The following is a 48,789-nucleotide window of genomic DNA, read 5'->3' on the forward strand; positions in this document are numbered from 1 at the left end:
GCCCGACCAAGCATTTTTATTATTCCAGATTTTTTGAACGTGTGTAGGTGGTTTTTCTACACAATCATGTGAGGGTAACGAACTCTTCTGCACTGGTCGGATGGATAGCCACGCAGTTGTCGAAATCTGCCTTGGTGGCCCCCATCTTCATGGCGACGCCGAAGCCTTGCAGGATCTCGTCCATCGCAAAGCCGATACCATGCAGACCGACCACCTTCTCTTCCGGGCCGACACAGACCAGCTTCATCCGGGTGGGCTGGCGATGCTGGGTCAGTGCCGAGTACATGGCGGTGAACTGGCTGCGGTAGACCTTCACCTGGTCCTCGCCGTATTCGGCGATGGCTTCCGGTTCGGTCAGGCCGATGGTGCCGATGGGCGGGTGGCTGAACACCACGGTCGGCACCAGATCGTAGTTGAGGTGCTCGTTCGGCTTGTTGTTGAACAGCCGCTCGGAGAGACGGCGGCCCGCCGCGACGGCTACCGGCGTGAGCTGGATGCGACCCGTGTTGTCACCCACCGCATAGATGTTGGCGACGGAAGTGTTCTGGAACTTGTCGGTCGGGATAAAGCCCTTCTCGTCCAGCGCGATGCCTGCGGCGGCCAGATTCAGGTTGTCGGTAGCCGGTACCCGGCCGATGGCCCAGATCAGGCAGTCGACGGTGAGGTGGCGACCATCTTCCAGTTGCAGGGTCAGGCTGTTGTCAGCGTTCTTGAGCACGGCTTTGGGAGTGGCGTAGGTGTGCAGCTTGGGCCCTTCCTGCGCCATGATTTCGACCAGTGTCTCGTGGATCATGGGGTCGAAGTTGCGCAGCGGCGCGTGCTTGCGCACCACCAGATGGGTCTCTGAGCCGAGCGCCTGCATCACCCCTGCGATCTCGACTGCGATGTAGCCCGCACCCACTACGGCAACCCGCTTGGGTTGGCTTTGCAGGTCAAAGAAACCGTCGGAGTCGATACCCAGCTCGGCACCCGGGATCGCCGGAATTTCCGGGCGGCCACCGGTAGCGATCAGGATATGATCGGCCGTGTAGTGCTCGCCATTGACCTCGATGGTGTTGCTGCTGACGAAGCGGGCGAAGCCCTTGATGACGGTGATCTGGTTCTTGCCCAGCACGTTCTGATAGGACTGGTGAATGCGGCCGATGTAGGCCTGGCGGGACTCGACCAGCTTGGCCCAGTTGAAGTGGTTGAGGGTGGTGTCAAAGCCGTAGTCGGCGCCATATTTCAGGGCATCGGCGATTTGGCCGGCATACCACATGGCCTTCTTCGGTACGCAGCCTACGTTGACGCAGGTTCCACCCAACTCTTTGGCTTCAATCAGGGCAACTTTCTTACCGTACATGGCAGCCCGGTTGGCAGAGGCGATACCGCCGCTGCCGCCGCCGATGGCGATATAGTCAAAATGCTGTGCCATTGCGAGGTTCTCCGCTCATTAAGAATGCAATCACAGCATGATGGGGATAAAGCGGCTGGCTCACAAGAGCCAGCGCTCAGTTATGTTGGATCGGCAGGCGAATATGGAACTGGGCGCCCTGGCCCGGTTCGCTGGCACAGCTGATACGGCCTTTCAGCAGTTGCACCACCAGGTTGTAGATGATGTGGGTGCCAAGACCGCTGCCGCCCTGACCCCGCTTGGAGGTAACGAAGGGATCGAAGATGCGGGGCAAGATTTCGGGCGGGATGCCGCGGCCGTTGTCCGAATAGTCGATAAACAGCTCCTCTCCCTGCTGTTCCACCTTGATGGTGATCTTCTTCGGTTTGTCCCAGCTGTCGAACCCGTGGTTGATGGAGTTGAGGATCAGGTTCGAGTAGATCTGGGTAAAACTGCCCGGGAAGGAGAAGATCGACAGCTTGGGATCGCACTGAATATCCACTTCGCACTGGCTCTTCTTCAGTTTGTGGCCAAGCGAGACCACCACCTGATGGAGGTTGTCGGCGAGACTGAAGTTGTAGCGCGCTTCCGATGACTGGTCGACAGCAACCTGCTTGAAGCTGGCAATCAGCTCGGAGGCGCGCCGCAGGTTGCTCTGCAGCAGTTGCATCGACTCGTCGAGGTTGACGGTGAACTCGTTGAGATAGGAGCGAGACAGCTGCTTGGAGTCGATATGAGACTTGAAGTCGGCGACCCGCTCTTGCAGGTAGGAGGAGGCGGTCACGCTGATGCCGATCGGAGTGTTGATCTCGTGTGCCACCCCGGCCACCAGCGAGCCGAGGGAGGCCATCTTCTCCGACTCCACCAGGGTCTGCTGGGCCTGTTTCAGGTCGTCGTACGCCTTGCCCAGCTGGTTGTTGGCTTCACTCAGGCTGCGGGTGCGTTCCACCACCTTGCCTTCCAGCTGTTCGTTGAGCTGGATTATCTCCCGCTCGACCTTTTTCAGCTGGGTGATGTCGTAGCCAAACCCGATCTGGTATTTGAGGTTGGGGCCATCGTAGAAGGGAACGAAGGTCCATTGCAGCACCAGCTCGTGGGCCTGCTGGTCATGCATGATGACCTCCTGATCTGCCAGCGAACCCTCTGCGGCCAGGATGTTGTTCAGCTCTTCCCGCTGGGTCGGGCTGACAAACAGATCCAGCCAGTTGTGCTGCAGCAGCTCCTGCTGGTGGTAGCCGGTCAGCAGGATGGCGGCCGGGTTGATGCTGGCAATGGTCAGGTCTGGCTCCATGCAGCAGATGACCATGTTGGCCGAGTTGATCAGGGTGGCGGAGAAGTCCCGCTCCTGCTGCAACTGTTCAGCCGCCTGATGGCGGGCAACCAGTTCATCACGCAGTCTGGTGCGCATCTGGTTGAGGGTGGCGACCAGGGTATCCAGCTCATCGGGTTTCTTGCGCGGTTGCGGGCGTCCCTCCAGCTCCAGCTCCATATCGAGCCGGTCCAGATTGAACTTCTGGGCGTAGCTGGCGATGCGATTGAGGTGCCGCACCACCAGATAGTAAATGATGATCAGAATACAAAATGAGACCACCAGGGTCTTGATGGTCTGGCTGACCATGATCAGCACCGATTTTTCGATGAGGCGCTGGTAGATCTGCTCGAGAGAGGCGGCAACGAACAGCTTGCCCACGATTTCACCCTGATAGGTGAGGTTGAATTCGCGGGAGATATCGTAGCTTTCCCGTTCGGTCCCCTGGGTCAACAGCGGGACTTCGGAGTTGCCGAGCATCTCCTTGACCATCACGAACTGCATGTTGGGCAGGTTCATGATCCCTTCGATCTGCACCTTGACCTGCTCTTCATCCAGGTTCCACAAGCTGGCGGCGATGGGTTGCAGGAAAGAGGCCTCGATCTGGCCGATGCTGTCTTCGATAACGGCCACATCCTTGCGGTAATCCCAGGCGAGTTGCAACACCGTAATGATCATCGCCAATACGGTACTGCACACCAGAATGTAGGAGAGCAGGCGGTATGAGAGTCCGTTGCGGCCTACGGCCTCGGCGGTCTTGGAGATAAGTCCTGACATGGCGTCCTTGCGGTCTGGATGTGATGTTTTTTAGTTTAACTGCTTCATGCACTTATGTCGTCTTTCCTGCGAAGCATAAAAAAGGCCCCGTGTCGGGGCCTTGGCGTGTCGTGATGATCAGTGTCCGCTGTTTGCCTTGGGCGGAATGGTTTCATCGAATACCGGCAACGGTTTGTGCTCGGAAGCCAGATAGGTGTAGATCACTGGCAGCACGAACAGGGTGAACAGGGTACCGATGGCGAGACCGGCCACGATGACGATACCGATGCTGAAACGCTGGGCCGCACCGGCGCCAGTGGCGTAGAGCAGCGGGATCAGACCGGCAATCATGGCGGCGGTGGTCATCAGGATCGGACGCAGACGCACCTTGGCAGCCTGCATCACGGCTTCCATCCGGTTCATGCCGCGCAGCAGCTGCTCTTCTTTCGCCACTTCACAGATCAGGATGCCGTGCTTGGTAATCAAGCCAACGAGCGTGATCAGGCCCACCTGGGAGTAGATGTTCATGGTCGCCAGTCCCCATGCCAGGGCAATCAACGCCCCACTGATGGCGAGCGGTACCGAGACCATGATGACCAGCGGGTCACGCACCGACTCGAACTGGATGGCCAGCACCAGGAAGATGATGGCCAGTGCCAGCGCGAAGGTGGCATAGAGCGCATTGCCTTCGGTGACGAACTGACGGGCTTCACCCATGAAGTCGTAACGATAGCCTTGCGGTAGCTTCTCGTCGGCGACGGTCTGGAACCAGTTGATCGCATCACCCATGGCCACGCCCGGAGCCGGAACGGCGCCGATGGTAGCGGAGTTCAGCTGGTTGAAGTGGGGCAGGGCGCGAGGCTCGCCAACTACTTCAATGGTGATCAGACTGCCGAGCGGGATCGACTTGCCGTCTGCGGCCCGCACGTAATAGCCCTTGATGGACTCCGGATTGAGACGGTATTTGCGCTCGACCTGCGGGATCACCTCGTAGGAGCGGCCATCCAGGTCGATACGGTTGACGTAACCGTCCGCCATCATGGTACCCATGGTGATACCGATGTCCTGCATGGTGATGCCGTAGGCACCCGCCTTGTCCTTGTCGATGCGGATCTTCATGGTGGCGGAGTCGTAGTTCAGATCGAGATCCGAATAGACGAACTGACCGTTGCCCTGAGCGGCAGCCAGAATCTCGCCGGCCACCAGGAACAGGCTTTCGAAGCTGTTCGGGGTAGTGATGACGAACTGGATCGGCAGACCACTGGAGGCACCTGGCAGTTCCGGGAACTGGAAGGTGGTGATGGCCATACCCGGAATGTCTTTCACCAGATTGGCGACCCGATCCAGCACCTCTTTCTGGCTCGCTTCACGCTGACTCCAGGGTACCATGGAGGCGATACCGAACGCCTGGTTGGCGTTGAATACCCCCGAGAAGACCTGGGAGAAGGCGATTTCCGGCTGCTCATCCAGGATCTTGTTCACATCCGCCATGGTGTTTTCGATGTAGTCCAGGTTGGCGTTGGACGGTGCGGTACCCAGCACCGCCATGACCCCCTTGTCCTCTGACGGGGCCAGTTCACTCGGGATGAACTTGAACAGCAGCGGCAGGCTGCCGAACACGATGACGGCGAACGCCACGATGACGATGCGCTTCTTCATCACCGCATGCAGCATGCTGTCGTAGCGATCGGTCATCCGTTCCAGCAGGTGGTGGACAGTGCTCTCGAATTTACCCGGCGTTTCATTGGCCTTGAGCATCTTGGAACACATCATCGGCGACAGAGTCAGCGCGATGATGCCCGAGACGAACACGGCGCCCGCCAAGGTCAGGGCAAACTCCTTGAACAGGGAACCGGTGATGCCGCCCATCAGGGCGATAGGGGCGTATACCGCCGCCAGCGTGACCGTCATGGCGATGACCGGCACCGCAATTTCACGGGTACCGATGATGGCGGCCCGGAACGGCTCTTCCCCCTCCTTGATATGGCGGTCGACGTTCTCCAGCACCACGATGGCGTCATCCACCACCAGACCGATCGCCAGCACCATCGCCAGCAGGGTCATCAGGTTTATCGAGAAGCCGAACATATCCATCATCATCACCACGCCGATAAGGCTGAGCGGAATGGTAATGATCGGGATGATGACCGCGCGGAATGAACCGAGGAACAGGGTGATGACCACCAGTACGATGGCAGCCGCCTCCAGGATGGTCTTGATAACCTCGTGAATGGACTCGTTGATCGCCACGGTGGAGTCATACATCACGTTGAGATGCATGGTGCTTGGCATGTTGCGCTCAAGGCTCGGCAGCAGATCCAGCACATCGCGGGCGATGTTGATGGGGTTGGCTGTCGGTGCGGCGTTGACCGCCATGACTACCGCTTCGCGGCCGTTGGCGCTGGCACGATAGATGTCGTGGCTCTTCTCCAGGCTCACCTTGGCAATGTCGGAGAGGCGGATCACCTTGCCGTCACGGGTGGCAACCACCAGACGCTTCAGCTCGTCGACATCCTTGACCTGGGTCTCGGCGTTGCCGTTGAACAGGGTGAAGTAACCGGTCGCCTGACCTGTCGCGGACTGATAGTTGTTGCTGTTGAGCACCGTCATCACGTCGCTGGCGGTCAGGTTGAAGGCCGCCATCTTGGCCGGATCCAGCCATACCCGCAGGGCAAACTCGACACCGCCGTAGAGGTCAACCTTGGAGACCCCGCCGACAGTAAAGAGCTGCGGCTTGATAACCCGCTCCAGATAGTCGGTGATCTGGCTGGAGTTGAGCTCCGGGCTGGTAAAGCCAAGGTAGAGCACCGCCGTGGTTGAACCGGTGGAGGAGGTGACCGACGGGTCTTCCGCCTCTTTCGGCAACTGGGAGCGCACCGAGTTCACCTTCGCCAGGATGTCGGACAGCGCGGCGTTGGGGTCGGTGTTGAGCTTCATGTACGCGGTGATGGTGGAGCTGCCCAGCTGGCTGGATGAGGTCATGAAGTCGATGTTGTCGGCTTGCGCGACCGCCTGTTCCAGCGGTTGGGTGATGAACCCCTGGATCAGGTCAGAACTGGCGCCATAGTAGCCAGTACTGACGGTGATCACCGTGTTGGTCACCTCGGGGTATTCCCGTACCTGCATCTTGAAGATGGCCTGAAAGCCCAGCAAGGCGATCAGGAAGCTGAGCGAGATCGCCAGCACAGGCCGTTTTATAAATATGTCAGTAAATCGCATCGCAGATCTCCGCGCTTACAGCATCGGGGTTTGTGCCGGGACGGCCAGGGCATCGTTCTCGACCACATGCACCTTGGTGTCGTTGCTCAGGCGAACCTGACCCGACAGTACGATCTGGTCACCGGCCTGGATGCCGGAGAGCACATGCACATCGTTGCCACGGCGCTCACCCGCCTTGACCACCACCTGCTTGGCCCGCAGCACTTTCACCTTGTTGCCTTCCTTGTCAGTCTCTTCGCCCTCTTTGAGCACGTAGACGTTCTGACCGTAAAGGGTGAAGGAGATGGCGGTTTGCGGGATCACAATCTGATCTTTCACCGTCGGCAGAATGATGCTGGCGCGGGCGAACATACCGGAACGGAGCTGACCGTCGTTGTTCGGGATGTCAGCCTGCACCTGGATCAGGCCGCTCTGGTAGTTGACCGCTGGTTCGATGGCGGTGATGTGACCGTCAAACTGGGTTTGCGGATAGGCATCCACATTGATCTTGATGGTCTGGCCCAGGGTGATTTTGGAGATATCGGTCTGGGGCACAGTGAAGCGCAGACGCATCACGCTGGTATCTTCCAGCCGCACGATATCGGTGCCCGGCTGCAGATACTGGCCGAGGAAGACGTTACGCAGGCCAACGACACCACTGAACGGCGCGCGCACTTCACGGCGGGTAATGGTCGCCTTCAGGCTCTCGATATCCGCTTCCAGCGAGCGATAGGCCGCTTCCGCCTCATCCAGCTGCTCTTTGGAGATGGAGCTGGTCTTGTAGAGGTTCTGGAAACGCTCGAACTTGGCCTTTGCCGCCGGCAGCTTGGCCTGGGAGGCGCGCAGATTGGCCCGCTCCACGGTGGAGTCCAGACTCAGCAGCAGCTGTTCGGCCTTGACCGGTTTGCCCGATTCGAAGGTGATGGCATCGATGGTGCCCGCCAGCTCGGTGGAGAGGGTCACCCCCTGATTCGGCTCGATGAAGCCGATCGCTTCGATGGTCGGTACCCAATCCTGCGCCTTGGTCACCATGGCGGTGACTGGGAACTCGGGTTCCGGCCGGTTGGCCATGTATTGGGCAATCATCTTCTGTTTGAACAAATTGAAGCCGATGACGCTGCCAAACAGGGCGATCGCTATCAGCAACATAATGGCCATCCATTTTTTCATGAACAGGCTCCTGAGGTGGAAATGTAGGGGAGTAAAATGGCATTCCAGCTGGCGCGGATCGCGGTTTCCAACTGCGATTCGGTCAACGTGATGTTGTGTACCCTGCACTGCAGGGCAAGATGCATGACACTGTCCAGACTCAACACCTGGAGTGCCCGTATCGGTAAGTCAATAAACAGTCCTTGTGCCACGCCCTGTGCAAAAAAGCGGTCCAGAGGTTCCCATGCCGCCAGGATGACCGGATTGGTTTCCAGGTCTGCCCCCAATGGCGAGCTCTCGTACTGCAATTTGCACTTGATGGCGTTTGGTTCGTTAACAAAAATGGTATGAATATTGAGCCATAGTTGGCGAAATTGTTGAAATGAAACTTTATCGACATCTACACCGGCCATGACCATGGGGACACACTGCAAGATAGTGTGTTGATGCAGTTGCCGGATCAGGTCATCCTTGTCGCCAAAGTAGCGATAGATGGTGCCGGTAGCCACGTTGGCCTTTTTGGCGACTTCCGCAATCGACAGACCATGAAAACCCCGCTCACCCAGCACCTCATGGGCTGCGTTGAAGATGCTCTCTTTCTTATCCGGAATCATCAGTGTGTCTTTCAATTGAATGAACGTTCATTCATTTTAGGTGGGTGTCAAATCAAGTCAAGGTTGCAAGACAATTTGACATGGGAATTACCCCTTTTCGGGGGGCAGGCAGGGGATAAGTGGAAGAAAAATGCACGATGTGTTTGAAAAAGCAACGGTCAGTGCATTGATGGCAGAAAAGTGTAGACAAACCCCCGTCCATCATCAATAATGCGCCCCGTTCGACAGCGTAGCGCCCGTAGCTCAGCTGGATAGAGCGCTGCCCTCCGGAGGCAGAGGTCACAGGTTCGAATCCTGTCGGGCGCACCATCAAACGTGCGCCGGTTAAACGGGCGTGTTGTGGAACGAAAACAGCTGTGGTGGCTGTAGCTCAGTTGGTAGAGTCCCGGATTGTGATTCCGGTTGTCGTGGGTTCGAGCCCCATCAGCCACCCCATTTTACAGCTTGTCAGGTATGCGAAGGTGGCGGAATTGGTAGACGCGCTAGCTTCAGGTGTTAGTGCCCCCCGGGTGTGAGGGTTCGAGTCCCTCTCTTCGCACCATACTTGCTGTATGATGAGGATGACCATCAGGTCGTCTTTGTTTTTTGAAGTAAACTATTTTGAAAGAAATAGCCTCGGTGATTAGCGCAGTCCGGTAGCGCATCTGGTTTGGGACCAGAGGGTCAAAGGTTCGAATCCTTTATCACCGACCACATTTAGAAAAACCCCGCTTCGGCGGGGTTTTTTGCTTTCTGGCCTTCGCTGCACCAGCTCTCCCCTATCTCTGTTACGTCTGTTTACACTCTATCCGGGCAGCGCGCCCCGGCTTTCGGTTATGCTGCTGCCTCGAGTCACTGACAACCGGATGTCATCGGCCCATTTCAGGCGTTTTTCCATGAATAATAAAATTTCCGTTGCTTGCACTCCTGCCATACTGGCTGCCTTGCTGCTGGGGGGGTGTACCATCAAGCCGCCATCAACCGATGTGATGATGGGCTCCATTACTTCGCAACCGCAGGAGCGGGCGCTCTCTCCCTTGCTGACCAGCGGCGATTTTTGCGTCGCGGTGTCGCAACAGAAGGTGCTGGCCCTCTCCTGCAGCGGCAAAGACGATCAGCTATTCGAGTGGGATCTGGGGGAGTTGCGCCTGCAGGATCGTTGTCTGCAAGCCAAAAACGACAGCGAGTTGATGCTGGCCCCCTGTGACGGTCAGCCGCAGTGGGAGTGGCAAAAGGACCGGCTGTTCAACAGCAAGGTCTCCCGCTGCCTCGATGTGGCCGGGCGACGCCATACTCCCGGCACGCCGCTGCGGCTGGCCGAATGTTACGGTGGCGCAAACCAGAGTTTCAGCTGGCAACGGCCCAACCCCTGGCTGGAGACCCTGAAAAAACAAAGCCTCACATGGTGAGGCTTTGCTATCTCTATTCGGCGTTAGAGGCAGGATAATTTCCGGCTGGACTGAACGTCGCGGTGCTTGCTGCCGAGCGGGATCAGGCGGCAGACATCCTCACTACCCGCACCCTCCAGCGAATCGAGCCGGTTAATCAGCAGAGATTGAATGCCATGTAGTTGATTGGCTTGCTCCAGCGTTGCTATCAGCTGCCGTGAGTCTCTCTCATCTTCCACTTCCTCTTCATAAAAGAGGGGGGTGACACCGCGCAGAATCGTCATCTGGTTGAGTAACATGGGTTTGTTGGACAGTGCCCAGATTGGATTGTTCAGGTTGCTGCGAGAGATAGCGGTGACAGCATCTCCCTGTGAGGTCAGCACAGCGATACCACAGGATTGATCGTGACTGAACGCAGCCGTCATTGCTGCCAGTGCCATGCAGTGGCTGGATTGATCGCTGTGATGGGACGCTTTCTGCCAGCGTGGTTGAATCGGGTCTATTTCACGTTCTGCTCCGTGTGCGATGCGAGCCATGGCTTCCACTGCCTCGACCGGATAGAGACCCGCCGCTGATTCGGCTGACAGCATGACGGCATCAGTACCGTCTATCACCGCATTTGCGATATCCAGCACCTCGGCTCGGGTTGGCATTGGGCTACTGATCATGGACTCCATCATCTGGGTGGCCGTGATGACCGGTCGGCCGAGCTGATGGCAACGTTTGATCAGCTTCTTTTGTACGCCGGGCAGTCTGGCATCGCCAATCTCTACCCCCAGATCTCCACGTGCCACCATGACGATGTCTGCGGCGCGAATAACCTCGTCCATCGCCTCGACCGAGGCCACCACTTCCGCTCGTTCTACCTTGGCGACGATGGCGGCATGACTGCCTGCGGCCCGGATCAGCGTTCTGGCCTCAACAAGGTCGGCAGCACAACGAGGGAAGGAGACGGCGATAAAGTCGGCCTCGATCTGGCTGGCGGTCAATATATCGGCTCTGTCTTTGTCGGTGAGTGCCGGGGCGCTGAGCCCTCCACCCAGTACATTGATCCCCTTGCGGTCGGAGAGGGGGCCACCAATCTGCACCTGGGTGAAGATACTGTTTCCTTCGATATGCAGGACCTCAAGCTGGATCCGGCCATCATCCAGCAGCAGGATGTTGCCGCTGCGTACGTCGTTGATCAAATCCGGGTAGTCGAGGCCGACGCGATCCTGATCGCCCGGTTGGTCACCTAGCGCCGCATCAAGGATAAAAGAGGCGCCAGGGGCCAGGGTGATGCTCCCTGTGGCAAAGCGGGCAATACGGATTTTTGGGCCTTGCAGGTCGGCCAGGATCCCGATATGGAGCCCCAGCCGGGCGGCGGTCGTGCGGATTAGGCTGGCGGTGGCAATATGTTGCTCACCGCTGCCATGGGAGAAGTTCAGGCGAAACACATTGGCGCCAGCCTCCATCAGTTTTTCCACCATGTCGGCCGTTGAGCTCGCAGGGCCCAGAGTGGCAATGATTTTGGTTTTACGCATCGGAAACATCCCTTCTCGGATTGGGCAATGAAAAAAGGGTGGTCAATTGACCACCCTTTGTCTGTTACAAGATCAATAATCGACAACTTTTTTGGCGTTCCATACCGTCAAGGCGAGCAGCATGGAGACCACGGATGCACCGAGCCAGAAATACTGGGCACTGCTGAAGTCATAGTGAGTGACACCATCGACCACGCTGGTTTTGATCAGGGCGGCGGAGACCAGCTCCTGACAGGAGGCTGCGATGTAGGAGCAGAGGCCGATAAAGCCCTTCACGGCGCCCACGGCAGTTTTTGGCATCAGGTCACAGGCTGTCAGGCCCGCCAGGAACACGACCAGTCCCCCGATGGCATAACCGATCAGCGCCAGTGCGACGGCATCCATCATGCGGCTCTGCGGGCCCCAGAACATCAGGCACATACCGGCAATGTTGGCCAACCCGTAGAGCAGGGTCGGGATGTGGCGGTTGGCGTTGAAGATTTTGTCAGAGATGATGCCCGCCAGAATGGCGCCGAGGAAACCGGCGAGGGGGTAGGCAGACATGGCAAAGCCCGCATCGATCAGGTTGTACCCTTTCTGCTCTTGCAGATAGAGCACGGCCCAGGAGCTCATGGCGTAGCGAGACATGTACATGCAGGCACAGGCTGCCGCGATCAGCCATACGGTCGGCTGTTTAAGCACAAACAGCTGGGCGCGACGGATCTCGGCTGGCTCGACCTTCTTGGTGATCTCCGCTTGTTCGCCAAAGGCAACGGCAGGTTCTGGCAGGGCATAGGTCTGCGGGCGATCTTTCAGCACCAGATACATGCACAGCGCGGCAGCCAGAGAGGCAAGACCGGCACCGATAAAGCCTGCTTTCCAGCCGAAGAAGCTGACGATGCTGGCGGTCAGGATCCAGGAGATGCCTTCACCGATGTTGCGGGAGCCGCCCCAGATGGAATAGACGGAGCCCCGCTGTTTGGGGGAGAACCACTGGAAGATGGAGACGCAGGATGGTGCAGAACCGACCGACTGGAACCAGCCATTCAGACCCCACATCAGCACCAGGAAGAAGGTCGCGGTATTCATGCCCATCAGGATGGTACAGATGGAGGAGAGACCGAGCGAAACCGACATGAAGCGGCCAATGTTGGCGTAGTCGGAGAGGAAGCCGTTCGAGAACTTGCCTACGGCATAGGTAAACAGGAAGGCGGAGCCAATGATCCCCAGCTCTTCCAGCGTCACTATGCCGGCGTCCAGCATGGGTTTCTTGACCACGTTCAAACTCATTCGGACGACGTAGAACATGGCGTAGCCGAGTACCAGACCGAGGAACACCTGCCATTGGTACTTGCGGTAAATCGAGCGGATTTTATCGGGCGAGGCATCCATGACCGGAAGGTCTGCTCGCGTTTTGAAAAAGTTGAACATATTGTTCTCCGTGTATGTTGGGCTGCAAGGTTTCAGAGGAAGCTCTGTTAGCTGGAGCCATCATATGAAAGGAGAAAACGGGGCGGCAAAATGGCCGAAATGAGTCAAACCTGACTCAATCGTGTGGGTTTCATGGGGCGAAAATGACTTCTTTTGACTGTCCCGGTAACGGGCGATGAATAACAATAGGCTCCTGTAACAGGGAGGTGAGTCAAAACTGGCTCACCCCTGATGAAATGATTTTTACCCCTTGTGTTGAATATTGGATGTACCGCACATAATCCGATAATTGCCAGTGAGCCGACAGAGAGACCATGCCCATATTTTGCCGACAGCTCCCGTTTTTGCTGGTCGCGATCCTGCTGCCTTTGACCCCTCTCCATGCCTCGACCCTGACGGTATTGACCTCCTTTTCGGAGGCGCCGGTCAAGGCGGTGATCGAGGGGTTCTCCCGGCAATATCCGGCGATCCGCGTTGAGGTCATCTATCGCCGGACGCTTCCCGCCTTGCGGCTGCTGACGGCGGATGATGCTCCCGGGGTCGACATCATCATGTCTTCATCCCCGACTTTTTTTCACACGCTGGATCAGGCTGGTTTGCTGGCCGGTTTATCGGCTGAAACAGTGCCTCCCGATTGGCTGACTCCCCATATGTTGGGGCTGGGCAACAAGGTGGCCGTGGTTGGATACTCGGGCAGCGGCATCATGTATAACCGCCGCTATCTGGACAAGTACCACCTGCCGGTACCGACCAGCTGGCAACAGCTGGCTTCGCCACAGTTCATGGGGCATGTGATGATGAGCTCCCCTTCCCAGTCAGGTACGACCCATATGATGGTGGAGAGTGTCTTGCAGCAGTATGGCTGGGAGCAGGGGTGGGCACTCCTGATGAGGCTCGGTAGCAACCTGTCGGCCATTACGGCCCGCAGTTTCGGGGTGAGCGACGGGGTGACTCGCGGTCTGGCCGGTGCCGGTCTGGTGATCGACAGCTATGCCCGCAACAGTCAGGCTCGTTTCGATCACGTTGGCTTCAATATCCTGCCTGATGCGGTGATCCTGCCTACCTATCTTGGCGTTGCTCGCAGCAGCGAGCATCCGGCCAATGCGGCCCGCTTCATCAAGTATCTGTTATCAGCCAAGGGGCAGGCCATTATCGCCACCCCAGGTATGGCCAAGGTGACGCTGAATCAACCCCGCCTTGCCAGCGAGGCCAAATATGTCACCGACAAAGATCTGCTGTACCGGCGCGCCGGTCTGCTCAAGGCGTTGTTCGAGCAGACCATTACCCAGCAGTTACCGCGGTTGAAGCTCACCTGGCAGGAGATCAACGGCGCGGATACCCGCGGTGATCCTGCCCGTGAACGTCTGCTGGAACAGGCAAGAGCCAAAGCCAGCACTCCCCCTTTGAGTGAGCTGGAGGCTAGTGACCCGGCCCTGCTAGCGCAGTTTGACGGACTGTATGAACGAGATCAGAGTAATCCGCAAACCGAGAAGGTGATGCACCAGTGGCGCCAGGCTATGGAAGCTCGTCTTGGCGAGGCTCGCCTGCTGGTCGATCAGGCGGTCAAGCCATGATGGGCTGGGGTCGCTTGTTGCGCTTGCCGAGAAGTCTGGGCCGCCGTCTTATTCTCGCGTTTGTTTCCATTACGGTCCTGACCTGTGTCATGGGGATGGCGGCTTACATGGTGTGGGGTCGACTGGGGCAGCAGGTAAACCGGATTGTTGAAGAGAGCCTGCCGGCCATCGGCAGCGCCTATCAGCTGGAGCGGGCCAGCTCCCGCCTGTTGCTGCTATTGGCACAGTTGCGTGATACCCGGGATCCGGTGAAATATAGCCAGCTTTCTGCGGCGGTCTCCAGCACCCTGCTTGATATCCGCAACGCATATCCTCGGGGCAGTGAGGATGATCGCTCACAACAGCAGGCGTTCACCGAACTGAACTTGCTGGTGGAAAATCATGGTACTTACCTCAAGCGCCAGATCGATCATCTTGAGTCGTTGCAACAGTTACAGAAGCGAATCAACTGGTTGCATCAGGATTTGGTGGACGATGTGGCGCCGCTGTTGCAAGAGGTAGAGTGGCATCTCACCGGTATGGTTGGCAGCCCGAATGACATGGGGGAGTTTGGCTCCGTCATCAAGGAGTTCTCTGCCTTGCAAGACCTTACTTTCAAGGAGAATGAGCTGCTGGCGCTGGTCAACGAGGTAATTGCCCAGCGCAATCAGCAGGATCTGGAGAGTGCATTTCTGTTTATCGGCTACAAGATCGACGAGATGGATGAGTTGATCTCCCGCCTGGCCGAGTATCCTTCGACCGTGAGCTATCGCCAGATCCTGCAGGATATCGTGACGCTGGTGAAGCCGAACGGACACCTTTACCTGTTGTTGCAAGCCGATGCGCAAACCCACCAACAGCTAACAGCACTACGGCCACAGCTTGATAGCGCCGTCTCTCGCTACCATCAGCGGGTCTCTCTGATCGTGACCGAGGCTAACCGCTCTCTGAGTGCGCTCGGTCGCAACAGTAGCCAGATGGTGGCAACGGGCAAGCTGGTGATCCTGGTGGTGCTTGGACTATCCATCTTGATCAGCATCTTCGTGCTGGTGGTGCTGATTGGGCGCAGGTTGATTGGCCGACTCGATACCCTGGGGCAGGATCTTGCCCGGGTTGCGGAAGGTCAGATGGATGCGGTGGTTAGAACTCAAGGCCGGGATGAGATCGGTCAACTGGGGGAGAGCCTGCGCCACTTCTGTCAGCAGTTGCAGCAAATGGAGAAAACCAATGCCCTCAACCTCATCAATAACACCCAGGCCTGCTTAATTACCTGTCATCCCGATGGCACCATAGAGTCGGTCAACCCCAGTGCCTTGACCCTTTTCCAGCAAACAGTGATCAAACCGGAACAACCTCTGTGGCAGGTATTCCCCGATGATGCCAAGGCCATGCTGGCTGCCCAGTTCGAGCCCGGGCAGCAACTGCTCACGCTGGGCTACAGTGAGTGCACCATTGCCACCGGCGCTGACAGTCAGCCCCGTTTCCTGCACTTCAACCTGCGTCGGTTCGAGCAGGGGCGCGGACACAGGTTCATTATCACCATCACGGATGTGACCCGGCAGGAGATAACGGCCCGAGAGTTGGGGTCGCTGGTGGCTGAGCGTACCCGGGAGCTGACAGAAAAAAACCGGCTGCTTGCCGCAGAGGTGGTGCAGCGACAACAGGCGGAACACAACTTGCTGCAGACGCAGGATGAGCTGATCCAGGCGGCCAAGATGGCAGTGGTGGGGCAGGCGATGACCAGTCTGGCCCATGAACTCAATCAGCCGCTATCAGCCATGATGACCTACCTCTATACCAGCCGTGCGGCGCTGGATGCCGGTCACTACCACTCTCTGGGCAGCGATCTTGGCAAGATCGAGAAACTGAGCCAGCGCATGCATCGCATCATTACTGCCTTGCGCAATTTTGCCCGTAAATCGCCCACCCCCGATACTCGTATCCGGCTCGATCCGAAAGAGTTGGCCGATCAGGCGTTGTTGCTGCTCGAAACCCGTGCGAAGCGCGATGGCTGCCAGTTGCAAAACGAGCTGCCGGATGGGCTGTGGATTGAGGCTGATCCCGTGCTGGTTGAACAGGTGTTGGTCAATCTGCTGGTCAACGGGATGGATGCTATCGCCGGACGGGAGCTGCGCCAGATCCGTCTGCAGTGTCTTGCACAGGAGGGCAGATCACTGCGCATCGGGATTGCCGACAGTGGACCCGGATTTGGTGAGGCTATCTTGCCCAAACTTTTTACCCCCTTTACCACCTCCAAAGAGGTGGGATTGGGGCTGGGACTGACCATCTGTCGCTCCCTGCTGGCGCGCTGCGGGGGGGATATCTTGCTGGGCTCCACGTTGGAGAGGGGGGCCATGGTTATAGTGGAATTTGCCGGGGGGCGTGAGCCACCGAAGGAGATGAAAAGCGATGCTGTTACCCCATAATCGTCAGGCCAATGTGTTGCTGGTGGACGACGATGAGGACGTGTTGGAGTCCTATTGCCACCTGTTGCGCCTCTCCGGCTACCAGCCCAGGGCAACCACCTCTCCCCATGAGGCGTTGGCATTGTTGTCACAGCAGTGGCCGGGGGTGGTCGTGTCCGATATCTATATGCCCGCCATGAACGGCATGGAACTGCTGGACCGGGTGCTGGAGATCGATGGCGAGCTGCCGGTCATCATGATCACCGGGCACGGCGATATCCCTTTGGCGGTGCGGGCAGTCAAGCTGGGGGCCTTCGATTTTCTGGAAAAACCGCTTAATCCCCAGTCGTTGCTCGATCTGCTGGAGCGGGCCTGCGCGCAACGCAGTGCGATCATGACCCAGCGCAGTGAGATCCGGGCGACGGTTGAGGATGAGTTGATCGGCACCAGTCCGCAACTGGTCGCTATCCGCCAGCAGATCAACCAGTTGGCACAGACCGACAAGGATCTGATGCTGGAGGGGGCGCCGGGTTCCGGTCGCTACACGCTGGCGCAGTTGCTGCACAAGATCAGTGCGCGTAAGGCGCATCCATTCCACCTTCATGATTGTTCGTCAGCGAGCTCCCTGAGCGAGATCCAGGCCAGCCTGGTCAAGGCGGAACAGGGGACGCTGGTGCTGCAATCTCCGGCAAGGCTGACGGCAGAGTGCCAGCGCTGGCTGGGTAACCATCTGCTGGAGCAGGAGCGGCGGGGAGAGAAGTCACTGCGTACCATCGCCCTGTTTGAGGAGTCTCCCGAGGCGCTGGTTGAGCAACAACTACTGATGCCCCAGCTCTACTACTTTCTTTCACAGGTGAGACTCAAACTGCCGAGGCTGGTTGAGCGAAGCTGTGACATCATTCCCCTTTTTCGCCATTTTTTGCGAGAAGGGTGCAAGCGGATAGGCAAGACGGTGCCCGCAGTGGATCGTGCCTATCTGGAGACCCTCAAGCGCCACCAGTGGCCCGGCAATATTCGCGAGTTGAGAAACGTGGCCGAACTCTATGCGGTCGGGATCATCAAGCTGGCGGGCTCTGAGCGAGCCATCCCCGGCGCGAATGCCAAGGAGCCGCTGGACGATCTGGTCGACGAGTTTGAACGGCGGGTGATTGAGGACACCCTGTTCCTCTTTTCTGGCCGGGTGACCGAGGCGGCCAGCTACCTTGGCATTCCCCGCAAGAAGCTCTATCTGCGGATGAAGAAGCACGGGCTCGACAAGGAGCAGTTCAAGCCTGGTAGCTGATGGCGGTTGCAGGTGACGCATTCATCGATCCTGACCGATAATGATGCAGTCCTGATTGAGCGGGAGTGGATCATGAGATGTCCAAGTTGCATGAGTGAGGCGGTGGACAAGGTTGAGGATGAACGGGTCGGCAAGGCCTGTGCAATGGGGTGTGGTGCTGCGGGTGGCTACGCTTGTGCCGCCACCTTTGCCAAGCTGGGTGCCGGTTGGGGAGCCTCTTTGGGCAGTCTTGGCACGCCGGTCGGCGCTATCGCAGGCGCAGTGGGGGGCGCCTTGCTGGGTGGGGCGACCGGAGGCGGGTTGGGTCTTTTGCTGGGCCGTTCCATCGATCGGCAGATTTCACGGGAATATTGCTGCACGGCCTGTGATTACCGTTTCAAGCGGTGAGCATGCCAACTTCGGCACAGTGACAGTCATGGATACCACACCGGGTATCCATGTTGATCTGCTTCTGGCCTGAAATCAGGCTGCGCTGACGCTCTCCAGTTCGAACAGTTTTTCCAGATAGACGGCAACGCCATCTTCATCGGAGGTGAGGGTCTGCTCATACTCCGGCAGCGCTATTTTCAGGCGATCGTGGGCGTTGCCCATCACAATTCCGCGTCCCACCATGGTCAGCATCTCGAAGTCGTTCATGCCATCGCCGAAGGCGATCGCCTCCGACATATCGAAACCGTTCTGCTCCAGCACAGCACGCACCGCATTACCCTTGTGAACCCCGGCGTGCATCACTTCGAGACAGTCCGGCAGGGAGAAGGTGACGTTGAGCTGATCGCCATAGCGCTGGTTGAGGTGCGCCTCAATCTTCAGCAGTTTCTCGTGGTCGCCGATGTAGAACACCTTGTTGATCTGCTCTTTCGGTTCCTGCTTCAGGTCATCGACCAGACGGTAGGTGAACCCTGACTCGTCGTGGAACTGCAGCAGCCAGGGCAGCTCCTCTTCCACCACCCAGTCATCACCCTGATAGACATTGAGGTGGATAGAGGGGTCGCGCTCCAGCGCAATCAGTTCGGCGGCGATCTCGGTCGGCAGCGGCTGGTTGAAAATCAGCTGATCCTGTTTGTCATGGACCACGGCGCCATTGGAGGTAATGAGGTAGATGTCCATCCCCAGCGCATCGCGGAAGCTGCGAACGTCAACATGATGACGGCCGGTGGCGACCACGAATTTCACACCTTGTTCTACCAGACGGTGCAGGGTATCCCGGGTACGGGGAGAGATCTGGTGCTGCTTGTTGAGCAGAGTGCCATCGAGATCGGATACAACTACCTTGAACATCATTACCTCGGCATCGATTGAAAACAGGGGCAGTTTACCTTAGCCCGCACTGTCACCCCATTTATTTAGGGTTACAAAAAATAGCCAGCTCAGAAGCGGGCGAAAAAGTCGACCATCGCGGTCAGGGCGGGCTGGCGCTTGTCATCGGATTCGATAAACAGCTCGTGCCAGGCCCCCTCGATGCGCAGTGGCTTGCCCCCTTCGCACTTGGCAATGGTGCAGAAGCGATCCTGCGCGGCATTGTCTACCACGCTGTCGCTGCCAGCTTGCAGCACCAGCAGCGGGGTTTTGATGGCGCCCGCATCGGCGATGGCGGCATCGGCACCGGTGATCCCCTGATAAATCCAGTGGGCGGTGGCGCCACCCAGCTTGATCTGCGGGTGCTGTTCGTAGAGCTGGCGGAAGGCCTGATAGCGGGGCTGGCTGTGAGTCAGCTCGTTATCGGCAAAGCCGTGATCCTGATAGGCGCCCTGACCGGGGCCGTAGGGGGGCTCGCCGATCCAGCTGCCGACCGTCCCCAGGGTGGCTGCCAGCCCCTTGGCCAGCCACTTGGGCAGGCCGCCGAGGTTGATGCCCATCATGGGGGAGGAGAGCACGGCTGCCTTGATATCATCTGGCCAGCGCTCCAGATAGCGGGCCGAGATGGCGCCGCCCATGGAGTGGGCCAGCAGGAACAGCTTGGCAGGCTGGTCCGCCATGATTATCTGGTCGTGAAACTGCTTGAGATCGACCACATAATCATCGAACTGGTCGACATATCCCTTCTGCGGGTCATCCAGCATCCGATCGGACATCCCCTGACCGCGATGGTCGATGAGATAGAGGCTGTAGCCCTGACGCCAGAGATCCCACGCCAGCTCCTGATACTTGAGGTAGCTCTCGACCCTGCCATTGACGATGAGGATGGCGCGATCGACCTTGGCTTGCCGTAGCGCGGCATAGCGGATGGTCACCCCATCCTTGCCCTTGAACTCCCCTTCAACCGCATGCTGGCGCCAGAAATCGGGCAGGGTTTGCTGGTAGAGGCTGGGTACATCGGCTTCGCTGGTGAGCTGATAGGTATTGGTCACGGCAAGGGCTCCGGCAGAAAACAGGGTCAGGGCCAACAGGGAAAGAGAGAGGGATTTCATCAGGCACACTCCTGTTGCCAATGGTGATAAAGGGCGGCGATATCCCCCGAGCAGAGTAGCGCCATGCTGGCTTGCAGGCGGGGCAGGTGCCAGTCCCACCACTGCATCTCTTGCAGCATGAGGATCTGCTCATCGCTGAAGCGACGGCGGATCGGTTGGGCCGGGTTGCCGCCGACTATGGTGTAAGGGGCCACATCTTTGGTCACCACGGCGCGGGTGGCGATGACGGCGCCATCACCTATGGTGATGCCGGGCATGATCATCGCTTCCGAGCCGATCCAGACATCGTTGCCAATCCGGGTGTCCCCCTTGCGCAGAAAGCCGCTGCGGGCCCCTTCGCCAAAGGTGTCGGGGTTGAACGGGAAGGTGGAGACCCAATCCAGCCGGTGGCCCTGATTGCCCGCCAGCATGAAGGTGGCGCCCGAGCCGATGGAGCAGAACTTGCCGATGATCAGCCGATCCACCTCGCCCCAGAGACCGCTCTCCCAGGTGTCGCGGGTCGAGCCATCGCCGAGCAGGTAGCGGACGCAGTGATCCTCGAACGGCTTGCCGTGGTAGTAGCCGGAGTAGTAGCTGTAGTCGCCGGCCTCTATGTTCGGGTTGGTCAGGTGATCCCGGATGATTTGCGATTCCAGCCAGCTGCCAAAAGGGTTATCCATCACTCCTCCTGTAGGTCGTCCTGCTCGCTCTGCTGTGCCCACCCTTTGCGGGTCAGCTGCATCCGTTGCCACCACTCTTCGTCTGCCAGAATTTCACCGGCCGGGCCGAGCTGGGGGTAGGGCATCTCTTTTTCTTTGCAGAGCTGGGCATAGATAGGATAACCCCCCTCGAACAGGATGCTGTTCTGCTCCTCCAGCGTGAGCGGGCAGCCGCGTTGATAGCAGCCGGCCAGCTCGCGCTGGCGCTGCGCCTCGTAGAGGATGGCGGCGGCAGCCACCGAGACGTTGAGGGACTGCACCATGCCCACCATGGGGATGACGATATGGTGATCGGCCAGGGCCAGCGCCTCTTCACCGATGCCGTGCTTCTCCTGACCCACCAGAATGGCGGTCGGTTTGGTGTAGTCGATAGCGCGAAAATCGACGGAGCTGTCGGAGAGGTGGGTCGCCAGGATCTGCATGCCTGAAGCTTTCAGCTCGGCAACGGCTGTGCCGATATCCGGGTGCAGTTTTACATCCACCCAGTTCTGGCTGCCGCGGGCGGTGCCTTTGCGCTTGTGGATCCAGGTTTTGGGCCAGACCGCGTGTACCCGGTGGATGCCGATGGCATCGGCGGTACGCACGATGGCGGCCAGATTGTGAGGTTTGTGTACCTCTTCCATACAGACGGTCAAATCGAGCTGACGCTGGGCCAGCATATCGGTGATGCGCTTGAAGCGTTCGGGGGTCATGGCTTGTCTCTATAAAAGCAGCAGGCGGCTTGCGCCGCCTGTGTTCAGTTCTTCTGTCGGCTCACCTTGAGCACGTTGGGCATGACGCGGATCTTGCGCATGATGTTGGCCAGGTGGATGCGGCTCTTGGTGGTGATGAGCAGGCTGACCTGATAGACCCGGCCATCCTTCTCTTCGGTGCTGATGGCGTGAATATTGGCGCCGGTGGCGGCAATCACGTTGGCCAGCTCGGCCAGCGCACCCTGATGGTTGACGATCTCGATGCTGATACCGGTGCGGAACTCCTGTTCCTGCTCCTTGTCCACTTCCCACTGCACCGGCAGGTACTTGTCCGGCTCCTTGCTGTAGCCCTTGATGTTGCGGCAGGCTTCCTGGTGGATCACCAGACCCTTGCCCGGGCTGATATGGGCGATGATGGCATCCCCCGGGATCGGACGGCAGCAGTTGGCGAAGGTGACCAGCATGCCGTCGGCACCCTTGATCGGCATCTTCTTGCTGCTGGTTTTGGGTTGCTCTTCCGGCGGCAGTTCATCCCCCAGCATGCGGCGCGCCACCATGACACTCATGGCGTTGCCGAGGCCCACATCGGCCAGCAGCCCCTGCAGGTTCTCATGCTTGGTATCGGCGAGCACCTGCTTGATGCGCGGCTCGGGGATGTCTTCGATATTCTTGGCGCCCAGCGCATGGTTGAGCAGGCGGCGACCCAGCACCACCGACTCTTCGGTGCGCAGGTTCTTGAGGAACTGGCGGATCTTGGAGCGTGCCTTGGTGGTCACCACGAAGTTGAGCCAGGCCGCGTTGGGGCGAGCCCCCGGTGCCGTGATGATCTCCACCGTCTGGCCCGAGTGCAGCGGGCTGCTGAGCGGGTAGGGGTGGCGGTCGACCCGCGAACCGACGCAGGCATGGCCGATATCGGTGTGCACCGTGTAGGCGAAGTCCACCGGCGTGGCGCCAGCGGGCAGCTCCATGATGCGTCCTTCCGGCGTGAACACGTAGATCTCGTCGGGGAAGAGGTCGGTCTTGACCCCTTCGATAAATTCAAACGAGCTGCCGGCGCTCTGTTGCAATTCCAGCAGGCTCTGCATCCAGCGCTGGGCGCGGATCTGGGCGGTAGTGCCCGAGCTGTCGCCATCCTGCTTGTAGGCCCAGTGGGCAGCAACCCCTTTGTCGGCCATCTGATCCATGAACTCGGTGCGGATCTGTACCTCGACCGGCACTCCGTGCGGCCCCACCAGCGAGGTATGCAGCGACTGGTAGCCGTTGGTCTTGGGGATGGCGATGTAATCCTTGAAGCGGCCGGGGCGTGGTTTGTAGAGGCTGTGCATCTGCCCCAGCACCCGGTAACAGGTATCTATGTCCTTCACCTTGACACGAAAGGCGTAGATATCCATTACCTCATGAAATTGCAGCTCTTTTTTCTCCATCTTGTTGTAGATGGAGAAGAGATTCTTCTCGCGGCCACTGACCTGATGCTCGATCCCCGCCTCTTTCAGGCGACCGCTGATTTCGCTCTGGATGGAGTCGATGATCTCGCGGCGATTGCCACGGGCGCGGCGCACCGATTCGCGCAGCACGCGGGATCGCATCGGATAGAGCGCCTCGAAGCCCAGCTCTTCCAGCTCGTTCTTCATGGTGTGAATACCGAGGCGGTTGGCGATGGGGGCGAAGATTTCGAGGGTTTCCCGGGCGATGCGGCGGCGTTTGTCAGGGCGCAGGGAGCCCAGGGTACGCATATTGTGGGTGCGGTCGGCCAGCTTGATCAGAATGACCCGGATATCCTGGGTCATCGCCATCACCATCTTGCGGAAGTTCTCGGCCTGGGCCTCTTTGCGATCGCGAAACTTCAGCTTGTCGAGCTTGGAGACCCCGGCCACCAGTTCTGCAACCGCATTGCCAAACTGTTCGGCCAGATCGGCCTTGGTGACAGAGGTATCTTCGATGACGTCGTGCAGTACGGCGGCCATCAGGGTTTCATGATCGAGGCGCATGTCACCCAGGATCCGGGCAACGGCAACAGGGTGGGTGATGTAGGGTTCGCCACTGGAACGCATCTGGCCCTGGTGGGCATCACGGGCCACCACATAGGCTTGCTTGAGCTTCTCAACCTGCTCTGGTGGCAAGTAGGAACTGGCTATTTCTTTAAGGTTTTCAAATAAATACAAGACAGTCCCCGCAGCGGTGAAACGGCAATTCGTGGAATTGAGGGTATAGCCCTGAGTTTGCGAGGTTTTCGAGCGGTTGTAAATGGGGATGAACAGTCGGCACCCGGGCGGGTGCCAACCGGAGGAATAACTTAACCGCGGCCTTCGGCGATGGCAGCAACGGCAGCCAGCTCGGCGGCTTCCTGCTCTTGCTGTTCGTAGCGGTCCTGGGTGTCCATCACTTGATTGTTCACCAGACCCAGCTCGATCTCACGCAGGGCGATCACAGTCGGCTTGTCGTTCTCTTCGTCGACCAGGGGATCTTTGCCTTGTACCGCGATTTGACGAGCGCGGCGCGCGGCGACCAGCACCAGGTCAAAACGGTTACCTACCTGTTTTACAGCATCTTCTACAGTAACGCGTGCCATGCAGGACTCCAGTGTTTGGGCTTTCTGTATTTAGAAAAGCAGTGTTTAAAAATGACGCAAAAGTTTACTTGTTTTTGGCTTACTCTGCCAGTAGCTGTTGCAGCAAGTTTTTTTGAGCCTGTTGCTGGTGACGCATCTCCAGCCGTTGGCACTCAATAATGGACCTGAGCTGGAACAGCGCCTGCTCGAAGTCTTCATTGATAATGACATAGTCATACTCGTCGTAGTGCACCATTTCGGCAATGGCTTTCGCCATTCGGCCGGCAATCACTTCGGCGCTGTCCTGACCGCGCCCAATCAGGCGGCGTTCCAGCTCTTCGCGGCTGGGGGGCAGGATGAAAATGGATTTGGTCGGCATCTGCTCGCGGATCTGGCGGGCACCTTGCCAGTCGATGTCGAGGAATACGTCGATCCCCTTGGCCAGACAGGCTTCGATGGCGGCGCGTGAGGTGCCGTAGTAGTTGCCGAACACTTCGGCCCACTCCAGAAAATCACCGCGTTCGATCAGTGCCTTGAACTCTTCCACCTGAACGAAGTGGTAGTGTACGCCGTGCTCTTCGCCAGGACGGGTGGCGCGAGTGGTGTGGGAAACCGACAGCTGCATCTTGCCCGCAGCGTTATGTTGGGTCAGCAAGGCATTGAGCAGACTGGATTTACCCGCGCCGCTCGGAGAGGAGATGATATAGAGAGTGCCTTGTTGCGCCATATTATTACCTTTAATCGAAACCGCTGTTTTGGTTGTAGCAGAGACCGCCGTCTTGTGCCCGAAAGGGAGACAGCCAAACGCAAAACGCGGAAAATTCTTGAGTCAGGAGAATGTAAAGGCGGCGAATTTTACCAGAATGCGGCGAATAAAAAAACGGCCGGAATCATATTCCAGCCGATCAAAGTATTCGTAGCTTGCTGCGGGAGCGTAACCCACATCAGCCTGCATTGTGCCTTTGGCTGAGGGCAGAGGCTATCAGGTTATCCCTGCCTGATGGCTCGGAATTCCCGAGGTGCCCTGTCACTAAGGCAGCTGACGATCGGCACAGAGCCGATCGAACGCGGCGATCACCTGCTCGCTGGTGATTTTTCGCATGGCCTCCGGGTCTTTGAGACGGGTGCGCCAGCTCAATTCGGCCAGCGGCTTGCCGGTCTCCTGCTCGACCAGCTCCTGATAGACGCTGACCACGTAGTCGCGGCACAGATAAGGGCCGGTGCGCGCCGGATTGTGGTGGGCATAGAGGCCGATCACCGGTGTGCCCACTATGGTGGCCATATGGGTGGGGCCGGTATCGGGGGCCAGTACCAGACTCGCCTCGCTAATCAGCGCCAGCAGCTGCTTGAGGTTGGTCTGCCCCACCAGATTGACCGGCTTGCTCTGGCTGAGTTGCCGGATCTCGGCGGCCAGATCCCGCTCCAGCTTGGCCGGCCCGCCACAGAGATAGACCTGAAAGCCCTTGTTGGCGGCGTGATCCGCCAGCGCAGCATAGCCTACGGCCGTCCAGTTCTTGAAGGCCTTGCTGGCGGCGGCGCAGATCAGCAGGGTCGGTTTGCCGCTAATCTTCTCCCTTGCCCACGCCTGATGCTCGGCGTTGATGGGCAGCTGCCAGTCCGGGGTCAGATCCTGGATGCCGAGCTCTTTGGCGAAAGCGAGGAAACCGTCCAGCACATGGGGGGAGGCAGGCGAAGGCACCTTGTGGTTGGTAAACAGCCATTGGCCGTCGTTGGCCCGTTCCCGATCAAACCCGAGTTTGACCTTGGCGCTGATGCCGAGGGTGGCAATGCTGGCCCGCATCGCTGCCTGCAGGTGGAGCAGGGCATCGAATTTGCGCCCCTTGAGGGTCTGCCAGAGATCGCGATAGCCGCGCCATCCCTTGCTCTTGTCGAAGGGGATCACCTCGACGCCGGGCAGATCGGCAAACAGGGTTGCCTCGATTTTGCCGGTGATCCAGGTGATGCGGGTCTGTGGCCACTCCCGCTGGATGACGCGCACCAGCGCCAGTGCGTGGCAGCAATCCCCGATGGCGGAGAGCCGCAGGATGCAGATGGAGGAGGGGGGCGTTTGAAATAGCGGCATGTTGTGGCGCACGGCTGGCAAAAAGGGTGGATGGCATTATGCAAACTCCCCTCTGGATTGTAAAATTGCGCACAATCGTCAGCCAGGATAGGCCGGGCCTTGCGCCATGACCTGTTTCTGCACGTCGTTGATTAAAGGCAACTATTGCGGGCATGCCAGAGCGGCAGCCTCATCGCCAATTGAAAAATTGCGATCCATGACCCACCGAGCGGGATCTCCACGATGCGAGTACAGACCGAACACAACCAGATCTGCTGGTATGCCGAAGGGGCCTTTCGCGACCCCTCTCCCCAGTTATTCGATCCTGCCTGGTGGCAGAACAACCGTCAGGTGGTGGGAACCTCCATCGGGCGGGGGGTGACCTGGTTCGTCAAGGATGAGTCCCGCCATCTGGTGCTGCGCCACTACTATCGCGGCGGCATGGTGGGCAAGGTTGTGCGGGATCGCTTCTGGTTCGAAGGGGTCGAGTCGAGCCGTGCCATGGCCGAATACACCCTTCTGGCCAAGCTGTGCGAGCTGGGGCTGCCGGTGCCGCGTCCGTTTGGTGCCCGCATGGTCAAACAGGGCCCATTCTATCGTGCCGATATCCTGATTGAGCGAATTCGCGGTGCCAAGGATATGGTGGCGCTGCTCAAACAGGGGCCGGTGGCGACCGAGGTGTGGCACAAGATAGGTCAGACGGTGCGTCAGCTGCACGATGCCGGGGTCTATCACGCCGATCTCAATAGCCACAACCTGCTGCTCGATAAAGCGGACAAAGTGTGGGTGATCGACTTTGACAAGGGGGCGATCCGCTCTCCCGGTGAGTGGCAAAAGGCCAATCTGGAGCGCTTGCTCCGTTCATTCAACAAAGAGTCCCAACTGCATACCAGTTTCCACTTCGTACCGGAGAACTGGCAGACGCTGATGAACGGGTATCACACAAAAGCGAGCTGACCCTGTTGCTCGGCGTGAACGCCAATGTTACTTATTGAGCAGGTATTCAGATCCGGTTTCGAGGCGCCCCATGGAAATGCTCAAGACACCTTTGGTCGATGTGACTGCCCGGCTTGATCCGGGTCTGCTGTCTGATGCCATGACGCTGCTGGAGGCGGGGATCTGGACCTGGTCCGCACAACAGGGACTGCGCCGCGATCCCTCCTGCCTGCGCCTGCTGGGGTTGGGAGAGAGCTGGCCGGATGATCTCGGCTGGTTGGATCGGGTTCATCCCGACGATGCTGCCCAGCTGGGAGATGCCCTGCTCGCCTGTCAGAGCGGCCGCAGCAGCGGTCTGCGCCTCGAATACCGTATTCTGCATCATCATGGCCACTACATCCGGCTGGAAGAGCGGATGCGTCGCGACGAGCGGGGCTATCTGCTGGGGGTGGTCCGTCACCTCGATCCTGCCGTGGTGCTGGTGGAGGAGCGGCATGGCACCGATCCGCTGACCGGTCTGGAGAGCCGTGGCCGCTTCGAGCAACTGCTGGAGGAGCGGCTGGCGACCGAAAGCGGCAGCTTTAGCCTGCTGCAGTTCTCGGTCGATCACATGGCCAAAATCCAGCAACTGTTTGGCGAAGCGGCTTGCGACGCCATGCTGGCCAAGCTGGCGCGCATCGTGCGCCACGAGCTGCGGCGGGAAGATCCCTTCGCCCGCTGGGATGAGGATGGCTTTATTTTGATGCTCTCCCAGACCGAGCGGATGAGCGCGCTGGAGATCGCCGAGCGGCTGCGCCTCGAGATTGCCGATGCCAGCCTGCTGTCACAGCGGCCGGTCACCGTCAGCATCGGGCTGGTACAGAGCCAGTCCGGCGAGCAGCTTGACCACCTGCTGGCCCGGCTGGCCACCTGTCACGGTCAGGCCAGACGGGAGCACAACGCCGTCGTCGGCTGAGAGGGGTCAGGGCTGGCCGTGCTTGTCGCGCTGGCAGACCCAGAGCGAGGCCAGCATCAGCAGGCCGCCGATGGTCAGCCGGGTCAGATCGGTATCCTTGCCCCAGAGCAGCAGATTGACCAGCAAGCCGGCCGGAATGAGCGCATTGTTCATGATCGCCAGCACTCCGCTGCTGACCAGCGTCGCCCCCTTGTTCCACAGGAAGTAACCGAGGCCGGAGGCACCCACCCCCAGCCAGAGCAGAATGCCCCACTGCAATCCTGATGTCGGATATTGCGGTTTGCCCAGCAGCCACCAGGCGGGCAGTGCGATCACCAGCGCCCCCAGATAGAAGCAGCCGAACACCGCCAGTTGCGGTGGTTGCTCCGCCTCCCGCGCCAGCAGTACCTTGTAGCCCACCTGACCGAGCGCGAAACAGAGGTTGGCCCCCTGCACCACCAGAAATCCCAGCACATAGCTTTCGGTCAGACCGTCGAAACGGATGACGGCAGCCCCGAGCACCGCCAGCAGGGCGCCCCACAGATAGGTGGGCTTGAAGCGCCCCTCCAGCAGATCATGGAGCAGGGTGACGTAGAGGGGGGTGAAGATGGTAAAGACCAGCACTTCCGGTACCGTCAGCAGCAGGAAGGAGTGGTAGTAGAAGAGATACATGATGCCGAGCTGGATGGCGCCGAGGGCCATCAGCTTGGCCACCAGATCGGGGCGCAGCCAGCGGCGGCGCAGGAAGGGGAGAAACACCAGACTGGCGAGGGCGATGCGGGTCAGCACCGAGAAGTAGGCATCCACCTGGCCAGCGAGGTAGACCCCGATCAGGCTGAAGGAGAATGACCAGAGCAGGGTGACCCCTATCAAGTAGTTCATGTGTTTGATTTATCGTCAGTTGTCAATTTTAAGGGGGCTATGATGGCCGAGATGGAAGCGGCAATCCAGCGTTTATGGGCGCGATTGCCACAGGTCGGAGCATTTGGCTTTACCGCCAGTAATGGCGAGGGGTCGGCGACCGACTGGAATGGTCGGGGCGAGGGGCGTGTGCAGGTGACCGATCATCAGGGTGGCTGGCTGTTTAGCGAGCAGGGCCGCTACACCACGCCCCATGGACGGGAACTCGCCATGCACAACCGCTTCTGGTGGCAGCGCGGTGCGCGGGGGATCCGTCTCTCCCATCTGCGTTATGAGGCGCCGGTCGAACTGTTCGAGTTGCTGCCGCAAGGGGATGGCCGCTGGCTGACCGCCGAGCCGCATCTGTGCGGGGCGGATCACTACAGCGCCGAGCTGACCGAGATCGACGGCGGTTTTTTGCTGAGCTGGCAGATCACCGGGCCGCGCAAGAACGAGCGGCTCAGCTATCGCTATCTAGTCTGACGCTGGCTTGCAGGCATAAAAAAACCGGCGCAAAGCGCCGGTAGCGGGGGACAAATCGGAGGTTTTTTTAAAAACAGTCCCAAAACAGGAGAGATAGACTCTCGTCACACATTCAGAGATGGACTTCAGGCATTCAGGGCATAGCTCAGCATGGCTTGCAGCTTGCTATCGAAGAACCAGGGCAGCAGTACCATCAGCAGGCCCATGATCCCGGCCAGTCGCTGGCGATACTGCCAGCCGGCAATCAGTACCAGACCACCGCACAGTGTGGTCAGGATGCCTGACATAGGGTGACCTCGCGCTGTGTGCGACGCTGTTGCGCCCACTGGTTCATGGCGACCGAGCCGAGGATCAGGGCCAGAGCAACACCTGTGGTGGGGTGGATCTGTTCGCCGAGGAACAGGGCTCCCAGCATCACACCGAACAGCGGCACCAGATAGTTGCTGAAGGAGGCGAACGTCGGGCCAGCCTTCTGGATCAGCGCCATGTAGAGGAAGTAGACCAGACCGGTACAGAGGGTACCCAGCACGGTAATGGCGCTCAGGGCCTGGCTGCTCGGCATGGTCAGGTTGCTCAGGTCAACCATGAACGGTGCGACCAGCAGCAACTGGGTGGCTGAGGAGATCAGGATATTGCGGGCAACCACGACCGGATGGTCCTTGGCGAAGCGCTTGATCATCAGCAGGCCGATGGCGAAGCAGCTGGCACCAAACAGGATGGCGACGGCACCGAGCAGGCCGGCGTTCATGCCCTGGGAGAGTTTCGGCCAGAACAGGGTGAGTACCCCGGCAAAGCCGATGATCACCGAGAGCAGACCGGTTTTGGTGATTCTTTCACCAGAAATAAACAGCGGTGCAGCCAGAATGGTTACAAACGGGATACAACCCATGACCACGGCGGCGATGGCGCTATCCACGTACTGCTGGCCCCAGGCGACCATGATGAAGGGGATGGTGGCATCCAGCAGGGCGATCAGCATATAGGTGCGCCACGGGGTGTGCTCACTCTTGAGCCGCATGAACAGGCAGAGCAGACCCAGGGTCAGGCTGCCGCACAGGGCACGACCGGCAGCCACCAGAATGGGGGGCAACTCGGCAACGGCCTGGTGCATAAAAATGAACTGGGAACCCCAGAGCAGGCCAATGGCCAGCAATAACAGATAGCTACGCATTTTAATCTCCGATGTATTAAGCCAGCGCATTCTAGGTAATCTGTTACTATGGTAAAAATGAATTGTTGGCATTTAACTATGGCTAATATCGATGGATAGCTCACTCGCCCGTCTCGACCTCAACCTGCTCGCCGTATTCGACATGCTGATGCAGGAACGCAACGTCACCCGTGCCGCCGAACGGCTGCATCTCTCCCAATCCACTGTCAGTCACGCCTTGGGGCGGCTGCGGGTGGCGCTGGATGACCCGTTGTTCGTGATGAGTCGGCGCGAGATGATGCCGACCGAGCGGGCCAAGGCGCTGGCCGGGCCGGTGCGTCAGGCGCTGGCGATGCTGGAGCAGGGATTGCGACAGGCTAAGGGGTTTGATCCCGCCACCGCGCGGCGGATTTTCCGCCTCGCCACCCCGGGCTCGGTGGAGCACGGACTGGTGCCGGTGCTGGTGGACAGGCTCCATCGGCAGGCCCCTCACTGTCGGCTTGAGGTGTGCGAGCTGGCCGACAGCAACTACGAGCGGGAGCTGGAGAAGGGGGAGCTGGATCTGGTGATCGGTTTCGCCGGGGCGAATCACCTCTCACCCCGCTTGTGGCGGGAGGAGTGGTTCAACAACCCGTTGGTCTGCCTGTCGCCGCTCGGCAGTGAGTTACCCGATGTATTGACGCCGGTCGAGCTGGTGAGCCGCCCCCACATCCACACCTCCAGCTGGGGTCACAGTCAGGCAATGGTGGAGCTCTGGCTGGCCCGCTTCGGGGTGGAGCGGGAGCTGGGCGTGCGGTTGCCGAGCTTTATGGCGGTGCCACCGCTGATGGCGACCGGCCGCTATCTGGTGGTGGTGCCCGAGATGATCGGACGCCACTTCTGCCGTTACTACCCGCTGCGGATGCACCAGCTCGACCCCGCCATCCCCATCGTCTACCTGATGGCAGGGCACCCGCTCACCGCCCACGACGAGGCGATCGGCTGGTTCAAGAGCCTGTTGCACCAGCTGGTGTTCGACCTCTACGGCGACGATGCGCTCGGCACCCCGGCTCAGCGCAGTCTGGCGAAGTAATCCAGCCCCATGGCGCTTTTCACCTCCGCCAATACCTCATCGGTGATGACGCGGGCCTGCTCGGTGCCCTGATAGAGCAGTTCCAGCAGCATCTTCTTGTCGGCGATGGCGGCCTGACGGCGCTCCCGCATCGGCGCGAGCAGGGTCTGCAGGCAGTCATTGAGCACCTGTTTGCAGCGCATATCGCCCAATCCGCCGCGTTGGTAGTGCGCCTTCATCTCGGCGACCAGCGCCTTGTCGGGGTGGAAGGCATCGAGATAGGCGAACACCGTATTCCCCTCCACTTGACCCGGGTCGTTCACCTTGAGGTGGTTGGGGTCGGTATACATGGCGAACACCGCCTGTTTGACCTCTTCCGCCGACATGCCGAGTTCGATGGTGTTGCCGAGGGATTTGGACATCTTGGCCTTGCCGTCGATGCCGGGCAGGCGGCCGGTGTCGCTCAGGATCGGCTGGCATTCGGTCAGCACCTCTTTGTCTACCAGAGAGTTGAAGCGGCGGACGATCTCGTTGGTCTGCTCCAGCATCGGCAGCTGATCTTCCCCGACCGGCACATGGCTGGCGCGAAAGGCGGTGATATCGGCGGCCTGACTCACCGGATAGACCAGAAAACCGGCCGGCAGCGTGCGTTCAAACCCTTTTTGCTGGATCTCCGCCTTGACGGTGGGATTGCGCTCCAGCCGGGCGACGCTGACCAGATTGAGGTAGTAGCAGGTGAGCTCGGCGAGGGCGGGCAGGGCGCTCTGCAGGCAGAAGGTAGTCTTGGCCGGGTCGAGACCGACCGCCAGATAGTCGGCCATCACCTCCAGCACGTTGTCGGTCACCTTGGCCGGATTGTGGCCGTTGTCGGTCAGCGCCTGCAGGTCGGCGATCATCACGAATTGACGGTAGTGGTGCTGGGCTTCGACGCGCTGGCGCAGGGAACCGACATAGTGGCCGATGTGCAGTTTGCCGGTGGGACGATCGCCAGTCAGGATTACGGGGTTGTGCATGTCACTCTCTCCAGTTGGGTGAGCCGGGAGGCGACAAAGGGATAAAAACAGTTGACCGCCTCTCGGCGGTCACGGTGTTTTCTTTGGGAAATTTACAATAGAAACGCGGTGCCGCCTGTTTAGGAGCAGCACCACCAGTAGTTGTGATTGAATGCGGTCATATTCATAGCAAATCAAACTACGCCGGTTTCATTACTTCTGCAAGGGGACGACCAGCAGATCGCACGGCACCGTATTCATCAGCTGACGGGCGCTGGAGGTGAGCAGGCTCCAGAAGCTCTGGCGATGGCCGCACACCAGCAGGTCGATCTCGTACTCCTTGACCGCCTGATTGACCCGCTCGCTCAGATCGCCGCAGATCACCAGCTTCTTCTCGATGGGGTAGTCCACCGAGGCGAGGAAGGCCTCCAGCTTCTCTTTCGCTTCGGCGATCACCTGATCCTGCACGTTGTCGATGTCGATATCGATCATCTCGGTGTAGAGATCCTTGAGGTCCACATCGACATGGATAACCGACAGCTTGGCGCCGTTGGAGCGGGCTCTGTCCACCGCCTTGTCTATCACCTTGCGGTTGTCTTCAGAGAGGTCGATCGCAGCCAGAATATGCTTGTAATAGGTTGTTCCACTCATGGGGGTTCTCCTTACCGATCCTTCAGCCCACTATACCAATCTCTGCTGAAACTAAAATGGTGCCTCAGGCACAGTTTTGGGATTTAAATGAGTTTAATGACGTGTGACACAGGGTCAGCCACTCAGTTATTAACCACTATTTGCCTATAAATTAAACAAGAGTTTGACGCCGGTCACACCCCTCGGCTTGCCGATCAGGGGGGAGAGGCATAGGATGGGCCCGTGCTTCGCAATGAACACAAAACAACAAAAAGCATCTGAATACCGCTTTGGGGAGCCACGTGCTCCCTTTTGTTTTTCTGCCTCAATTCCCGCGGCTTTTCTGACTGATAGCGATCCGGCATCAAGTTAATCTCCTTCGATTTGGTTATGCTGTAGCCAGTTTCTTTGGAGGCCTTCCCATGATCATTCATCCCCAGATTCAAGGTTGTGTTGCCCGTAACTGTCACCCCATCGGCTGTCGCGCCGCCGTGCAGCAGCAGATCGAACGTATCAAGGCCGCTGGCCCGTTCAACGGCCCCAAGCGGGTGCTGGTGCTGGGGGCCTCCTCCGGGTTTGGACTGGCGTCGCGCATTGCGCTCGCCTTTGGTGCCGGTGCCGACACCATCGGCATCTCGTTTGAGCGCGGCCCTTCCGACAAAGGATTGGGCAGCGCCGGTTGGTACAACAACATCTGGTTTCGCAAGGAGGCGGAGCAGGAGGGGCGTATCGCCATCAACCTGATTGGCGATGCCTTCTCCGACGGGATGCGCCAGCAGGCCATCGACACCATCCGCCAGCAGCTGGGGCAGGTGGATCTGGTGATCTATTCGCTGGCGAGCGGCATCCGGGTGCTGCCCGATGGTACGCAAGTGCGCTCCGTGCTCAAGACCACCGGTCAACCATTCAGCGGCTGGGGGCTGGATTTGGAGCGCGATATTCTGGTGCAGCAATCGCTGGCACCTGCCACGCCGGAGGAGATCCGCGATACCGTCACCGTGATGGGGGGCGAGGATTGGCAGCTCTGGATGCAGGCGTTGCAGCAGGCCGGTTGTCTGGCCCCCGGTGCGCAAACAGTGGCCTACTCCTATATCGGCCCCGAATCCACCTATCCCCTCTATCGGGATGGCACCATCGGTTATGCCAAGGAGCATCTGCACGCCACCGCCGAGACCATCAACCTGCAGCTGGCCGAGATTGGTGGCCATGCCTGGGTGTCAGTCTGCAAGGCGCTGGTAACCAAGGCGAGCGCCTACATTCCGGTGCTGCCGGTTTATCTGGGCCTGCTGATGGGGGTAATGAAGGAGCGCGGTGTGCACGAAGGCTGCATCGAGCAGATGCAGCGACTGTTTGCCGCCAAGATGTACGGGGCCAATGGGGTGGTGGCCGATGGTAACCGGCTGATCCGGATGGATGACCACGAGCTCGACCCGGCCATTCAGGCCGCCGTCTCGGCGCTCTGGCCCAAGGTGACGCCGGACAATTTCCACGCGCTGGGGGACTTTGCAGGGCTGCGGCAGGACTTCATGCAACTCAACGGCTTCGAGCTGCTGGGCGTCGATTATGCTGCGCCGGTGGATGTCGCCTCCCTTAGGGAGCTGACCCCCTGAGCTGAAAGAAACGGGATCTCCCTCTCGTTGGCGGGTTGATTCGCGGCGGGAGTGTGGCGACAATCGATACCAAATCACTGAGGAGAAAAAAGATGCTGGCCCAAGCCATGATCGAGAAGTTGAACGAGCAGATTAACCTGGAGTTCTACTCCTCCAATCTCTATCTGCAGATGAGCGCCTGGTGCGAAGACAAGGGCTTTGAAGGGGCGGCGACCTTCCTGCGTCAACACGCGGTCGAGGAGCGCCAGCACATGGAGCGTCTGTTCACCTACGTGAGCGAGACCGGCGCCATGCCCAAGCTGGGTGCCATCGATGCCCCTCCCCACGAGTTCAAGTCGCTGGGCGACGTGTTCCGTACCACTCTGGAGCACGAGTATCACATCACCAAGTGCATCAATGGTCTGGCCCACGTAGCCTTCACCACTCAGGACTACTCCACCTTCAATTTCCTGCAGTGGTATGTGGCCGAGCAGCATGAAGAGGAGAAGCTGTTCAAGAGCATCGTCGACCGTCTGGGTCTGGTGGGTGAAGATGGCAAAGGCCTCTACTTCATCGACAAGGAGCTGGCCGAACTGGCCAAGGGCGCCCCGGCCAGCATCATGGACAGCAACGCCTGATAGTCGTGGACACTTAGTGTTCAGCCAGTACAATAACGGCCCTTTTAAGGGCCGTTGTTTATTCTGGTGGGCAGCCACTATGGTTGTGTTCCGCCAGAGGCAATCTCGGTTCTGGCCAGGTGCCGTTTCTATTTTGATAAGTGAGTGATGATGAAGCAGGTCGATGTGGTGGTGATCGGGGCCGGTGCGGCCGGATTGATGTGTGCGGCGCAGGCGGGCTACCGTGGCCGCTCCGTGCTGGTGCTCGACAATGCCAAGAAGCCGGGCCGCAAGATCCTCATCAGTGGCGGTGGTCGCTGCAACTTCACCAACCATCAGGCTGGTGCTCACGCCTACCTGTCGGAGAATCCCCACTTCAGCAAGTCGGCGCTGGCCCGCTACACCCAGCAGGATTTCATCGATCTGGTGGATCGCCACGGGGTCAACTATCACGAGCGTACTTTGGGGCAGCTGTTCTGTCTCGAGAGCGCCAAGGATATCGTCGATGTGCTGCTCACCGAGTGTGACTGGGCCGGGGTGACCCTGCAGTTCCAGACCGAGATCCTCACCGTCAGCAAACAGGACGAAGGCTTTGTGTTGACCACCAGCAAGGGTGAGATCGGCTGCCACTCGCTGGTGGTGGCGACCGGCGGTCTCTCCATGCCCAAGCTGGGCGCGACCCCCTATGGCTTCAAGCTGGCGGAGCAGTTCGGTCTCAAGGTGCTGCCGACCCGTGCCGGTCTGGTGCCCTTTACCCTCCATCAGGCGGAGAAAGAGGCGTTCGCCGATCTGGCTGGCATCAGCCTGCCGGTAGCGGTCACCGCCGAGGATGGCACCCGGTTCAAGGAGGCGATGCTGTTCACCCATCGCGGCCTCTCCGGTCCCGTCATCCTGCAGATCTCCTCCTACTGGCATGCCGGCGAGAAGATCCACATCAACCTGCTGCCGGAGCTGGATATTCCGGCTGCCCTGCGTGAATGGGCGCAGGCGCACCCGGCGCAGGAGCTGAAAACCGTGCTGGGGCGCGAGCTGCCAAAGCGCTTCGTCGACAAGCTGGTGGAGCTGGGTCAGCTGGTCAGCAAGCCGATGCGTCAGTACAACGAGCGGGAACTTGAGGCGATCGCCAACCTGCTGGGTGACTGGCAGATCCTGCCCAACGGCACCGAGGGATATCGCACCGCCGAAGTGACCCTGGGGGGCGTCGATACCAACGAGCTCTCCTCCAAGACCATGGAAGCGCGCAAGGTACCGGGCCTCTACTTCATCGGCGAAGTGGTGGATGTGACCGGCTGGCTCGGCGGTTACAACTTCCAGTGGGCCTGGTCCTCCGGTTGGGTGGCCGGTCAGTACTGTTGATGTCACAGGGGCTGGTTTATCCGGCCCCGATTTATTGGTCAGGGTTAGGGTGATCGGTCGGGTTGCCGCAAGGGGGCGCAGATGCTTGAGAATCAGATGATGTTGTTGGCGGTGTTCGAGCGGGCAGCGCTGATGCTGATGACCCTCTTCTTCCTGACCCGCACCCGGCCGTTCCAGCGGCTGTTCCAGAAGCGGGATCACACCCCGGCCGAGCTGGTGCTGGTAGCCTCCATCTTCGGCCTGTTTGCGGTGTTCAGCACCTACACCGGCATTCCGGTGGAGGGGGCGCTGATCAACGTGCGGATCATCGCCATCATCTCCGGCGGCATCCTGTTCGGCCCCTGGGTCGGCATTCCGGCCGGGGTTATCTCAGGCCTGCACCGCTACCTCATCGACATGGATGGCCACACCTCCATCCCTTGCCTGATTGCCAGCATCATCGCCGGTCTGCTCGCCACCTGGCTGCACCTGCGCTGCCGCAAGTCGCGGCTCTGGCTCTACGGTATTCTGGCGGGGATGCTGTGCGAAGGGCTGACCATGCTGCTGATCTGGCTGCTGACTGAGCCCCACGAAGTCGGGGTGGAGATCGTTAACCATATCGCCTATCCGATGATCGCCGGGGCGCTCTGCATCGGCCTTATCATCAAGCTGGTGCAGGATCTGGATGACGAGAAGGAGCTGATTGCTGCCAAGCAGGCCAAGCTGGCGCTCGATATCGCCAACAAGACGCTGCCCTTCTTCCAGAACATCGATCGCCACTCCCTCAGTCAGGTGTGCGATGTGATCCGGCGCGACATCAGCGCCGATGCGGTGGCCATCACAGATACCCATGACGTGCTGGCCTATGTCGGGGTGGGCAAGGATTACTACGAGCTGGATGAGCACCACGCCATCAGCGGCATGACCCAGCAGGCGGTGCTGCTCGACCAGATCATCATCAACAACGATCTGCGCCAGTATCACCTCTCCGATTTCCACTCGGTCATCATTATTCCGCTGCGGGAAAACGGCTCGGTGAGCGGCACCCTCAAGATCTACTATCGCCGCACCCACAGCATTACCAGCTCCCTGCGGGAGATGGCGGTGGGTCTCTCCCAGCTCATCTCCACCCAGATGGAGGTGTCGCGCATCGAGCAGCTCAAGGAGATGACCCGCAAGGCGGAGTTCACCGCGCTGCAGAGCAAGATTAACCCGCACTTCCTGTTCAATGCCCTCAACGCCATCTCATCCTTGATCCGCATTCGCCCCCAGCAGGCGCGCCAGCTGATCGCCAATCTGGCGGATTACCTGCGCTACAACCTCAACAAGGGGGATGAACTGATCGACATTCAGGAGGAGCTGCAGCAGGTGCGCGACTACGTGGCCATCGAGCAGGCCCGCTTCGGCGACAAGCTGGAGGTGGTGTTCGAGGTGGACGACGTCCACATTCAGGTGCCGAGCCTGCTGTTGCAGCCGCTGGTGGAAAACGCCATCCTGCACGGCATCCAGCCCCGCAGCGCGCCAGGTCGGGTCACCATCGAGGTGAAACAGCTGGCGGGCGGCATCCGGGTGGCGGTGCGGGACACCGGCTATGGCATCAGTCAGGAGGTGATCGACGGGGTGGCCGCCGGGCGGGTGGAGAGTCGCAGCATCGGCCTGATGAACGTGCATCAGCGGGTCAAGCTGCTCTATGGCGATGGCCTGCACCTCAAGCGGCTGGAGCCGGGTACCGAAGTGAGTTTCTATCTGCCGGATCAGGAGTCGATGCCATGTTGAGAGCCATCACTGTTGAAGACGAGTCGCTGACTGGAGAGGCGTTGTCATGCTGAAAGCGATCATAGTGGAAGACGAGTATCTGGCTCGCGAAGAGCTGATCTATCTGGTGAATCAGCACAGCCAGATCGAGATAGTGGCGAGTTTCGAGGATGGGCTGGAGGCGTTCAAATACCTGCAGGATCACGAGGTGGATGTGGTGTTTCTGGATATCCAGATCCCCTCCATCGACGGCCTGCTGCTGGCCAAGAACCTGCACAAGTCCAGTCACCCGCCCCACATCGTCTTCGTTACCGCCTACAAGGAGTTTGCGGTGGAGGCGTTCGAGCTGGAGGCGTTCGACTACATCCTCAAGCCCTACAACGAGCCCCGCATCATCAATCTGCTGCAAAAGCTCGAGCATGCGGGCAAGTCGCAGCCAGCCACCACAGGGGAGGCGAGCGGCGAGGGGAGCAGCCCGCACAATCGCACCGTCAATCTGGTGAAGGGGGAGCGCATCATCGTCACCCCCTGCGAGCAGATCTACTACGCGGAAGCCGACGAGAAGCTCACCTATGTCTACACCCGCGATGATCGCTACGTGATGACCATGACCATCAGCGAGTTTGTCAGCCGCCTGCCTGCCGAGGGGTTCTTTCGCTGCCACCGCTCCTACTGCGTCAACATCAACAAGATCCGCGAAATCGTCCCCTGGTTTAACAGCACCTATCTCATCCGGCTCCATGATCTGCCGTTCGAGGTGCCGGTCAGTCGCAGCAACATCAAGGCGTTCCGTCAGCTGATGCGGCTCTGATTGTCATTCATTCCCGCCGATCTGCATTTCATGCCTTAATCGATCGGCGCGAGCTGCGTCTTGCCTATAGTGGCCTCAATTTCCTTAAGGCCATCGACCGAGACGCATCATGACCAAAGAGATGAACCGCACCCGGTACCTGACACTGATCGGTACCATCATCACCCAGTTTGCACTGGGTTCTGTCTACACCTGGAGTCTGTTCAACGCCCAGCTCTCCGACAAGCTGGACGAGCCGGTGAGTCAGGTCGCTTTCGCCTTCGGCCTGCTCAGCCTCTCGCTGGCGGTCGCCTCCTCCATGGCGGGCAAGCTGCAGGAGCGGTTCGGGGTGCGCAACGTGACGCTGGGCGCTGGTGTGCTGCTCGGCATCGGCTTCTTCCTCACCGCCCATGCCAGCAATCTGGCGATGCTCTACCTCTGTGCGGGCATTCTGGTCGGTTTTGCCGACGGTACCGGCTACCTGATGACCCTCTCCAACTGCGTGAAGTGGTTCCCGGAGCGCAAGGGGCTGATCTCCGCCTGTTCCATCGGTGCCTATGGTCTCGGCAGTCTCGGTTTCAAATATATCAACCTGCTGCTGCTCTCCAGCTCCGGCCTTGAGACCACCTTCCAGCTGTGGGGGCTGATCGCCATGTCCATGGTGCTGGTGGGCGGCATGCTGATGAAGGATGCGCCCAAGCAGGCCGCTTCCGTGCAGCAGAGCGAGAGCCGTGACTTCACTCTGGCTGAGGCGATGCGCAAGCCGCAGTACTGGATGCTGGCGCTGATGTTCCTCACTGCCTGCATGAGCGGCCTCTACGTCATCGGCGTGGCCAAGGATATCGGCGAGAAGATGGTGGGTCTGCCAGCCGTGGTCGCTGCCAACGCCGTCGCCATCATCGCCATGGCCAACCTGGGCGGCCGTCTGGTGCTGGGTATCCTCTCCGACAAGATGTCCCGCATCCGGGTCATCACCATCGCCCAGCTGATTACCCTGGCGGGCATGGCGCTGCTGCTGTTCGTGCCGCTCAACGCCAACCTGTTCTTTGTGGCGGTGGCCTGCGTGGCGTTCAGCTTCGGCGGTACCATCACCGTCTACCCCTCGCTGGTGAGCGACTTCTTCGGTCTCAACAACCTGACCAAGAACTACGGCGTCATCTATTTGGGCTTTGGTCTGGGCAGCATCATCGGCTCCATCGTGGCCTCCCTGTTCGGCGGCTTTATGGCGACCTTCAACCTGATCCTGGTGTTGCTGGTGGTGGCGCTGGTGCTCTCCCTCACCATCCGCCTGCCAGCGCCGGTATCGGTCGAGCGGGCCTGATCACCCGCCTGTCGCAGCAAGCAATGAAAAGACCCGGGCCAGGCCCGGGTCTTTTTTTTGTGTGCGGCTCAGGGGTCAGCGTGGTGGCAGCCCCAGCAGCTGGCGAGCCTGACTGCAGGTCTCCTCCACCGTCGGCCAGTCTTCGGCGGTGATGGTGACATGGCCCATCTTGCGGCCAGGGCGGGGTTCCCCCTTGCCGTACAGGTGCAGATGCACGCCGGGCAGCGCCAGCAGGGCAGCCCAGTCTGGCGTGCCGTTTTGCCAGAGATCCCCCAGCAGGTTGATTAACAGGGCGGGGCGCACGGCGATCTGCTCTGGCAGCGGCAGATCGCACAGGGCGCGCACCTGCAACTCGAACTGGCTGTATGCAGCGTTGTCGAGGCTGGGGTGACCCGAGTTGTGGGGACGGGGCGCCAGCTCGTTGACCAATAGCCTCCCCTCCACCAGGAAGAACTCCACCGTTAGCACCCCGACGTAATCGAGGGTCGCGATCAGCCGCTCGGCTATTGCTTTGGCTTCGCTCTCCAGCGCCGGCACATTGGCCGGGGAGCGAGTCTGATCGAGGATGCCGCCGCTGTGCCAGTTCTGCACTAGTGGCAGGGCGCTGATGGCACCGCTCGGGCTGCGCGCCAGGGTCAGGGCAAACTCCCCCTCCAGCACCAGCCGTTGCTCCAGCACGCAGGGGACGCCACTGGCTGCCAGCGCCGTCGCCAGCTCATCCAGATTACTCACCTGCCACTGCCCCTTGCCGTCGTACCCTTCGCGGGCCGTCTTGAGAATGGCGGGGAAGATTTCGCTGGCCTGTGCGGGGATGGGGTCCTCCGCCTGTAGCGCCAGATAGGGGGCGATCGGGATGTTGGCTCCGTGCAGAAAGGCTTTCTCCTCACGGCGATCCTGACAGATGCGCACCGCGCTGGCGGCCGGGCGTACCGGCTTTTGTTTTTCGAGCAGTGCCAGGGTTGCGGCGGGCACATTTTCGAACTCGCAGGTAATGGCATCGCAGCGGAGTGCCAGTTGGTGCAGGGCGGTCTGGTCGTCATAGGGGGCGACAATATGGTGATCGGCGGCGGCACCGGCAATGCTGGCGGGATCGGGATCCAGCACCACCACCTTGTAGCCGAGGCGGTGGGCGGCCATCACAAAGTAGCGGCCAAGCTGACCGCCGCCGAGCATGCCGAGGGTGGCGGGAGGCAGGATCATGTCGGCTCCTCCAGCGTGAGGGCCAGCACCCGGTCGCGCTCGCGGGTGCGGAAGTCGTCGAGCTGCTGCCGGTAGCGGGGGGCGTCGCCGTCTTGTGCAACGGAGAGCAGAGAGACCGCAAACAGGGCCGCGTTGGCGGCCCCCGCCTCGCCGATGGCGAAGGTGGCGACCGGTACCCCTTTGGGCATCTGCACGATGGAGAGTAGCGAGTCCATCCCCTTGAGATGGCGTGATGGGATGGGCACCCCCAGCACCGGAAGAGTGGTCTTGGCGGCGACCATGCCCGGCAGATGGGCGGCGCCACCGGCCCCGGCGATGATGGCGCGCAGGCCGCGCTCGCGGGCTGTGGCGGCATACTCGAACAGCAGATCCGGGGTGCGATGGGCCGAGACCACCCGCGCCTCGTAGGGCACGCCGTGCTCCTTGAGGATACGGGCGGCAGCCTGCAGCACTGGCCAGTCGGAGTCGGAGCCCATTATCAGGCCGATCAGCGGAGGGGTGTTCATGTGTATTGGTTCCTTGCTGTTAAACGTTTGCTTTTGGTAAACAAAAAGAGCCGGCAAGCCGGCTCAGAATTTCTCGGGTCGCACGATTTCGACCGGTTGCAGAAAGGCGATCATGGCGTAATCGGGGTAGTAGCGACTCTGCAGGTGGGCCAGCAGCCGCTCCGCCTGCTCCCTGCTGCAGATCGCCTCCAGCCGGATGTTGCCGCTCTCGCTCCAGCTGGCGTTGCGCTCGCCATGATCTCCCCGGCCGCGGGCATCTGTGATGGTGTAGCCGCGCAGCCCCTCGCGGGTGAGGGTGCGCAGCAGGGTGGGTTCCAGGTTCGCTTCCGTGATGACGGTGAGCAGGGTGCGGGTCTCGGTCTGCATGTGGCTACTCCGTGAAGTGGCGGGCCCAGCTGTGGTAGAGCGGGATCCCCAGCATGATGTTGAATGGGAAGGTGACTCCCAGCACGGCGCTGAGGGACAGCCCCGGGTTGGCCTGAGGCACGGCGATGCGCATGGTGGCCGGCACGGCAATATAGGAGGCACTGGCCGCCAGGGTAGCCAGCAAGGTCAGGCCGCCGAGAGAGAGGCCCATCAGCTGGCCAGCTGCCAATCCCAGTCCCGCGGAAGCGAGCGGCATCAACAGGGCGAAGCCGAGCAGGAAGAAGCCATGCTTGCGCAGATCCTGACACTGGCGGGCGACGATGAGGCCCATCTCCAGCAGGAACAGCGCCAGAGCCCCTTTGAACAGGTCGACAAACAGCGGTTTGAGTGGGGCAATCCCGTCCGGCCCGGCCAGATAGCCGATGGCCATGCCGCCCAGCAGCAGGGTCACCCCTTTGCCGAGGAAAGTCTCGTGGGCCAGCATGCGCCAGCGGGTCTCGCGACTGATGCCGCGGGCCAGCACTATGCCCACCAGAATGGCCGGGATCTCCATCACCGCGAGGAAGATGGAGAGCTGGGATTCAAAGCTGATGCCTCGCTCGGTGAGCCAGTTCACCCCGACCGCAAAGGTGGCGACGCTGACCGAACCATAGTGGGCGGCGGTGGCGGCGGCATCGACCCGGTTCATCTTGAGGCGCAGCACAGCAAAGCCGAGCAGGGTCTGCACCACGCCGAGCAGGATCACCAGCGCAAGTTGTGGCAGCAGGGGTTGCAGGGATTGCTGGGCCAAACCGACGCCGCCCTTGAGGCCGATGGCCAGCAGCAAAAAGAGAGAGAGGGTGTCGTAGAGGGCAGGAGGCAGTTTGAGCTCGGAGCGCACCAGACCGGCCAGCAGACCAAACAGAAAGAAGAGTACAACAACGTCCAGCATGATGGTTCGCAGGGAAGTTCAGATAATGGTTGCATGCTAGAGCCCGCAATGTTTCGATAAAATCAGATTCTCGCTGATGGTTGTTCGGAAAAAACTGATAGGGAACGGCATGCTCAACTACAAACAGCTCTACTACTTCTGGCATGTGGCGCGCAGTGGCAGCGTGACGCAGGCCGCCGAACAGCTGCACCTCACGCCGCAGACCATCAGTGGTCAGGTCGCCGAGCTGGAGCAGTCCCTCGGGGTGGCACTGTTCAACCGGGTGGGGCGGCGTCTGGTACTGACCGCCGCCGGACGGCAGGCGCAGGAGCAGGCAGGGGCGATTTTCTCGCTCGGCGCCGAACTGGAGCATACCTTGCGCCACGCCAGTCAGGAGCTGACCATGCAGGTGGGGATCGCCGATTCGGTGCCCCGCACCTTGGCGTTCGAGTTGCTGGCCCCCGCCATGGCGCTGGCGACCCCGCTGCGGTTGGTGTGTCACGAGGAGCGGGCCGAGCAGCTGTTCAGTGAGCTGGCACGCCACAAGCTGGACATGGTGCTGATCGATCGCCCGCTTCCTCCCGACAGCGGGGTGCGTGGCTACAACCACGAGCTGGGGCGCAGCCCGCTGGCGCTGTTTGCCAGCCCCGAGCTGGCGGCGCGGGCACGGGATGGCTTTCCCGCCTCGCTGGAGGGGTTGCCGCTGCTGATCCCCGGAGAGAAATCGGCCACCCACGATCGGCTGCTGGCGTGGTATCGCCAGCAGGGCATTCATCCCCATCTGGTGGGGCAGTTTGATGACTCCACCCTGATGAAGTCGTTCGGCAAGGCGGGGATGGGGATCTTCCCGGCGCCGCTGGCAATGGCTGACGAAATTGGCCGTCTCTACGGGGTGGAACGGATTGCGACCCTCACCGACGTTACCCTCTCTTATTATCTGGTCTCGGCAGGGCGCCATCTCTCCCATCCAGGGGTACAGGCGGTGATGGAGGGGGCACAGCAGCGGCTGGCAGCGCTGGTTGGCAATAAATAGAAATCTGGATGGCTATACATCCAGCTTGGCTCTGCCTATAATCCTCCCGCTTTGGCGCATCATGCTTAATAGGGAATCCGGTGAGAATCCGGAGCTGGCGCGCAGCGGTAAGGGGGAACGAAGCGACATCAGGGCACTGCCGTCAGGCGGGAAGCCGTCGCCGTAGGCCATCAGCCCCCGAGCCCGAAGACCTGCCAGAGTTCGTATTTCGGGCCGAGAGAAACCGGCCACGAAGTAGATACTTACGCGAACTTAAGGATCTCTCATGTCGAAGAAATTTCTGGCGGCTGCCCTGTTGCCGACGGCGGCGTTTGCCCAGCAGCTGACCATTCCCGTCAATCCCACCATGGTGGTGACCGCTACCCGCGTCGCCCAACCTGCTTCCAGCGTGCTTGCCCCGGTCAATGTGGTGACCCGGGACGAGATCGATCGCCTGCAAGCCCAGACCGTGACCGATGTGGTCAAGACCCTGCCCGGTGTGGAAGTGGTCAGCAATGGTGGCCGAGGCCAGCTTAGCTCGCTGCGGGTGCGTGGTGGCACCTCCTCCCAGACACTGGTACTGGTGGACGGGGTGCGCAGTGCCTCTTTGACCGCCGGTATGACCGAACTGAATAACCTCCCGCTCAATCAGGTGGAGCGCATTGAATACATTCGTGGCCCACGCGCCACCATTTATGGTTCTGATGCCATCGGCGGGGTGATCAACATCATTACCCGTCCCGACAAGGGGACAAATCAGCACAAGTTCAATATCGGTGCTGGTTCCCATCAACAGCGTCAGGCTGCTTTCAGTAGTGCCAGCCAGGTCGGTGAGGCGGGTCAGCTCAAGGTGGCTGGCGGTTTTGATGATGAAGAGGGTTACAACGTACACCCCTTGCCCGGCATCAACGATGGTGATCGTCACGGGCATCAGGGCTACAACGCCATGCTGGACTACCAGCAGGCGCTCGGCAGCAACTGGGATCTGTTCGGTACAACCCGCTGGTTCCGCAATGTCGCCCAGTACGACCGCTCTTCTGCGGCTTCCGCCTGGGGGCCTGCCACCCATCAGCGCAACGAGACCTGGACTGAAAACCAGAGTTATCAGCTGGGGTCGCGCTATCACGATGATCGCTATCTGAGTGAGTTGCGTGGCGCCTTCTCCAAACAGGATGCGTACGACTATCAGGACAACAGTGGCCGCGATCAGGCCAATACCCGGACCTACACCCGCCAGTACAGCCTGAACTGGGTCAACAGCTTGAAATTGAACGAGAGCTGGACGCTGGGAGGCGGGGCCGATTGGCAGAGTGATCGACTGGATGATCGCTCCCGCTCCTCCGGCTCCACGTATCCGGCCGATGCCAAAGAGCGCGACAACACCGGCCTCTATGCCCTTGCCCAGTTCGACAACCAGACCTGGCAGGGCGAGCTGAGCGGCCGTAGCGACGACAACGAACAGTTTGGTCGCCACAACACCTGGCAAACCGGCGCAGGTTGGCGCTTTGTCGAGGATTACCGCCTGAGTGCCCGCTACGGCACCGGTTTCCGCGCCCCCTCCTTTAACGACCTCTATTATCCGGGCTCTGGCAATCCCACCCTGAAGCCGGAAGAGTCGAAGAGCAGCGAGCTGATGCTGGATGGTCAAACCGCTGGCGTGGAGTGGCGAGCCACCGGTTATCGCAACGACTTCGAACAGATGATCCAGTGGGCGCCCAACAGTCAGGGTATGTGGACACCACAGAACGTTGGCAAGGCGCGCATTGAAGGGATCGAGCTGGAAGGGGAGTTTGATACCGGCTGGTTGAGTCATCGGGTCTCTGCCGAATACAAGGATCCCAAAGACAAGGTAACCGACAAGCAGTTGCAGCTGATCTCCCGCAAAGGGGCCAAGTGGGTGACTCAGGCGCAGTGGCAGCAGTTTGATGGTTCATTGAGCTGGATCTATCAGGGTGAGCGCTATGGCGATGCGGCCAACACCACAACACTTGGTGGCTACAGCGTGTGGAATCTGGCGGTCGGCTACAAGGTCACCCCGGCGCTCAAGGTATCTGGCAAGATCAACAACTTGCTGGATAAGGAGTATCAGACTGCGGTGGGTTATCCGGCCGATGAGCGCGCTTACTACGTGACGATGGATTACTCCCTGTAAATAGTCTCCTCTTGATGGGAAAAACCCGGGCCCTGCCATTGGCAGGGCCTTTTCTATTGGCGGCAGGCGGGAGTATGATCGCCGCCTTGCACCAAAGGGGAGCTCAAGTGGCCAATATTCTCGTGTTTGATTCCGGTATGGGTGGCCTGACCATCTACCGCGAGATCCGCCGCGTTCTGCCGGCACACAACTATTTCTACTGCTTCGACAATGCCAACTTCCCCTATGGTGAATTGAGCGAGCCCGCCCTGATTGCTGCCTGCACCCGCTTGGTTACCACCATGGTGACCCGTCATCATATCGATCTGGTGGTGATCGCCTGCAACACGGCCAGCACCATAGCGCTGCCGGCCCTGCGTGCGGCACTGGATATTCCCGTGGTGGGGGTGGTGCCAGCCATCAAGCCTGCCGCCGCACAGACCCGCAACGGTTGTATCGGTCTGCTGGCTACGCCGGGCACGGTGAGTCGCGACTATACCCACGAACTGATCGCCCAGTTCGCTCCCGGCAAGCGGGTGCTGCTCAAGGGCACCACCGAGCTGGTCATAGAAGCCGAACACAAGCTGGCGGGTTTGCCGGTCAATATGGCGTTGCTGCGTGAAGTGCTGGCCGACTGGCTGGAGGGAGAAGAGAAGCCAGATACGCTGGTGCTCGGTTGCACCCACTTCCCGCTACTCAATGAAGAGATTGGGCAACTGATGCCGCAATGCCAGCTGATCGACTCGGGCAGTGCCGTTGCCAAACGGGTGGCCTGGTTGCTGAGCAATGGCGGGCATGGCGCCGTGCAGCCTGTATATATAGAAGAGGTGATTGCCAGGGCTTACTGTACCCGACTGGATGAGGAGGCCCAAAAACTGACAGCCCCCTTGCAAGCATGGGGGCTGTCATCACTGGAAGAGGTAAGGTACTGACGAGCGGTTAGGCGTCAGCTTCGCTACCTTCCCTCTCTTCTTTATCACGTTTGTCATTCGCTTCACGCACCTTGAGGGTGCGCTGCTGGTACTCTTTATCATTCAACGCGGCAATCGCCTTGGCGGCATCGGCGGCGGGCATCTCCACGAAACCGAAACCTCTGCGCTTGCCGGTAGACTTGTCCTTCATCAACCGCACGGAAATGACCTGGCCCTGTTCGGCAAACAATTCGCGCACTGCAATCTCGTTGGCGCGATAGGGCAGGTTGCCTACATATAAGGTGCAAGTCTCCTGATTGGCGATCGACTCGGCGACATTAGCCGGGGTTCGCTTCAGGAACAGCGGTACCACGAAACCGCCGATGGCCAGACCTGCTGCAAAAATCACTTCCGCTTTCAAAGAGAACTGCAGGGCCTGGGCAACCAGGTAGCCAACCACTGCCAATACCAGAGCAAGGATTGCGGCCTGCATATATACGGGAAACTTGGATAAATTCATCTTAAAAGACCTTTTGTAAATGAAAGCAAAAAAGGTGCAACACTATATTCACCTCCATGGTAACCAGCTTTCCTGATTGGCGCTACCATGGACCACTCGGGAGAGGTTATCGGCTCCAGTATGGCATTCCCAAGGTCACTGAAGGCGACATAAATGACGCTGAAAAGGGAGTGAAATAACCGGATTGTGGATAACACTGTATATATACACTGAATAAGCTGTTTCTAATTGAATAATTTGAAATTTTCGTGATTTTCTTCAAAAAAAGCCTTGTCATCGCGGCCTCGCTCCCTATAATGCGCCCCTACCAGCACGGCGGAACACGCAGGACTGATGAGCCAGCTTCCTTGCGAAGTGGGCGCCGAAAGAAAAGCGAAAACAATCGCTTGACTTTCGAAGTGAGA

General features: G+C 59.6%; 44 protein-coding genes, 4 tRNA genes and 1 riboswitch. Of the genes, 22 read left to right on the forward strand and 26 right to left on the reverse strand.

The features are described 5' to 3' along the window. Positions 1-64: 64 nt before the first annotated feature. From gorA to OKC40_RS13810, 5 genes are all read right to left on the reverse strand, one after another. Positions 65-1,414 carry a glutathione-disulfide reductase gene (gene gorA, locus OKC40_RS13790; RefSeq protein WP_270795584.1) on the reverse strand — a complete coding sequence of 450 codons (1,350 nt, stop codon included), beginning with the start codon at positions 1,412-1,414 and terminating at the stop codon, positions 65-67. 76 nt (positions 1,415-1,490) lie between these two features. Then, complete coding sequence (locus tag OKC40_RS13795; RefSeq protein WP_270795585.1) at positions 1,491-3,458, reverse strand: ATP-binding protein; 1,968 nt, start codon at positions 3,456-3,458, stop codon at positions 1,491-1,493. Positions 3,459-3,575: 117 nt separating this feature from the next. Continuing rightward, entirely contained in the window at positions 3,576-6,656 is a 3,081-nt protein-coding gene (locus OKC40_RS13800; protein WP_042656855.1) for a multidrug efflux RND transporter permease subunit, read from the reverse strand. A gap of 15 nt (positions 6,657-6,671) precedes the next feature. Next, positions 6,672-7,805: an efflux RND transporter periplasmic adaptor subunit gene (locus OKC40_RS13805; RefSeq protein ID WP_042063327.1), complete on the reverse strand. Its 1,134-nt coding sequence runs from the start codon at positions 7,803-7,805 to the stop codon at positions 6,672-6,674. After that, a complete protein-coding gene (locus tag OKC40_RS13810; protein ID WP_270795586.1) occupies positions 7,802-8,398 on the reverse strand; it encodes a TetR/AcrR family transcriptional regulator in 597 nt (198 codons plus the stop codon). The genes OKC40_RS13805 and OKC40_RS13810 overlap by 4 nt, the downstream gene beginning before the upstream one ends. Before the next feature lie 232 nt (positions 8,399-8,630). Between OKC40_RS13810 and OKC40_RS13815 the strand changes: the two genes are divergently transcribed. The 5 genes from OKC40_RS13815 to OKC40_RS13835 all read left to right on the forward strand — a co-directional run bounded on the left by OKC40_RS13815 (position 8,631) and on the right by OKC40_RS13835 (position 9,786). Continuing rightward, positions 8,631-8,707: transfer RNA gene (locus tag OKC40_RS13815), tRNA-Arg, on the forward strand. A 50-nt stretch (positions 8,708-8,757) separates the two neighbouring features. Then, positions 8,758-8,833 (forward strand) — tRNA-His (locus OKC40_RS13820). 20 nt (positions 8,834-8,853) lie between these two features. After that, positions 8,854-8,939, forward strand: a tRNA-Leu gene (locus tag OKC40_RS13825). Positions 8,940-9,014: 75 nt separating this feature from the next. Then, a tRNA-Pro gene (locus OKC40_RS13830) sits at positions 9,015-9,091 on the forward strand. Between the two features lie 182 nt (positions 9,092-9,273). Next, positions 9,274-9,786 carry a ricin-type beta-trefoil lectin domain protein gene (locus OKC40_RS13835; protein ID WP_111808859.1) on the forward strand — a complete coding sequence of 171 codons (513 nt, stop codon included), beginning with the start codon at positions 9,274-9,276 and terminating at the stop codon, positions 9,784-9,786. A gap of 23 nt (positions 9,787-9,809) precedes the next feature. Here OKC40_RS13835 and pyk read toward each other — a convergent pair whose 3' ends face one another. Together pyk and OKC40_RS13845 are read right to left on the reverse strand one after the other, a co-directional pair. Further along, entirely contained in the window at positions 9,810-11,288 is a 1,479-nt protein-coding gene (gene pyk, locus OKC40_RS13840; protein WP_270795588.1) for a pyruvate kinase, read from the reverse strand. Positions 11,289-11,360: 72 nt separating this feature from the next. Beyond that, positions 11,361-12,698, reverse strand: a complete 1,338-nt coding sequence (locus OKC40_RS13845; RefSeq protein ID WP_270795589.1) for an MFS transporter — start codon at positions 12,696-12,698, stop codon at positions 11,361-11,363. 314 nt (positions 12,699-13,012) lie between these two features. Between OKC40_RS13845 and OKC40_RS13850 the strand changes: the two genes are divergently transcribed. The 4 genes from OKC40_RS13850 (at position 13,013) to OKC40_RS13865 (ending at position 18,325) form a co-directional block, all read left to right on the forward strand. Next, a complete protein-coding gene (locus OKC40_RS13850; RefSeq protein ID WP_270795590.1) occupies positions 13,013-14,272 on the forward strand; it encodes an ABC transporter substrate-binding protein in 1,260 nt (419 codons plus the stop codon). After that, entirely contained in the window at positions 14,269-16,677 is a 2,409-nt protein-coding gene (locus OKC40_RS13855; RefSeq protein WP_270795591.1) for an ATP-binding protein, read from the forward strand. Before OKC40_RS13850 ends, OKC40_RS13855 begins: the two co-directional genes overlap by 4 nt. Further along, a complete protein-coding gene (locus OKC40_RS13860) occupies positions 16,661-17,938 on the forward strand; it encodes a sigma-54-dependent transcriptional regulator (RefSeq protein ID WP_270795592.1) in 1,278 nt (425 codons plus the stop codon). The genes OKC40_RS13855 and OKC40_RS13860 overlap by 17 nt, the downstream gene beginning before the upstream one ends. A gap of 72 nt (positions 17,939-18,010) precedes the next feature. Then, positions 18,011-18,325: a hypothetical protein gene (locus OKC40_RS13865; RefSeq protein ID WP_075112347.1), complete on the forward strand. Its 315-nt coding sequence runs from the start codon at positions 18,011-18,013 to the stop codon at positions 18,323-18,325. Positions 18,326-18,400: 75 nt separating this feature from the next. Here OKC40_RS13865 and OKC40_RS13870 read toward each other — a convergent pair whose 3' ends face one another. From OKC40_RS13870 to OKC40_RS13905, 8 genes are all read right to left on the reverse strand, one after another. Beyond that, complete coding sequence (locus tag OKC40_RS13870) at positions 18,401-19,216, reverse strand: Cof-type HAD-IIB family hydrolase (protein WP_120416010.1); 816 nt, start codon at positions 19,214-19,216, stop codon at positions 18,401-18,403. Between the two features lie 89 nt (positions 19,217-19,305). Continuing rightward, a complete protein-coding gene (locus OKC40_RS13875) occupies positions 19,306-20,346 on the reverse strand; it encodes an alpha/beta fold hydrolase (RefSeq protein ID WP_270795593.1) in 1,041 nt (346 codons plus the stop codon). After that, positions 20,346-21,005, reverse strand: coding sequence for a CatB-related O-acetyltransferase (locus OKC40_RS13880; RefSeq protein ID WP_270795594.1), 660 nt, complete (start codon positions 21,003-21,005; stop codon positions 20,346-20,348). The genes OKC40_RS13875 and OKC40_RS13880 overlap by 1 nt, the downstream gene beginning before the upstream one ends. Next, a complete protein-coding gene (gene trmH, locus OKC40_RS13885; RefSeq protein ID WP_005355744.1) occupies positions 21,005-21,736 on the reverse strand; it encodes a tRNA (guanosine(18)-2'-O)-methyltransferase TrmH in 732 nt (243 codons plus the stop codon). Before trmH ends, OKC40_RS13880 begins: the two co-directional genes overlap by 1 nt. A gap of 44 nt (positions 21,737-21,780) precedes the next feature. Further along, positions 21,781-23,898 (reverse strand): bifunctional GTP diphosphokinase/guanosine-3',5'-bis pyrophosphate 3'-pyrophosphohydrolase, encoded by a 2,118-nt coding sequence (spoT, locus tag OKC40_RS13890; protein WP_005339255.1) that lies wholly within the window; start codon positions 23,896-23,898, stop codon positions 21,781-21,783. A 131-nt stretch (positions 23,899-24,029) separates the two neighbouring features. Continuing rightward, positions 24,030-24,305 (reverse strand): DNA-directed RNA polymerase subunit omega, encoded by a 276-nt coding sequence (gene rpoZ / locus OKC40_RS13895; protein ID WP_005307060.1) that lies wholly within the window; start codon positions 24,303-24,305, stop codon positions 24,030-24,032. Between the two features lie 79 nt (positions 24,306-24,384). Beyond that, positions 24,385-25,011 carry a guanylate kinase gene (gene gmk / locus OKC40_RS13900; RefSeq protein ID WP_005357125.1) on the reverse strand — a complete coding sequence of 209 codons (627 nt, stop codon included), beginning with the start codon at positions 25,009-25,011 and terminating at the stop codon, positions 24,385-24,387. Positions 25,012-25,314: 303 nt separating this feature from the next. Next, complete coding sequence (locus tag OKC40_RS13905) at positions 25,315-26,367, reverse strand: glycosyltransferase family 9 protein (RefSeq protein WP_270795596.1); 1,053 nt, start codon at positions 26,365-26,367, stop codon at positions 25,315-25,317. Between the two features lie 222 nt (positions 26,368-26,589). Between OKC40_RS13905 and OKC40_RS13910 the strand changes: the two genes are divergently transcribed. Then, positions 26,590-27,303 carry a 3-deoxy-D-manno-octulosonic acid kinase gene (locus OKC40_RS13910; RefSeq protein WP_270795598.1) on the forward strand — a complete coding sequence of 238 codons (714 nt, stop codon included), beginning with the start codon at positions 26,590-26,592 and terminating at the stop codon, positions 27,301-27,303. A 70-nt stretch (positions 27,304-27,373) separates the two neighbouring features. Next, the gene (locus tag OKC40_RS13915; protein ID WP_270795599.1) at positions 27,374-28,237 is read left to right on the forward strand and encodes a GGDEF domain-containing protein; all 864 of its coding nucleotides are present in this window, start codon (positions 27,374-27,376) and stop codon (positions 28,235-28,237) included. A gap of 6 nt (positions 28,238-28,243) precedes the next feature. Here OKC40_RS13915 and OKC40_RS13920 read toward each other — a convergent pair whose 3' ends face one another. After that, the gene (locus tag OKC40_RS13920) at positions 28,244-29,098 is read right to left on the reverse strand and encodes a carboxylate/amino acid/amine transporter (RefSeq protein ID WP_234663796.1); all 855 of its coding nucleotides are present in this window, start codon (positions 29,096-29,098) and stop codon (positions 28,244-28,246) included. A 39-nt stretch (positions 29,099-29,137) separates the two neighbouring features. Between OKC40_RS13920 and OKC40_RS13925 the strand changes: the two genes are divergently transcribed. Then, a complete protein-coding gene (locus OKC40_RS13925; protein WP_236368106.1) occupies positions 29,138-29,599 on the forward strand; it encodes a DUF6314 family protein in 462 nt (153 codons plus the stop codon). A gap of 125 nt (positions 29,600-29,724) precedes the next feature. Here the strand turns inward: OKC40_RS13925 and OKC40_RS13930 are convergent, their stop codons facing one another. Then, positions 29,725-29,886, reverse strand: a complete 162-nt coding sequence (locus tag OKC40_RS13930; protein WP_111808873.1) for a hypothetical protein — start codon at positions 29,884-29,886, stop codon at positions 29,725-29,727. Further along, positions 29,871-30,770 (reverse strand): DMT family transporter, encoded by a 900-nt coding sequence (locus OKC40_RS13935; protein ID WP_042063560.1) that lies wholly within the window; start codon positions 30,768-30,770, stop codon positions 29,871-29,873. Before OKC40_RS13935 ends, OKC40_RS13930 begins: the two co-directional genes overlap by 16 nt. Before the next feature lie 91 nt (positions 30,771-30,861). Here OKC40_RS13935 and OKC40_RS13940 point away from each other — a divergent pair, with 91 nt between their 5' ends. Then, the gene (locus OKC40_RS13940; protein WP_236368105.1) at positions 30,862-31,821 is read left to right on the forward strand and encodes a LysR family transcriptional regulator; all 960 of its coding nucleotides are present in this window, start codon (positions 30,862-30,864) and stop codon (positions 31,819-31,821) included. Here OKC40_RS13940 and trpS read toward each other — a convergent pair. After that, positions 31,800-32,813, reverse strand: coding sequence for a tryptophan--tRNA ligase (gene trpS / locus OKC40_RS13945; RefSeq protein ID WP_270795603.1), 1,014 nt, complete (start codon positions 32,811-32,813; stop codon positions 31,800-31,802). The genes OKC40_RS13940 and trpS overlap by 22 nt on opposite strands. Positions 32,814-33,005: 192 nt before the next feature. Continuing rightward, a complete protein-coding gene (locus OKC40_RS13950; protein WP_005339229.1) occupies positions 33,006-33,443 on the reverse strand; it encodes a universal stress protein in 438 nt (145 codons plus the stop codon). Between the two features lie 401 nt (positions 33,444-33,844). Between OKC40_RS13950 and fabV the strand changes: the two genes are divergently transcribed. The 6 genes from fabV to OKC40_RS13980 all read left to right on the forward strand — a co-directional run bounded on the left by fabV (position 33,845) and on the right by OKC40_RS13980 (position 40,829). Beyond that, positions 33,845-35,032, forward strand: a complete 1,188-nt coding sequence (gene fabV / locus OKC40_RS13955; RefSeq protein ID WP_270795605.1) for an enoyl-ACP reductase FabV — start codon at positions 33,845-33,847, stop codon at positions 35,030-35,032. Between the two features lie 92 nt (positions 35,033-35,124). After that, a complete protein-coding gene (gene ftnA / locus OKC40_RS13960; RefSeq protein ID WP_005339225.1) occupies positions 35,125-35,649 on the forward strand; it encodes a non-heme ferritin in 525 nt (174 codons plus the stop codon). 150 nt (positions 35,650-35,799) lie between these two features. Beyond that, a complete protein-coding gene (locus tag OKC40_RS13965) occupies positions 35,800-36,984 on the forward strand; it encodes an NAD(P)/FAD-dependent oxidoreductase (protein WP_080764968.1) in 1,185 nt (394 codons plus the stop codon). A gap of 81 nt (positions 36,985-37,065) precedes the next feature. Then, the gene (locus OKC40_RS13970; RefSeq protein ID WP_190973196.1) at positions 37,066-38,739 is read left to right on the forward strand and encodes a sensor histidine kinase; all 1,674 of its coding nucleotides are present in this window, start codon (positions 37,066-37,068) and stop codon (positions 38,737-38,739) included. Between the two features lie 46 nt (positions 38,740-38,785). After that, complete coding sequence (locus OKC40_RS13975; RefSeq protein ID WP_058052680.1) at positions 38,786-39,529, forward strand: LytR/AlgR family response regulator transcription factor; 744 nt, start codon at positions 38,786-38,788, stop codon at positions 39,527-39,529. 109 nt (positions 39,530-39,638) lie between these two features. Further along, complete coding sequence (locus tag OKC40_RS13980; protein ID WP_236368102.1) at positions 39,639-40,829, forward strand: L-lactate MFS transporter; 1,191 nt, start codon at positions 39,639-39,641, stop codon at positions 40,827-40,829. Between the two features lie 75 nt (positions 40,830-40,904). On the opposite strand, the gene OKC40_RS13985 is transcribed toward OKC40_RS13980, so the two are convergent. From OKC40_RS13985 to OKC40_RS14000, 4 genes are all read right to left on the reverse strand, one after another. Continuing rightward, positions 40,905-42,029 (reverse strand): 5-(carboxyamino)imidazole ribonucleotide synthase, encoded by a 1,125-nt coding sequence (locus OKC40_RS13985; protein WP_270795610.1) that lies wholly within the window; start codon positions 42,027-42,029, stop codon positions 40,905-40,907. Continuing rightward, entirely contained in the window at positions 42,026-42,535 is a 510-nt protein-coding gene (gene purE, locus OKC40_RS13990) for a 5-(carboxyamino)imidazole ribonucleotide mutase (protein WP_236368100.1), read from the reverse strand. The genes OKC40_RS13985 and purE overlap by 4 nt, the downstream gene beginning before the upstream one ends. Before the next feature lie 63 nt (positions 42,536-42,598). Next, positions 42,599-42,901 (reverse strand): P-II family nitrogen regulator, encoded by a 303-nt coding sequence (locus tag OKC40_RS13995; RefSeq protein WP_005321666.1) that lies wholly within the window; start codon positions 42,899-42,901, stop codon positions 42,599-42,601. A gap of 4 nt (positions 42,902-42,905) precedes the next feature. Beyond that, positions 42,906-43,832, reverse strand: a complete 927-nt coding sequence (locus OKC40_RS14000) for a sodium-dependent bicarbonate transport family permease (RefSeq protein ID WP_040069609.1) — start codon at positions 43,830-43,832, stop codon at positions 42,906-42,908. Positions 43,833-43,941: 109 nt separating this feature from the next. On the opposite strand from OKC40_RS14000, the gene OKC40_RS14005 reads away from it, so the two are divergent. The 3 genes from OKC40_RS14005 to murI all read left to right on the forward strand — a co-directional run bounded on the left by OKC40_RS14005 (position 43,942) and on the right by murI (position 47,886). After that, a complete protein-coding gene (locus OKC40_RS14005; protein ID WP_182970116.1) occupies positions 43,942-44,844 on the forward strand; it encodes a LysR family transcriptional regulator in 903 nt (300 codons plus the stop codon). Positions 44,845-44,879: 35 nt separating this feature from the next. Continuing rightward, positions 44,880-45,057, forward strand: a riboswitch (cobalamin riboswitch). Positions 45,058-45,109: 52 nt separating this feature from the next. Next, a complete protein-coding gene (locus OKC40_RS14010) occupies positions 45,110-46,975 on the forward strand; it encodes a TonB-dependent receptor domain-containing protein (protein WP_270795613.1) in 1,866 nt (621 codons plus the stop codon). Positions 46,976-47,082: 107 nt separating this feature from the next. Next, the gene (gene murI / locus OKC40_RS14015) at positions 47,083-47,886 is read left to right on the forward strand and encodes a glutamate racemase (protein WP_270795614.1); all 804 of its coding nucleotides are present in this window, start codon (positions 47,083-47,085) and stop codon (positions 47,884-47,886) included. A 7-nt stretch (positions 47,887-47,893) separates the two neighbouring features. Here the strand turns inward: murI and OKC40_RS14020 are convergent, their stop codons facing one another. Then, positions 47,894-48,385 (reverse strand): RNA recognition motif domain-containing protein, encoded by a 492-nt coding sequence (locus OKC40_RS14020; protein WP_042657372.1) that lies wholly within the window; start codon positions 48,383-48,385, stop codon positions 47,894-47,896. A 224-nt stretch (positions 48,386-48,609) separates the two neighbouring features. Further along, on the reverse strand, positions 48,610-48,789 hold a 180-nt coding region (locus tag OKC40_RS14025), incomplete at its 5' end, for a hypothetical protein (RefSeq protein ID WP_270795616.1).

It is taken from the genome of Aeromonas sp. QDB11 (assembly GCF_027705265.1).
In the GTDB taxonomy this organism is placed as follows: Bacteria; Pseudomonadota; Gammaproteobacteria; order Enterobacterales; family Aeromonadaceae; genus Aeromonas; species Aeromonas allosaccharophila.

What these genes read in the sequence shown, in the direction of transcription:
- gorA (WP_270795584.1), bottom strand. Translation starts at nt 1,414, where the DNA reads ATGGCACAGCATTTTGACTATATCGCCATCGGCGGCGGCAGCGGCGGT.
- OKC40_RS13795 (WP_270795585.1), bottom strand. Translation starts at nt 3,458, where the DNA reads ATGTCAGGACTTATCTCCAAGACCGCCGAGGCCGTAGGCCGCAACGGA.
- OKC40_RS13800 (WP_042656855.1), bottom strand. Translation starts at nt 6,656, where the DNA reads ATGCGATTTACTGACATATTTATAAAACGGCCTGTGCTGGCGATCTCG.
- OKC40_RS13805 (WP_042063327.1), bottom strand. Translation starts at nt 7,805, where the DNA reads ATGAAAAAATGGATGGCCATTATGTTGCTGATAGCGATCGCCCTGTTT.
- OKC40_RS13810 (WP_270795586.1), bottom strand. Translation starts at nt 8,398, where the DNA reads ATGATTCCGGATAAGAAAGAGAGCATCTTCAACGCAGCCCATGAGGTG.
- OKC40_RS13835 (WP_111808859.1), top strand. Translation starts at nt 9,274, where the DNA reads ATGAATAATAAAATTTCCGTTGCTTGCACTCCTGCCATACTGGCTGCC.
- pyk (WP_270795588.1), bottom strand. Translation starts at nt 11,288, where the DNA reads ATGCGTAAAACCAAAATCATTGCCACTCTGGGCCCTGCGAGCTCAACG.
- OKC40_RS13845 (WP_270795589.1), bottom strand. Translation starts at nt 12,698, where the DNA reads ATGTTCAACTTTTTCAAAACGCGAGCAGACCTTCCGGTCATGGATGCC.
- OKC40_RS13850 (WP_270795590.1), top strand. Translation starts at nt 13,013, where the DNA reads ATGCCCATATTTTGCCGACAGCTCCCGTTTTTGCTGGTCGCGATCCTG.
- OKC40_RS13855 (WP_270795591.1), top strand. Translation starts at nt 14,269, where the DNA reads ATGATGGGCTGGGGTCGCTTGTTGCGCTTGCCGAGAAGTCTGGGCCGC.
- OKC40_RS13860 (WP_270795592.1), top strand. Translation starts at nt 16,661, where the DNA reads ATGCTGTTACCCCATAATCGTCAGGCCAATGTGTTGCTGGTGGACGAC.
- OKC40_RS13865 (WP_075112347.1), top strand. Translation starts at nt 18,011, where the DNA reads ATGAGATGTCCAAGTTGCATGAGTGAGGCGGTGGACAAGGTTGAGGAT.
- OKC40_RS13870 (WP_120416010.1), bottom strand. Translation starts at nt 19,216, where the DNA reads ATGTTCAAGGTAGTTGTATCCGATCTCGATGGCACTCTGCTCAACAAG.
- OKC40_RS13875 (WP_270795593.1), bottom strand. Translation starts at nt 20,346, where the DNA reads ATGAAATCCCTCTCTCTTTCCCTGTTGGCCCTGACCCTGTTTTCTGCC.
- OKC40_RS13880 (WP_270795594.1), bottom strand. Translation starts at nt 21,005, where the DNA reads ATGGATAACCCTTTTGGCAGCTGGCTGGAATCGCAAATCATCCGGGAT.
- trmH (WP_005355744.1), bottom strand. Translation starts at nt 21,736, where the DNA reads ATGACCCCCGAACGCTTCAAGCGCATCACCGATATGCTGGCCCAGCGT.
- rpoZ (WP_005307060.1), bottom strand. Translation starts at nt 24,305, where the DNA reads ATGGCACGCGTTACTGTAGAAGATGCTGTAAAACAGGTAGGTAACCGT.
- gmk (WP_005357125.1), bottom strand. Translation starts at nt 25,011, where the DNA reads ATGGCGCAACAAGGCACTCTCTATATCATCTCCTCTCCGAGCGGCGCG.
- OKC40_RS13905 (WP_270795596.1), bottom strand. Translation starts at nt 26,367, where the DNA reads ATGCCGCTATTTCAAACGCCCCCCTCCTCCATCTGCATCCTGCGGCTC.
- OKC40_RS13910 (WP_270795598.1), top strand. Translation starts at nt 26,590, where the DNA reads ATGCGAGTACAGACCGAACACAACCAGATCTGCTGGTATGCCGAAGGG.
- OKC40_RS13915 (WP_270795599.1), top strand. Translation starts at nt 27,374, where the DNA reads ATGGAAATGCTCAAGACACCTTTGGTCGATGTGACTGCCCGGCTTGAT.
- OKC40_RS13920 (WP_234663796.1), bottom strand. Translation starts at nt 29,098, where the DNA reads ATGAACTACTTGATAGGGGTCACCCTGCTCTGGTCATTCTCCTTCAGC.
- OKC40_RS13925 (WP_236368106.1), top strand. Translation starts at nt 29,138, where the DNA reads ATGATGGCCGAGATGGAAGCGGCAATCCAGCGTTTATGGGCGCGATTG.
- OKC40_RS13930 (WP_111808873.1), bottom strand. Translation starts at nt 29,886, where the DNA reads ATGTCAGGCATCCTGACCACACTGTGCGGTGGTCTGGTACTGATTGCC.
- OKC40_RS13935 (WP_042063560.1), bottom strand. Translation starts at nt 30,770, where the DNA reads ATGCGTAGCTATCTGTTATTGCTGGCCATTGGCCTGCTCTGGGGTTCC.
- OKC40_RS13940 (WP_236368105.1), top strand. Translation starts at nt 30,862, where the DNA reads ATGGATAGCTCACTCGCCCGTCTCGACCTCAACCTGCTCGCCGTATTC.
- trpS (WP_270795603.1), bottom strand. Translation starts at nt 32,813, where the DNA reads ATGCACAACCCCGTAATCCTGACTGGCGATCGTCCCACCGGCAAACTG.
- OKC40_RS13950 (WP_005339229.1), bottom strand. Translation starts at nt 33,443, where the DNA reads ATGAGTGGAACAACCTATTACAAGCATATTCTGGCTGCGATCGACCTC.
- fabV (WP_270795605.1), top strand. Translation starts at nt 33,845, where the DNA reads ATGATCATTCATCCCCAGATTCAAGGTTGTGTTGCCCGTAACTGTCAC.
- ftnA (WP_005339225.1), top strand. Translation starts at nt 35,125, where the DNA reads ATGCTGGCCCAAGCCATGATCGAGAAGTTGAACGAGCAGATTAACCTG.
- OKC40_RS13965 (WP_080764968.1), top strand. Translation starts at nt 35,800, where the DNA reads ATGAAGCAGGTCGATGTGGTGGTGATCGGGGCCGGTGCGGCCGGATTG.
- OKC40_RS13970 (WP_190973196.1), top strand. Translation starts at nt 37,066, where the DNA reads ATGCTTGAGAATCAGATGATGTTGTTGGCGGTGTTCGAGCGGGCAGCG.
- OKC40_RS13975 (WP_058052680.1), top strand. Translation starts at nt 38,786, where the DNA reads ATGCTGAAAGCGATCATAGTGGAAGACGAGTATCTGGCTCGCGAAGAG.
- OKC40_RS13980 (WP_236368102.1), top strand. Translation starts at nt 39,639, where the DNA reads ATGACCAAAGAGATGAACCGCACCCGGTACCTGACACTGATCGGTACC.
- OKC40_RS13985 (WP_270795610.1), bottom strand. Translation starts at nt 42,029, where the DNA reads ATGATCCTGCCTCCCGCCACCCTCGGCATGCTCGGCGGCGGTCAGCTT.
- purE (WP_236368100.1), bottom strand. Translation starts at nt 42,535, where the DNA reads ATGAACACCCCTCCGCTGATCGGCCTGATAATGGGCTCCGACTCCGAC.
- OKC40_RS13995 (WP_005321666.1), bottom strand. Translation starts at nt 42,901, where the DNA reads ATGCAGACCGAGACCCGCACCCTGCTCACCGTCATCACGGAAGCGAAC.
- OKC40_RS14000 (WP_040069609.1), bottom strand. Translation starts at nt 43,832, where the DNA reads ATGCTGGACGTTGTTGTACTCTTCTTTCTGTTTGGTCTGCTGGCCGGT.
- OKC40_RS14005 (WP_182970116.1), top strand. Translation starts at nt 43,942, where the DNA reads ATGCTCAACTACAAACAGCTCTACTACTTCTGGCATGTGGCGCGCAGT.
- OKC40_RS14010 (WP_270795613.1), top strand. Translation starts at nt 45,110, where the DNA reads ATGTCGAAGAAATTTCTGGCGGCTGCCCTGTTGCCGACGGCGGCGTTT.
- OKC40_RS14020 (WP_042657372.1), bottom strand. Translation starts at nt 48,385, where the DNA reads ATGAATTTATCCAAGTTTCCCGTATATATGCAGGCCGCAATCCTTGCT.